Origin of the sequence: Streptomyces sp. NPDC002181 (assembly GCF_042890485.1) — a bacterium.
Lineage (GTDB): Bacteria > Actinomycetota > Actinomycetes > Streptomycetales > Streptomycetaceae > Streptomyces.
Window position 1 is genome coordinate 1 of record NZ_JBIASC010000023.1, and the last position, 54,586, is coordinate 54,586.

The following is a 54,586-nucleotide window of genomic DNA, read 5'->3' on the forward strand; positions in this document are numbered from 1 at the left end:
AGCAGCAGAGTGCCGAGCGGCAGATCTCACCACATCAGCAACTGTCCCCTTTCATCCGTACGAGGCTGGGGACGTTCACGTGTACGCCGACACGTGGATCCGGGCGGTTACTGAGCGTCCTTCTCCATCGTCGGGCGCAGCCGCTCCAGCAGGGCGTAGAGCGTCGCGCTCTCGGTCTCGTCGAGGGTGTCCAGCGCGCCGTGCGTCGCCTGCATCTCCTCGCGCACGCGGCGGATGATCTCGCGGCCGGCGTCCGTGGCCACGACGTTCTTGACGCGGCGGTCGGAGGGGTCGGCCTCGCGCCGCACCAGCTCGCGGGCCTCCAGGCGGTCCACGATCCCGGTGACGTTCGATGCGTCACACACCAGGAGGGTGGCCAGGCCGCGCATCGGCAGCGGGCCGTTGAGCTGGGCGAGGACCCGGGCCTGGGTGGAGGTGAGGCCGTAGTGGGCCGCCGCGGCCGCGAAATCGCGCCATTGGGCGGTTCCGATGGCGGCGAGCAGCTCAAGGAGTTCGAGCTTGGTGGGGGCGGGTCGGGTGCTGGCGCTCATGCCGTCGAGCGTACTCGGGTGGTTGACATTGTCAACCTTTTACTTGACCACTTTAACTATCGACGTCTACCGTCGACGGAGTTACTTGATGACATCAAACATCTGCGATCTGAAGCACTAAGAAGGTCCTGTCAGCATGAGCACCGCCGCCCCCGCCCCCGCCGAGGCCAAGAACAGGAACGAGACGATCATCGTCTTCGCCCTGAGCCTTGCCGCCATGGTCGTGTCGATGATGCAGACCCTGCCGGTCCCGATCCTGGGCCTCATCCGCACCGACCTCGGTACCTCGACCGCCAACGTGAGCTGGGTGACCACCGCCACGCTGCTGTCCGCCGCCGTCTTCACCCCCCTGCTCGGCCGCTTCGGCGACCAGCACGGCAAGAAGCCCACGCTGGTGGCGGTCCTCGGCGTCATGGTCGTCGGCTCCGTCATCGCCGCCATCGCGACCTCCCTCCCGCTGCTGATCCTGGGCCGCGTGCTGCAGGGCGCCGCCACCGCGATCTTCCCGCTCGCCCTCTCGGTGCTGCGCGAGGAAGTCCGCCCGCAGAAGCTCCCCGGCGCGATGGCCCTGGTCAGCGGCACCCTCGCCTTCGGCAGCGGCCTGGCGCTCGTCGCCACGGGCCTGCTCACCTCCGGCTCCGACGCCGACTACCGCAACGCCTTCTGGATGGCGACCGGCTTCGCGACCCTCGCCCTGCTCGCCGTCGCGTTCCTGGTCCCCGCGACCCGGCACAAGACCGGCGGCCGTACCGACTTCCTCGGCGCGCTGACCCTCGGCATCACCCTCCTGCTGCTCCTGCTGCCCATCTCGCAGGGCCACGAGTGGGGCTGGACCTCCGGCCGTACGCTGGGCAGCTTCGCCGGCGCCGCCGTCATGACCGCCGTCTGGGTCTTCACGGAGCTCAAGGTCAGCGAGCCGCTCGTGGACATGCGGATGTTCGTCCACCGCCCGGTGCTCATGGCCAACCTGGCCGGCATCCTCGTCGGCTTCGGCATGTTCGCGAACTTCCTGGGCGTCTCGTACCTCGTCCAGATGCCGGAGAAGCTCACCGGCTACGGCTTCGACGCCTCCATCCTGCGCGCCTCCGTCCAGTTCCTGCTGCCCGGCGCGATCGTCTCCCTGCTCGCCTCGCCCATCGGCGGCCAGCTGGTCCGCCACCGCGGACCGCGCGTGGCCCTCGGCCTCGCCGCCGGCCTCGGCGCCGTCGGCTTCGGCTGGCTCGCGCTCGACCACGGCCACAGCTTCTCGGTGATCGGCGCGGGCCTGATCGTCGGCGCGGCCGTCAGCTTCGGCTACGCGGCCATGCCCGCCGTCATCATGGCGAGCGTCCCGCACCACCAGAGCGGCATCGCCAACGGCATCAACTCGATCTCCCGCTCCACCGGCAGCGCGATCGGCAGCGCCATCGTCACCACGATCCTGGCGTCGAAGACCATCGAGCACCTGCCCGCCGGCGTCCCGGCCCTGCCCGCCGAGTCCGGGTTCACCCTCACCTTCTGGATCGGGGCCGTCGCCTTCGCCCTGGTCGCGGTGATCAGCTGGATCGGCCTGCGCGGAGCGCACGGACCGCGCACCACCGAGTCGGCCACGCCCGCCGAGGCCCCCGCCAAGGTGGCGGAGCCGGAGCCGGCGCAGACCGTCTGACCTGGCCCTTCGAGGGGACGGCACCGTTCGCGGATGCCGTCCCCTCGTTTGCGTGCTGTCCTGTCCCCGTGGACAGGGACCGCCACCGGGCGGCGGGGGCGGGCCTGGCCCCGGACGCGAGGAGTGACCTGCCATGGCGATCCTGATGCACGCCATCGTCCCGGGCATCACCGCGGACCAGTACGACGCCCTCCACGCGGAGCTCCTGTCGATCCCCGGGATGTTCGACGGCTGCCTCTCGCACGTCTGCGTCGTGAGCCCCGAGGGCCTGGACATCTACGACATGTGGGAGAGCGAGCTGCACGCGAACGTCTTCGCGGAGAAGCTGATGCCCGTCGTGGAAGCCCAGGGCTGGCAGAGCACGGGCGGCCGCCCCGAGGTGTTCCCCGTCCACAACTACGGCTTCCCCGGGATCAAGGACTGATCCCGGCTCAGGCTTCGCCGCGCGCGGCCGCCTGGCGCTGGCGCTTGCTCAGCGGGGCGAGCGAGAGATCCTGTGCGCGGGAGGTCAGGCGCTTGAAACCGTAGCCGCGCTCGGTGAGCCACCCCTCGGCGGCGAGCTCGGCGCGGGCCGTCGCGTCGAGGACGTCCTCCTCGGCCTCCCCCGAGTCGAGGAAGCGGAACGTGAAGAACGGGCCGACGGCGATGTCGTACGAGAGGTGGCCCTCGGGGGTGTAGGCCGAGTGCATGATGTCGTGCTCCGGCGCCGCGGCCAGCAGCTCCGCACGCTGCTCGGCGCTGAGACCGTCGAAAGAGCCGCGGATGGTGATCCGGAAGGTGCGAGTACTCATTCCGGCAGGGTAGGCAGCCGGGAGGGCCCGGCGCACCGGGATTTTCCGCAGGTGGCCCGCCGGGCGGCAGCGCCGGCGCGCCGGCCGTCTCAGACGTCGATGTGCCCCATCAGGCCCTGCTGGTAGTCCGTCTGGGCCTGCCGGATCTCGGCGGCGGTGTTCATGACGAAGGGGCCGGTGCGGGCCACGGGCTCCCCGAGCGGCTCGCCGGCCAGGACCAGCACCTCGGCCGCCGCCCCCGGTGCCTCGACCGTGAACCGCTCCGCGTCCCGGCCGAGGATGGCCAGGTGGCCGTCGGGGAGCCGGGCATCGGGGGTGGCGGCCGTCCCGGACAGCACGTACAGCAGGGCGCTGTGACCGGTCGGGACGGTGAACCCGGCGCGTCCGCCGGCCGTGAGGCGGGCGTGTACGACGAGCACCGGGGTGTGGGTCTCGAAGGGTCCCCGCACCCCGTGGGTGCTGCCGGCGATCACGGTGAGCTCGGCCCCGCCGTCCTCGGTGACCACCCGCGGGATGCCGCCGGGGGCGCGGCCGTACTGGACGCGGGGCGGCGTCGACTTGAGCCGGGCCGGCAGGTTCACCCAGATCTGGAGCAGGTGCTGCGGGCCGCCGCCGGCCAGCGGTCCGGGGGCGGGGCGCGCGAGGTGGACCAGCCCCGACCCGGCCGTGAGCCACTGCACCTCGCCGGGGCGCACGACCCGCTCGTGCCCCGCCGAGTCGACGTCCTCCATGGCGCCTTCGATGACGTACTGGATGGTCTCGAACCCGCGGTGCGGGTGCGGCGGCGTGCCCTTGGCCTCGCCCGGGCCGAGTACGTGCGGGCCGACCTGGTCGACCATCAGGAACGGGTCGACCATGGGCAGCCCCGGCTGCGGGAAGGGCCGGCGGACCGGGAAGCCCTCGCCCTCGAAGGTGTGGAAGGGGCGGACGACGCGGAGGGTGGAGCGTACGGCGGCGGTGGTGGTGAGGTGCATGCGCCGAATGAACGGCACGGCCGATTCCACTGTCAACGCGGACCCGTTCGGCTGTCAGGTCGCACCGCCGGCTCCAGCCACCGCGGCCCGGGCCCGAGGCCGGACCCGGGCCCGGCCTCGGGCCCAGGCCGGGCTTCGGCTTCCGTCCGGGCTGCGGCGTCAGCGCCTGCGGGCCCGGGCGCGGCGCAGCAGTACGCCACCTGCGGCCCCGGCCAGGGCGATCACGGCCACACCCGCCGTGGTCCACCAGACGGTACGGTCCGTGCCCTCGTCGCTCTCACCGGCAGGGGCCGGGGCAGCCGACCCGGAGGGCGCGGGAGGAGCCGAAGCGCCGGACGGGGCGGGCGATGCGGAGCCGGACGGGGCGGCCGCGCTCGGCGTGGCCGCGGAGGGCGCCGGGTCGACCACCGGGACGGCGATCTCCTTCTCGCCGTGCCCGAGCGACGGGAAACCCACGTCGACGCTCACCTTCCACGTGCCGGGCGGCAGCACCTCGGCGGTGCTCCAGCCGGTACGCGACCCGGGGTCGCGCACCAGCCGCCAGGGACCCATCGTGCGGGAGCCGTCGGGGCTGACCGAGTTCACCGTCGCGGCGACCGCCTCGTCGATGGCGTCCCCGTCGTTCTCCCAGGTGATCTCGGTGGTGACATGGCCTTCCCGCTGCCCGCTGATCACGACCTTGACGGTGTCGCCGTGGGCTTGGGCTTCGATGGGAAGGGCCACGGCCAGGGCCTGGGCGAGGAACAGGAACAGGAAGCCGAGTCCGCTGCGGACCGGGAAAGCGGGACGTGTACGCATCGTTGGGTGCTCCTGGTGCGGTGGGATGCGAGGTGCTGCGCTGCGGGGATGAGCCGCTGTGCGGGAGATGAGGGGGCCGGTGGACGGCCGCGTGGGGGCGGCCGTCCACCGGCGGCGGGCGGGATCGGATCCGGAAGGTCAGCCGGCCTTCTGGACCGTCCACACCTGGGACGCGCGGCCGTCCGTGCGCTGGAGGTCGAGCAGCCAGGCGCCGTAGTACGGGCGGCCGCTGACGGTCAGGGCGTAGCCGCCGCTCGCGTCGGTGACGGTCACGCCGCCGCCGCGGGAGGCCAGCTTCCACTGCTGCGCGGAGTTGCCGCCGCAGGGCTGCTGCGCGATCCACATGCCGGCGGCCGGAGCGCCGCCCGCCTGCAGGCACTTGCCGGAGACGGCGGACTTGATGCGGACGAGCCCGCTGCCCGCGTCCTCGAAGAGCCACTGCTGCTGGGCGTAGCCGTTGGCGCGGCTGCCGACGAGGACCGTGCCGTCGGCACTGCGCCCGCCCCACAGCTCGGCGTTCATGCCGGTGCTGCCGTTGCCGAGCGTGTAGCGGGTACCGGGGGTGGTGGTGCCGCCGCCCGCACCCGTCGTACGGAAGGCCGTGGTCGGGCCGGCTCCGCTGTCACGGCCGGAGGCGTCGCGGACCGAGACGGCGACCTTGTACTCCGTACCGGGCTTGAGGTTGTAGATGCGCAGGGCCTGCGACTGGACCCAGGTCAGGTGCTTGCCGTTCAGCAGGACCTGGTACCACGCGGCCCCGTCGACCTTCGGCCAGCTCACCACGACGGAGTTCGACTGGATCTGGGCCGCCGTCGCCTTCGGGCCGCCCGTGGGCTTCTTGGTCGGCGTCGGGGTCGGCTTCTTCGTGGGGCTCGGCGTGGGCTTCGGGTTCGGGTCGGGGTTGGTGCCACCGCCGCCGCCGTTGGCCTTCATCAGGAACTGGTTGTTCGCGATGTTCCAGTGCGTGGCGAGGTAGCTGCCCGCCTTGGGGTTGGTGTGGAAGTAGTCGTCGTGGTTGCAGTCCAGGATGTTCTCGGCGGCCTGGTTGGTGCACACGTTGCGCATCTGCGGGTAGTACGGGGTGTCCGAGTAGCACATGACGTCCCACTCGTCCGTGCAGTGGGCGCCGCGGCTGGTGTTGGGTGCGCTGTTGTTGACCGCGCCGAGGTTGTGGCCGAGCTCGTGCGCCGCGGTGTGGCCGCCCCAGCAGCCGGAGTCCGTACGGCCGTACGAGGGGCCGAAGTTGCTCTGGTTGTCCTGGCCGGGGCGCTCGTCGCCCGCGAAGGTGCCGATGCCGCAGTAGACCTGGGTGTCCGCGAAGATCATGTACTTGCGGTCGCGGCGGTCGAGGCCCTTGCCGGCGAGCGCGTTGTTGGTCGCGCTGAACTCGGAGAGCGCGGAGGCCGGGAGCTCGATGTTGAGCACCGTCGGCGTGCAGTCCGCGGCCGTGACGAAGCGGATGTGGCGGATGCCGCCGGTCTCCTGGGCACTCGTCGAGTAGATGAGGTCGGCGTCGGCCGCCCACTTGCGGAACGAGGCGAGGTACTCGGAGTAGCGGTCGCGGTCGGAGCCGTGGACGTACACGACCTGGACGCGGTTGCCGGTGCTGCCGTCGCCGTCGCACTGGACGGTCTGGCCGGCGGGACCGGCCGCGACGGCCTGGCTGCTTCCGCCGGCCGCCGCGGGCGAGGGCGCCGCGGCGGGGGCGGACTTGGCGGAGCCGGCGTCGGCGGCGGGCGCGTCCTGAGGACGCCCGCTGCCCTCGGCCGCGGCGGCGTCGCCGGAATCGGGCTTCGCCGGGTCGGCGGCCGGGGCCTTCGTCTTGACGACGGGGGCCACGTCGGCCTTGATGTTCACGTCCTTGGGCGGGGCGTCGGGGCCGTGCGTGCAGAGCCCGGCCTCCGTGCGGTAGACGCCGACGCAACGGTCGCCCTTCGGAGCGGCCTTGAGGCCGTCGAAGACCATGCCCTTGGCGGTCTCGCCGGCGGGCTCGCCCACGAGGGGTGCCGGCTCCGCGTCACGGGCCGGTGCGGAGGCCGGTGTGAGGGAGTCCGCGGCCGCCTCGGCCAGTACGGGCGTCCCTGCCTGGGCGTCGTCGCCGAGCCCCGAGTAGGCGATGCCGCCCGCCATCACCGCCGCCGTGGCCATGGCGGCGGTGAAGAGTATCAACCGGCGGGGCTTGCGCCGGTGTTCGCGCGGCTTCCTGCGATGTCTAGTCATGCGCACCTCAAATCCTTGGTCGGGAGGAGTGGGTGCGCGGAAGCCTGCCAGACGGGCGCGGTGGAGAATTCGGACAAACGGGAATGGGGTCCGAGATATCAGACCGTTACCTGCTGGCTTGATTTGATGAACCGTCAATTTGCTTCAAAATAAGGCCAGTTACGCGCGTAGGGCGCTATTGGTCCAGGCCATTTTAAGGATCTCGTTATCTAATCGAGATATGTACCAAACCCTTATTGACGGCAATTCAGTCCGGAATTTATGTTATCGCTACGTGCCGAATTCCTGCCGTTACGAGCTGTGAGGAATCCTCCCTTCCGCCCGAGCAGGATGCCCGTCAGGGTCAGCAGGAGTCCGCAGATCTGTCGAAGGGTGAGCGCTTCTCCGGCGATCGCCGTACCCAGCAGCACGCCCGTGACCGGGTTCAGCAGTCCGAGCAGGCCGACCGTCGCGGCCGGCAGCCGCCGGAGCCCCGTGAACCACGCCGCGAAGGACACCGCCGTCGCGACGACCGCGACGTAGGCGAATCCGAGCAGTTCGGGAAGGTCGAGCGCCGGCGGCGGTCCCTCCGCGGCCACCGCGAACGGCAGCAGCAGGAGCCCGCCGCCCAGCAACTGCCACGCCGTCGACGCGAGGACGTCCACCTCCGCGCTCCACCGTTTGGCCAGGACGTAGCCGAACGAGGACATCGCCATCGCGGTCACGGAGGCCGCCACTCCGACCGCGTCCACCGGTACGGCTCCCGTGAGCAGCGTCAGCGACACCCCTGCCAGGCCGAGGGCCGCCCCGGCCAGCTGCCGCGACCCCGGCCGCTCGGCGATCAGTGCCCAGGCGAACAGCATCATCACCAGCGGGGCGGTCGCCATGACGGTCGAGGCCGCGCTGGTCGGCAGGCGCTGCGCGGCGACGTAGATCAGGGCGAAGAACGCGCTCATGTTGAGGAAGCCGAGCACGAGGGACTTCCACCACCAGGATCCGCTGGGCCGCTTCCGGCAGACGGCCAGGAGCAGCAGGCCGGCGGGCAGCGCCCGCAGTGCCGCGCCGTAGAGGGGGTGGCCGGCGGGCAGGAACTCGCGGGTGACGTAGTAGTTCGTGCCCCAGGCGATCGGCGCCGTCGCGGTGACCAGCGACCATCGGAGATTGGCTTCCATGGAAGCTATAATACCTTCCATGGAAGGTATGCTGGTCGGGTGAAGCGCGAACCGTACGAAACGCAGGCGGGGGCACGCGCGGCGGCACCCGCCGACCATGTCGCCCGCATCCAGGCCGAGTGGGCGCGCGAGCGCCCGGACGTCGACGTGTCCCCGCAGGGAGTGATCGGGCGGCTGCACCGGCTCGGGCTGCTCCTGACGGACCGGCTCTGCCTCGTCTACCGCCGCTACGGCCTGAGCGAGGGGGAGTTCGACGTACTGGCTGCCCTGCGCCGCGCGGGAGCCCCGTACGAGAGGGCCCCCGGCGAGCTGGCGGTGCACACCATGGTCACGACGGGCGCGATGACCAAGCGCATCGACCGGCTCGAACGGGACGGCCTCGTCGCGCGCCGCCGCTCGGCCGCCGACGGCCGGGGGCGCGTGGTCGCGCTCACCCCGGCCGGGCGCGAGCTGATCGACCGGGCGTTCACCGAGCACATGGAGAACGAGCGGGGCCTGCTCGAAGGCCTCACCCCGCAGCAGGCCGCCGAGCTGGAGGTGCTCCTCACCGCCTGGCTGGCCCGGGTCGAACCCCCGCCCGCGCCCTGACGCACCAGGGGTCCGCCGGTGGCGGCCGCTTCCGACGGCGGCCGCTTCCACCGGCGGCTGCTTCTAACGGCGGCTGCTTCTAACGGCGGACGCCGAGCTTGACCCACTTGGCGGCGCTCGGCACCCCCTTCGCGTCGAGCAGGAACAGCATGTAGTACCCGGGCGGGGCGTCCGCCGCGCCCGGCGGGGTCCGGAGCCCGATCGCGGAGCCGCGCACGCCGGTGATCGGGAGTTCCAGGTGGCGCTGGCTGGTGCTGACGGCGTGGGTGACGGTGGTCGGCGCGAGGAGCACGGCGCGGGTGACCGCGGCCGCCGTGGAGCTGCCCACCTCGAACCCGGCGCCGTAGCCCAACTCGTTCCCGGGAACCCGGTCCAGGGCGGGCCGGCTGCCGCCCCGGTGCAGGTACGCGGGCTCGTAGAGCTCGATGCTGCCGTCCATCGCGTCCTTGATGTCCGGGTCGTTGGCGATCTGCTGGAGCTCGTCGCCGGTCACCATCATCCGGCCGTCCGGCAGCACCAGGGCGTTGGAGTGGTAGCCGCGCGGCAGGCGCTGTGCCGGTCCGAGCTTCCAGCGGCCCCGGGCGTCGCGCAGTTCGATCTGCCGGTACGAGAGGTCGGCCTCGGGATTGAACGGTCCGTGCCCGTAATCCCGGGTGTCCAGAGCGCCGTTGACGGTCAGCAGCGTGCCGTCCGGCAGGATCAGCGTGTCGTCCTGGGTACGGCCGAAGGCGCGCGGTTCCTCGGTGGTCCACTTGCCGCCGGACAGGCGGTAGGTGTTCGGGTCGTGCGGATCGCCGCCGAGTACGAGCACGGAGTCCGGGCCGCGGAACCCGGCGGGCAGCGGCACGGCCGAACCGTAACCCCTGAAATCGGCGGGCCGCCGGGGCAGATCGGCCCGCGTCTCCTTGACCGGGTCGAACAGCCACTGCTGATCCGCGTCGCGGCCCAGCCCGTAGATCATGCCGTCGCGCAGCGAGAAGAGGTGCGGGTAGTCGTTGCGGAAGGGGGCGTCCGCGCGCAGCCGCTCCGCCGCGAGGCCGACCGGGATGTCGTACGTCCGCCAGGGCACGGGATGGCGCAGTGCGGGGAAGCGCTCCACGATCGGGGTGGGCGTGCCCGTGCCGCGCTCGGACTGGCCCGACATGATGATCTGGCGTCCGTCCGCCCCCGTCACGACGGAGGGGTACCAGCGGCCGACGGCCATGTCCTTGTTGCGGAACCAGGTTTCGGTCCACGGGTCGAACACGAAGGAAAGTTTGGCTCCGCTGCCGCCCTTGCCGCCCGTGTTGCCGCCGAAGACCCCGACCATGCCGTTGGGCAGGAAAGCGTGCCCGGCGCAGAAGAAGGGGGCCGGGCGGGGGGCGTACGTACCGTCGGGCATCAGGACGGTCGGGGGCTCCACCTTCTTGAACGCCCGGGCGCCGGTGCCCTTGGCGGGGTCCCACAGGAATGCGCGGCCGGCGTTCGTCGGGCCGATCCGGTCGGTGGGCCCGGTCTCCTTGGTGGGGTTGGTCTCGACGCGTTCGAAGGAGAAGAGGAGCACCTTGCCGGTGGGCAGCAGCGCGGTGTGCACACCGAAGTCGGGGGAGGGGAAGTACTCCGTGAACCGGCCGAACCGGGAGGCGTCGAAAGGGGCGTTGGTCTTCTGCTGCGAGGCCTTGAGGGCGGCGAGGCTGTCCGTGCGCTTCGACTGCGGGTATTCCTTGGGCCCTTTGACCGCGCTCCGTCGCTGGGCGTGCTCCCGGGCGTGCTCTTCGCCGATGACGGCGGCCTCGGCGGGGTCGGCCTCGGCCGCGAACGCGCTGTCGTCGGTGTGGTGGTGCCCGGGCGGGGATTCGTGTGCGGGGGCGGCCGCCGCGAAGACGGGTGAGGCGGCCCCGGTGAGGCACACGAGGGCGGCAGCGGCGGTCAGGCATGCGGACAGCAGCGCGGCGGACCGGCGTACGAGCGGACGGGGCGGCCCGGGCGGACCGGACAGGCGAAGCGGGCTGGACAGGCGGGGCGGGCCGGGCAGGCCGGGCATGGGCTCTCCTCCGTCAGCGGGATGCCCATCATATGAAATATGGGACTTTTGGTGCGGTATGACGCGGGCGGGGCGGGCGGTGACGGGTGACATGGGCCATTCGGCCGCCGGAGTGGGTGCGCTGAATCGTTTCTCCGGTGAACCGGCCCGCCCGACCGGGTGAGACGGCGTACCCGCAGCGGACGTACGCCCGCCCGAGGCGGCTATCCATGGCCACGTGATCAAGCCACTTCGCACCACCCGCAAGGCTCGCGCCGCACTGGCCGCAGCGGCCGTGACCGGATGTCTCGTCACGCTCTCCCCGTCGGCCGGGGCCACCGCCACCACCGCCGCGGCGCCCCCGGGCCGGGTGACCGTCGACGTCGCCTCCGTCAACGGCTCGGGCTGCCGCCCCGGCAGCGCCGCCGTGGCCGTCGCCCCGGACAACTCGGCCTTCACCGTCACCTACAGCGAGTACCTGGCCTCGGCCGGCGGCGGGGTCAGCGCCACCGAAGGCCGCAAGAACTGCCTGCTCTCCCTCCTCGTGCACGTCCCGCAGGGCTACACGTACGCGGTGTCCCACGTGGACTACCGGGGCTTCGCGGACCTGCAGCCCGGCGCGGTCGGCACCCAGAAGGCCAGCTACTACTTCCAGGGCATGAGCCAGACCGCCAACCGGACCCACCAGTTCCATGGCGCGCTCGCCGACAACTGGCAGGTGACCGACACCACCGGCATCGAGGCCCTCGTCTTCGCCCCCTGCGGCGAACAGCGCAACTTCAACATCAACACCGAGCTGCGCGCGGAGGTCGGGACCTCCGACAAGAACAAGACGAGCTACATGACCGTCGACTCCACGGACGGCAGCATCAACTCCGTGTACCACTTCTCCTGGAAGCAGTGCCCCGTCCGCCGCTGAGCCGGCGGCCGGTCCCCGAACGCCCCGGGCGGCGGTGGCGACGACCCGCCCCGCCGCTCGCGGGCGCGCCCCGGCGTCGTGCGGGGCCTTCCGTCCACGCGGCGTTCGCCCTGCCGGGCCTCGGCCCCAGCGGGCTTTGGTCTCACCGGGCTTCGGGCTCAGGAAGCTTTGGCCGCCCCGCCCGGTAGCGGCCCGGCGTCGTCCCGAACTCCCTGTTGAAGGCGTGCGAAAAGGCGTACGGCGTGCCGTAGCCGACCCGGCGCGCGATCGAGGCCAGCGGGTCCGGGGTGTCCCGGAGCAGGGCGGCCGCGTACGTCAGCCGCCACCACGTCAGGTACGCCATCGGCGGGCGGCCGACCAGCGCGGTGAACCGGCGCGCCAGCGTGGGCCGGGAGACGCCCGCCTCGGCGGCGAGACGCTCGTTCGTCCAGGGCGCGGACGGATCCGAGTGCAAGGCCCGCAGGGCGGCGGAGGCGACGGGATCGCCCAGCACGGCCGGCCAGGCCCCGCCCGCCCCCTCGGCCATCCAGGAGCGGATCATGTAGACGAGCAGGAGATCGAGCAGGCTCGGCACCGCCATGCACGCCCCCGGCCGCTGCGCTCCCAGCTCGCCGCCCAAGAGCGAGATCGCCGCCCGTAGTTCGGGGTGGGAGCCGACCCGGTTCGGCAGGTGCACCACCTTCGGCAGCTCCCGCAGCAGCGGGTGGACGCGACTGCGGTCGAGCCGGTACTTCCCGCACAGCATCTCCACCGCGCCGCCGGAGGAATCCCCGGCGCGGACCGGCGCCGTTCCCCCGGGCGCCGGCTCGAACGGCACGGCCCGCGCCACGGTCGCCGCGTCTGCGGGGGAGTCGGCGATCACGTGCCCCGTACCGTGCGGCAGCAACACCGCGTCGCCGGGGCCGAGGGAAACCGGCGCGCCGCCGCCGTCGGGCAGCAGCCAACAGCCGCCTTCCAGCACCACGTGGAAGCCGGCTCCCTCGTACGGCGCGAAGCGCGTGCACCAACTCCCGCCCACCCGGATCCGGTGGGAGGAGGGCTGTCCGATCCGTACGGTCGCGATGGCGTCGCTCACCACATCCATGGGGCCAGAGTACCCACAGACACCCCGGATGAGACGGCTGCGTATCCGTATGAGCCGGACGGGCATTGAGAGCCTCAACTGCCCTTCGTAGACTCGGCGTCATGAACACCGAGAGCAGTGATAACGGCCGCAGCAGGCAGAGCATCGTGCTGGGCGATGTCGAGATCACCCGGGTCGTCGAATGGCAGGGGCCGCTCGGACCCACGCGCACCCTCGTGCCCGAGGTCGGGGCCGAGGTGTGGAAGGAGAACGAGGACCGGCTGTCACCGGACCACTGGGAGGTCGGAGGCGACCGGGCGGTCCTCGCCCTCCAGACCTGGGTCCTGCGCAGCGCCGGGAAGGTGATCCTCGTGGACACGGGCGTGGGCAACGGGCGGGAGCGGCCCGGCTCTCCGCTCTTCCACCACCGGGAGGGCAATTTCCTCGGGGAGCTGGAGCGGGCGGCCGGAGTCAGGCCGCAGGACGTGGACATCGTCGTCAACACCCATGTCCACGGTGACCACGTCGGCTGGAACACCGTGGCGGTGGAGGGGGGTTGGGCGCCCGCCTTCCCGAACGCCCAGTACCTCGTCCCGGCCGCCGACGACCACCACTTCGGGCCGGACAACGCGTACGGCGGCGGCGTACGGGAGGACGACCGGCTGATCTACGAGGACAGCATCGCGCCCGTCCACCGCGCCGGGCAGGTGGTGCTCTGGGAGGGCACCCACCGCATCGACGAGCACCTCACCCTGGAGTCGGCGCCGGGGCACACCCCCGGATCCTCCGTGGTGCGGCTCTCCTCCGGCGCCGACCGGGCCGTCTTCGTCGGCGACCTGCTGCACAGCCCCGTGCAGATCCTGCACCCCGCCTGCAACAGCTGTTTCTGCATGGACCCGGCGCAGGCCGCCGCCAGCCGCCACCGCGTCCTCGAACGTGCCGCCGACCGGAACGAGTTGCTCGTACCCGCCCACTTCGGCGGGACGGGAGCGGTCGAAGTACGCCGCCAGGGGCAGGGCTTCAGCCTCGGGGCGTGGGCCACTCACCGCGAAGTCGGATAGCGGGGCGCGGGCGAGGGCGGCACGCAGGCGCCCTGTGGCCCGGCCGCCGCCACCCGCAGGATCCGCAGGGCGAGTTGGATCTCCAGCGCCCCGCCCGGGGTGTTCCAGTCCTCGCCCAGGATCTGCCGGACCCGGTCGAGGCGCTGCACCACCGTGTTGACGTGCACGTGGAGGGCGTCCTTGGTGCGGGCCAGGCTGGATCCGTGCGCGAAGTACGCCTCCAGGGTGCGGACCAGTTCCGTCCCGCGCTGCGCGTCGTAGGCGACGACCGGCCCCAGCACCCGGTCCACGTACGCGCCCACGTCCGCCCCGTCACCGAGGAGCACCCCGAGGAACCCGAGGTCGGGCAGACCGGCCCCGCCTCCGGTGTGGCCGAGGGCGTGCAGGGCCTCCAGGCAGCGCAGCGCCTCGGCGTACACGCCCGGCAGGCCCTCCGGACCGGCGGCCGGCCCGGCGGAGCCCGCGGTCACCGGGGCGCCCAGGGCCTGGCCGAGCTCGGCCGCGAGCGAGCGGGCGAGCGGGCCCGGGTCGCCCGTGGGGGCGAGGAGTACGACGCGGCCCTCGTGCACCCCGGCCAGCCCGTCGCGGGCGCGCGCGTGGCGGGCCGCCTCCGCCGCCAGCCGGGAGCGCAGCGCGGGGTCGCAGTCCAGCACCACCAGGGAGTGCGGGCGGGCCAGGTCGACCCCGAGCTTGCGGGCCCGGATCGCCCGGCTTCCGGTGTCGCGGACGCGTCCGGGGGCCGCGGGAGCCAGCAGGTCGCCGAGCAGTTCGCCGCGGACCCGGTCCTCGGCATGGGCGATGGACCGCCGCAGCAGGAGCAGCAGCGCCGTGACCAGGCCGGCCCGCTCGAACAGCCGCCGCTCCGTGTCGGGAAGGTCCTCGCCGCGCCCGCCGAGGGTGATGCTGCCCAGGAGCTCCGGCCCGGCGAGGACCGCGCAGACCCATGCGCCGTCCACGGCGACGGCCCGGCCGCCGGAGCGCGAGGCCGCGAGGGCGTGGGCCGGCGGACCCGCCGAAGGGCCGGCCGGATCCGCACCGACCCGCGCGAGCTCGGCGCCGTCCGCGTCGTGCACGGCCAGGCTGCCGCCCAGCAGGGCGGCGACCTCACGGGCGACGTCGGCCACGTCACCGCCGCGCAGGACGAGGCGGGTGAGCCGGTCGTGGGTCTCGGCGGCGAGCCGTGTCGCCTCGCTCCGGGCGCGGGCGGTCTCGGTGGCGACCTCCAGTTCCATGAGGGCGGTACGGGTCTCTTCGAGCAGCCGCGCGCTGTCGATGGCGACGGCGGCGTGGTCGGCGAGGGAGGACAGCAGCGCGACCGCGTCGGGCGCGAAGGCGCGCACCGCCCGGTCGGCGGCGTACAGCACCCCGATCACGCGGGTCCCGACGCGCATCGGGACGCCGAGGATGCCGCGCAGGCCCTCCTCGCGCACCCCGTTGTCGATGGTGTCCGTATGCCGGAAGCGGTCGTCGGCGCGGTAGTCGGCGCTGGCGTACGGGCGGGCGGTCTGGGCGACCAGCCCGCCGAGCCCTTCGCCCATGCCGAGCCGCAGCTGCTGGAAGGCGGCCGACACCGAGCCGTCGGTGACGCGCATGAACGTGTCGCCGGCGGCGGGGTCGTTGAGGGTCAGGTAGGCGACGTCGGTGCCGAGCAGCATGCGGGCCCGGTGGACGATGGCCCGCAGCACCGCGTCGAGTTCGCGCAGGGCGGCGAGGTCGCCGGCCGTGTCGAAGAGGGCGGTGAGCTCGGCCTCGCGCCGCCGGTGCTGGTCGAGCGTACGGCGGATGTCCAGCGCGACTCGCGTGGCCTCCTCCACGAGGGCCTGCTCGGCGGGGCGCGCCCCGGCGGAGCGGGCGTCGGCGGCGGGCCGGCCGAACTGCTCGACCGGAGCGCCGCGGCGCAGCAGTTCGAGCAGTTCGAGCAGGGGGGCTTCCCGCGGGGAGGTCATGGCGGCATTCTCCCGTGGCCGCAGGGCCGGGATCAGGCGGGGTGGTCGACGGCCGGAAGCGGAGCCGCCCGCCGGCCGGAGGGCGGCTCGGCTCCGGCCCGGGTGAGGTCCCTGCCGCGGGTCTCCCGGGCGAACGCGACGGTGAGGGTGGTCACCACGGCGGCCGCACAGAGGTAGAGGGAGACGGGGACGGAGGAGCCGTAGTCCTTGAGGAGCTCGACGGCGATGAGCGGAGCGAGCGCTCCGGCGACGATGGAGGCCAGCTGCGAGCCCATCGAGGCGCCGGAGTAGCGGACGTCGGTGTCGAACATCTCGGAGATGAAGGCGGCTTGGGGCCCGTACATGGCGCCGTGCAGGAGCAGTCCGGTGGTGACGGCGACGGTGATGACGGTGAAGGACTTCGAGTCGACCAGGGCGAAGAACGCGAACGCCCACAGGGCCATGCCGGCCGCCCCGATCAGCGTCACCGGCCGCCGCCCCAGCCGGTCCGAGAGCGCGCCCCAGGCCGGGATGGTGACGAAGTGGACGGCCGAGCCGATGAGGACGGCGTTCAGCGCCGTGCTCTTGGCCAGCCCCAGGTGCACGGTGACGTACACGAGGAGGAAGGAGGTCAGCACGTAGTAGGAGATGTTCTCGCCGAAGCGGGTGCCGATCGCGGTGAGCACCTGACGCCAGCTGCGGCGGAACACCCGGACGACGGGCGCGTCCTCCTCGCGCCCCTGTCGGGCGGCCTGCGCGGCGAGGAACACGGGGGACTCGGACACGGACAGCCGGATCCACAGTCCGACGATCACCAGGACACCGGAGAGGAGGAAGGGCACGCGCCAGCCCCAGGCCAGGAAGGTCGCGTCGGACTGCACCCCGGCGAGCAGGGCGAGTACCCCGGTGGCCAGCAGGTTGCCGCCCGGAGCACCGGACTGCGGCCAGGACGCCCAGAACCCCCGGTGCTCGGCCCCGCCGTGCTCGGAGACGATCAGCACGGCCCCGCCCCACTCCCCGCCGAGCGCGAAGCCCTGCACCAGCCGCAGGACGGTGAGCAGGACGGGAGCCCCGACGCCGATGCTCGCGTACGTGGGCAGCAGCCCCATGGCGAAGGTGGCCCCGCCCATCATGAGCAGGCTGAGCACCAGGAGCTTCTTGCGCCCGACCTTGTCCCCGAAGTGCCCGAACACCACCCCGCCGAGCGGCCGCGCAAGGAACCCGATGGCGTAGGTGATGAACGCGATCAGCGTCCCGGTGAGCGGGTCACCGGTCGGGAAGAACAGCTTGTTGAACACCAGTGCGGCGGCGGTGCCGTAGAGGAAGAAGTCGTACCACTCGATGGTGGTCCCGATCAGACTCGCGGCGACGATCCGTCTGATGCCGGACGGAGTCGGGGCAGTCGTTGCGGTGGAGACCATGTGAACCACTTCCAGAAGGTCCGAGGGGACGTCGGGTGTGGCCACAACGTAGAAGTCCGCAGGTCAGCGGTATATGTGGCTGGTCATCACAATCAACGCCACGTGAGTGTGCCGCACCACCACATGGCCCGGACCGGTCCCTTGTGAGTGCCCGGCCGGGTGATCTTTCGGCGGTGTGGGTATCAAGCCAAGGGTGATCGGCGAGCGAGGGGGGCTGACTTCGCATGGGGGCGGCGGACGAGCAGGACCATCAGGACGGGGAAGGCTGGCTGACGAACGCCGAAGTCCGGGAGATCTGGCCGCAGATCAGGCCGATCAGCATCACGGCCGTGGCGCGGGCCAACGGCGTGCGCACCTCGGCCGCGCCCTCCGGGGACCTGACCCGCGAGCCGACCTACCACGCGGCCGACGTACGCCACGTGGCCGCGCGGATCGCCCGGGGCGAGGCCGATGTCGCTCCCTGGCAGCGCGCCGACTCCGACGCGGCACGCGACGACGCCACGCCGGCCCCACCGGTTCGCCGGCCCGTCGGTTGGGGGCCCGAGAACGTGCCGGGGCTGATCCTGCTGGCAATCGTCGTGGGACTGATCCTCTGGGGCCTGACCTCTCCCGACAACCACGGCACGGTGACGGACTTCGTGCGCTGAGTGCGCTGAGCGTGCTGCGCGTGCTGAGCGGCAACCGCCGAGTTCCACGACCGCCGCACTGACGGCAGGCGTGCGGGCACGGCGACGCCACGCTCAGCCGGGCAGCGGCACGACCAGCGTCGAACGCCGCACCACCAGCTCCGGCTCGAACACGACGTGTCGGTGCCGGTGGGCCGCGCCGCCCTGGCCGGTCTCCTCGGCGAGCATCTCGGCCGCCGTCCGCCCCATCGCCTCCGCGGGCCGGCGCACCGAGGTCAGCGGGACCGCGGCCGCCGCGGCGAACTCGATGTCGTCGTAGCCGACGATCGCGAGGTCCTCGGGCACCCGCAGGCCCGCGGCGAACGCGGCCTGCAGCATCCCGAGGGCCAGCAGATCGTTCGCGCAGAACACCGCGGTCGGTCTCGGCAGCATCCCCAGCAGGCGGGCGCCGGCGTCGCGGCCCGCCGCCACGTCCAGCCCGTCCACCTCCAGGTCCAGCAGGACGGCGTCGCGGCCGGCCAGCGCCTGCAGCGCGCCGCTGCGACGGTCGGCGACCTGCTGCAGCCGGTGGCGGCCGCCCGCGAACGCGATCCGCCGGTGGCCGCTCGCCAGCAGGTGCCCCGCCGCCAGGGCGCCGCCCCCGACGTCGTCCACCGACACCGAGCAGGCCTCCAGCCCCGGGGCGAGCCGGTCCACCAGCACGAAGGGCACGCCGCCGCGACGGAGCGTCGCCGCTCCCGACCCCTGCGCGTCGGCCGGGGTCAGCAGCACCCCGCGCACCCGCTGCTCCGCGAACAGGGCGAGGTAGTCCGCCTCGTCGGCGAGCCGCTGAGCGCTGTTGCAGACCATGACGCCCAGGCCCGCCGCGCGCGCCGCCTGTTCGGCCCCGCGCGCCACGGAGACGAAGAACGGGTTGCCCAGGTCGAGGACCAGCAGACCGATGATCCGGCTGCTGCCGGAGCGCAGCTGGCGCGCCGACTCGCTGCGGACGTAGCCGAGCCGGTCGATCGCGGCCCGGACCCTGGCCCTGGTCTCCCCGCCGACCGTCTCCGGCCGGTTGATCACGTTGGAGACCGTGCCGACCGACACACCGGCCGCCCGTGCCACGTCCTTGATGCTCGCCGCGCCGCCCATGTCCCACCATTGAAATGTTTCACCGGCTCCGACGGCCGGCCCGGAGGTCAGGTTACGACATCACACCAAAGGCCCCCCGCCGGTGCCTTGACGCTTCCCGCGGTCCTGCCTACCGTCGGGATGAAACGATTCAGATCGTGGGAGGTGCTCCGGTGGCCGACCGATCCGCAGTGAAGGACGCCCTTCGGGCCCAGCGCATCGAGACGCCCTCGTGGGGCTACGGAAACTCGGGAACCCGCTTCAAGGTCTTCGCCCAACCCGGAGTGCCGCGCGACCCGTTCGAGAAGCTCGCCGACGCGGCCCAGGTGCACGCCGCCACCGGCGTCGCCCCGAAGGTCTCGCTGCACATTCCCTGGGACCGGGTCGAGGACTACGGCGCGCTGTCCGCCCACGCCCGCGAGCTCGGGCTGGAGATCGGCGCGATCAACGCGAACGTCTTCCAGGACGAGGACTACAAGCTCGGCTCCGTCACCCATCCGGACCCGCGGGTGCGCCGCAAGGCTCTCGACCACCTGCTGGAATGCGTCGACATCATGGACGCCACCGGCTCGCGCGACCTCAAGCTGTGGTTCTCCGACGGCACCAACTACCCCGGCCAGGACGATATTTCGGCCCGCCAGCAACGCCTCTGCGACGCCCTGTCAGAGGTGTACGGGAGGCTCGGCGACAACCAGCGGATCCTGCTGGAGTACAAGCTGTTCGAGCCCGCGTTCTACACCACGGACGTCCCGGACTGGGGCACCGCGTACGCGCACTGCCTGCGGCTCGGGCCCAGAGCCGCGGTCGTCGTCGACACCGGCCACCACGCCCCCGGCACCAACATCGAGTTCATCGTCGCGTTCCTGCTGCGCGAGGGGAAGCTCGGCGGCTTCGATTTCAACTCCCGTTTCTACGCGGACGACGACCTGATGGTCGGCGCCGCCGATCCGTTCCAGCTGTTCCGGATCCTGCACGAGGTCACCGGGAACGGCGGCTTCGCCCCCGAGGCCGGCGTCGCGTTCATGCTCGACCAGTGTCACAACATCGAGGCGAAGATCCCTGCGATCATCCGCTCGGTCATGAACGTCCAGGAGGCCACGGCCAAGGCCCTCTTGGTCGACCGACCGGCCCTGACGGCCGCTCAGAACGCGGGCGACGTACTCGGCGCGAACGAGGTGCTGATGGACGCCTACGCCACTGATGTCCGTCCGCTGCTGGCCGAGGTCCGCGCCGAGGACGGGCGGGACCCGAACCCGGTCGCGGCCTACCGGGCCGGCGGCTGGGCCGAGAAGATCGTCGCCGAGCGGGTCGGCGGCGCCCAGGCCGGATGGGGGGCTTGACTCGTGGCCCAGCACCCCGTCGTCGCCGCCCTCCTCGCCCGCTCCCACCGGCTCGGATCGGATCCGCGCAACACCAACTACGCCGGCGGCAACACCTCTGCCAAGGGCGCGGCCACGGACCCCGTCACCGGGCGGCCCGTCGACCTGATGTGGGTGAAGGGCTCCGGCGGCGACCTCGGCACCCTCGCCGAGGCGGGCCTGGCCGTGCTGCGACTGGACCGCCTGCGCGCCCTCGCCGACACCTACCCGGGCGTGGAACGGGAGGACGAGATGGTCGCCGCGTTCGAGTACTGCCTGCACGGCAAGGGCGGCGCGGCTCCGTCCATCGACACCGCCATGCACGCTCTGGTCGACGCCGCGCACGTCGACCACCTGCACCCCGACTCCGGTATCGCGCTCGCCACCGCCGCCGACGGCGAAAAACTCACCGCGGCCTGCTTCGGCGACGCCGTCCCGTGGCTGCCCTGGCGCCGCCCGGGGTTCCAACTCGGCCTGGACATCGCTGAGATCAAGCGCAACCACCCGCAGGCCGTCGGCTGCGTCCTGGGCGGTCACGGCATCACCGCCTGGGGCGCCACCAGCGAGGAGTGCGAGGCCAACGCCCTGCACATCATCCGCACCGCCGAGGCCTTCCTGGCCCGCCACGGCAAGGCCGAGCCGTTCGGCCCGCAGCTCGACGGCCACCAAGCCCTGCCAGAGGCCGAACGCCGGCGGCGGGCCGCCTCGCTCGCCCCCTTCATCCGCGGTCTGGCCTCCACCGATCTCCCGCAGGTCGGCCATTTCACCGACGCCGCGCCCATACTGGACTTCCTCGCCCGTGCCGAGCATCCCCGCCTGGCCGCCCTCGGCACCTCCTGCCCCGACCACTTCCTGCGCACCAAGGTCGCCCCGCTCCTCCTCGACCTGCCCCCCACCGCGCCCCTGGACGAGACGATCGCCCGCCTGCGGGAGCTGCACACCGGCTATCGGGCCGGCTACCGGGCCTACTACGAGCGGTACGCCACCGCGGAGTCGCCCCCCATGCGAGGCGCCGACCCGGCGATCGTCCTGGTGCCGGGCGTCGGCATGTTCTCCTTCGGCAGGGACAAGCAGACCGCCCGCGTGGCCGGCGAGTTCTACCTCAATGCGATCAACGTGATGCGCGGCGCCGAGGCGGTCTCCCGCTACGCGCCGATCGAGGAGCGCGAGAAGTTCGCCATCGAGTACTGGGCACTGGAAGAGGCGAAGCTGCGGCGGATGCCCGCGCCCAAACCGCTGGGCACCCGCGTCGCCCTGGTCACCGGCGCCGGCTCGGGCATCGGCAAGGCCATCGCGCACCGCCTGGCCGCCGAGGGCGCCTGCGTCGTCGTAGCCGACGTCAACACCGCCACCGCCCGGGCCGTCGCCGATGAACTCGGCGGCCCGGACCGGGCCGTGGCCGTCACCGTCGACGTCACCTCCGAGGAGCAGATCGCCGAGGCGTTCCGCACCGCGGTCCTCGCCTTCGGCGGTGTCGACCTGGTGGTCAACAACGCGGGCATCTCCATCTCCAAGCCGCTGCTGGAGACCACCGCCGACGACTGGGACCGGCAGCACGCCATCATGGCCCGCGGCTCCTTCCTCGTCTCCCGGGAGGCCGCCCGCACCATGATCCGGCAGGGAATGGGCGGCGACCTCGTCTACATCGCCTCGAAGAACGCGGTCTTCGCCGGTCCCGCCAACATCGCGTACTCCGCCGCCAAGGCCGACCAGGCCCACCAAGTCCGACTGCTCGCCGCCGAGTTGGGCGAACACGGAATCCGCGTCAACGGAGTCAACCCGGACGGCGTGGTCCGCGGCTCGGGCATCTTCGCCGGCGGCTGGGGCGCCCAGCGCGCCGCCACCTACGGCATCGCGGAGGAGCAGCTCGGCGCGTTCTACGCCCAGCGCACCCTCCTCAAGCGCGAGGTGCTGCCCGAGCACGTCGCCGCCGCCGTCTTCGCCCTCACCGGCGGCGACCTCACCCACACCACCGGCCTCCACATCCCCGTCGACGCCGGCGTCGCCGCGGCCTTCCTGCGCTGAGGCGGCCGTGACGCCCCGCACCGCACACACCCCGGCCGCCTTCGCCGCGGCGGACCTCGGCGCCACCAGCGGACGGGTGCTCGTCGGCCAGGTAGACCATGACCGCCTCGACCTCACCGAGACCCACCGCTTCGACAACACTCCCGTCCAACTCCCGGACGGGCTGCACTGGAACGCCCTCGGCCTGTACCAAGGCGTCCTGGACGGCTTCCGCGAGGCCGCAGCGCGCTGGGACCTCGCCTCCGTCGGCATCGACAGCTGGGCCGTCGACTACGGGCTCCTCGACGCCGACGGTGCGCTCCTCGGCAACCCCTTCCACTACCGCGACCCGCGCGGCGCCGCCGCCGTCCAGGCCGTCCGGTGCCGCCTCCCGGCCCGTGAGCTGTACCGGATCACCGGCCTTCAGCACCTGCCGTTCAACACGATCTTCCAGCTCGCCGCCGAGAAGCACCTCGACCGCGCCCGCACCCTGCTCCTGCTGCCCGACCTGATCACCCACTGGCTCACCGGCACCGTCGGCGCAGAGGTCACCAACGCCTCCACCACGGGCCTGTACGACGCCCGCACCGGCGCCTGGTCCGCCCCGGTCCTCGCCGCGCTCGACCTGGACCCGGCCCTCCTGCCCGCACTGCGCCGCCCCGGCGACCACGCCGGCACCGTCCTTTCGCACGTCGCCGCCGCCTCCGGCCTGCGCCCCGACACCCCCGTCGTCGCGGTCGCCTCCCACGACACCGCCTCCGCGGTCGCCGCCGTCCCCGCCGGCACCGAGGACTTCGCCTACATCTCCTGCGGCACCTGGTCGCTCGTCGGCCTCGAACTCGACGCGCCCGTCCTCACCGAGGCCTCCCGCGCCGCCAACTTCACCAACGAACTCGGTATCGACGGCACCGTCCGCTACCTGCGCAACATCATGGGCCTGTGGCTGCTCAGCGAGAGCCGGCGCACCTGGCGCGCCCGGGGCGAGGACCGCCACCTGCCCGAACTGCTCGAACGCGCCGCCGCCGCGCGCCCGTTCGCGGCGCTCGTCGACACCGGCGCCCCCGAGTTCCTCGCCCCCGGCGACCTGCCGGCCCGCCTCGCCGAGCACTGCGCCCGTACCGGCCAGCACCTGCCCGAGGATCAGGGCGCCGTCGTCCGCTGCATCCTGGAGAGCCTGGCCCTGGCGTACCGTCACACCCTGTCCCAGGCGGCCCATCTGACCGGTCGCGCGATCAGCGCCGTGCACCTCGTCGGCGGCGGCAGCCGCAACGCCCTGCTGTGCCGGCTCACCGCCGACGCCACCGGCCTGCCGGTCATCGCCGGGCCCGCCGAGGCCACCGCCATCGGCAACATCCTCGTCCAGGCCCGCACCCACGGCCTGGTCGAGGACCGCGGCGCCATGCGTCGCCTGGTCGCCCGCACCCAGCGACTGCGGCGCTACGAGCCCGCGGGGGACATCCGTGCGTGGGACGCCGCCGCCGCCCGGGTGGGACTCGCCTGACCTGAGCCGCACGGCATGGACGCGGTGTCACCTCCCGTCGTCCGGAGTGTGACGATCGGTCAAATATTGCTCAAGCCCGCATGGTTGTGGATCGCAATTCTGGAAATACTCCATTTACCGAAGGGCAACGTGCTGGCCGTCAGGTGGCCGGGTGCGCATATCCCCGATGCGATCGCGCGACCAGCGGCCGCCCTTCGTGTCATCCCCGATCCGGCTGTCATCGCTGTCACCGCTGTGAGCTGCCCGCACGCCGTCACCAGGACTCCGAACAGCGAGGCCCCGCGTCGACCGAAAGTCGCGCCGCAAAACAATTGCGGGCGGCCCGAACCGGTACGGAGAAAAAGCCTGTTCGGCTTTCGGAGTCATTTCTCAGAGTTCGGAGGGTTTCCATGCGCACGCGTCGCCGCAGATCCCTGCGTCTCCTGGTGTGCCTGGCACTGTCACTGTATGCAGTGCCGCTGTCCGTCCTCGCCGCGCCTCGGGCCGGCGCGGCCGGCGGGCCGACCGTGTGGATCCTGGACGCCACCGACCGGCCCTTCACCTCGACCACCCCGCCGGGCTCGGCGCCGACCGGGATCGAGCTGTACGCGGCCCGCAACGCCTACGAGGCGGCGCAGATCCTGGTGCGGTCCGGTACGGCGCAAACCGGGGTGTCCGTCACCCCCGGGGCACTGACCGGCCCCGGCGGCGCGGTCATTCCCGCCGCGAACATCACCACGCGCTACGAGTACAACCACCCGAACATCCAGAAGGTCGGCAACGTCCAGAACCCGCCCGACGGCGGGAGCGCCTACTACGACGCGCTGATGAACAACAGTCCCCGGTCGGTGGCGGCGGACACCACGTACGCCGCCTACTACCAGGTCTACGTGCCGGCCGGTCAGGCGCCGGGCGCCTACATCGGCAGCGCCACGGTGAACAGCAGCCTGGGCGCCGTCACGGTTCCGGTGTCGGTGACCGTGTACGGCGCCACGATCCCGCCGACCTCGCAGTCCACGTTCAAGATGAACAACTGGTTCTCCTCGGCGGGCTGGGACTACGCGGGCACCGAGGCGTCGATCCCGAACGAGTACGGCGTGCGGATGTACGACGCCAACTGGTGGACCGTCGAGGCCAACATCGCGGCGAACATGGCGCGGCACCGGAACAACGTGGTCTACGCCGACGCGGTGGCCCTGCTGATCCCGGACACCACCGTCGACGCCGCGGGCCAGTTCACCTTCGGCTGGTCCACCTTCGACCGGTTCGTCAACCTCTTCGTCAGCGCCGGGGCCATGCAGTACCTCTACACCCCGACCCTGCTGGAGCCGCCCGCCTCCGGTCCCCACCTCGACACCCTGGTGCCGGCCAACGGCGTCAGCGGCGCGGTCAAGCACGCGCTCTGCCGGCCCGACTCCGCTCCGGCCAACGGCTGCCCGGACACCAACAACTGGTTGAAGCAGCTCTTCCCGGCGCTGAAGGCGCACCTGGATGCCAAGGGCTGGACGGACAACTTCTACATGAGCGCCCTGGACGAGCCCACCAGCACGCAACAGGCCACGGCTGCCAACTGGCTCTACACCCTCTACGAGCGGTACTTCCCGAACCCGCGCACCAACGAGGCGCAGCTGACCACCTTCACCGGGGACGCGGCCCACCTGTCGACGCAAACCCCGCTCTCCTCGAACTACGACGCGAACGTCGCGCTCTATCAGAGCTACCGGATCAGCGGGAAGGACCTGTGGCTGTACAGCTGCATCGTCCCGCAGGGCCCGTACATGAACCGCTTCACCAGCAACCACCTCAGCGGGACCAGGCTCCTCCCCTGGCTGACCTGGAAGATCGGCGGCGACGGCTACCTGCACTGGGGCTGGAACTACTGGCACGACGGCTTCGGCGAGCCGTATCCGGCCGCCGACACCTTCAACACCGCGCAGACCGGCGACCACTGGCTGGTCTATCCGAACAAGGCCGCCTACGGCATCTACGACAGCCTCCGCAGCGAAGCTCAGACCGCGGGTCTGCAGGACTTCGAGCTGCTGCAGCAGCTGGCCGCGGTCAAGCCGCAGGCGGCACGCACCCTGGCCGAGACGCTGATCACCAACCCGACGGCGTACGACCTCTCCGGGTGGAACGTCGAGGGCCGGCACAAGCAGCTCCTCGACGAACTGGCAGCGGCCTCCGGTGACCTGGCGCTGCCGTTCACCGACGACTTCAGCGGCGGCGACCACTTCTGGACCCACACCCGGGGGACCTGGTCGGCCGGCGGCGCCCGGTACACGCAGTCCGACGCGTCGGCGAACTGGGGGTACGTCTCCTACCTGCGCGGGCGGGGCTACACCGACGTCTCGGTGGGCGTGGACCTGCAGATAACCGGAGTGAACTCGTTCGGTGGAGACACCAACTGGGCCGGTCTGATGGTGCGTTCGGCCAACGGCACGGACCTGGACTCCGGCTACCTGATCGCCCAGCGGGACAACGGCCAGGTGTTCGTCTACCGCAGTGGCACAACGATCGGCTCCGCGTCCGTGCCCGGCTACGTGTCGGGGCAGCGCACCCGCCTGCGCGTGGTCGCGCGCGGGAACACCCTGAAGGTGTACTCCGGGACCGGGCAGGCGCCGGTGCTGACCGTCACCGACGCGGCGTTCACCGCCGGCGACGCGGGTCTGGTCACCGGCGGCGCCAGCGCGAACTTCTGGAACGCCCGGATCATGCCGAGCTCTCTCGCCCCCGCCGAGAGCGCCGCCGTCACCGCCTCCAGCTCGTACGAGGCCGACGGCTGGGGTATCCGCTCGGCGGTCGACGGGCAGCGGACGTCGGCGCCGAACGCTGCGGGGTGGAGCAGTTCCGGCAGTACCGCCACCAACCACACCGAGTGGGTGCGGCTGGACCTGGGCTCGACCCGGCCGGTGAGCCGGGTGGACCTCCACCCGCGCAGCGACGGGGCCAACGCCGCTCAGGGCTTCCCGGTCGACTTCACCATCCAGACCTCCACCGACGGCACGAACTGGACCACGGTCAGTGCCCAAGCCGGGTACGCCAGGCCCGGCGCCACGGCGCAGACCTTCCCGTTCGAGACGGTCGACGCGCGCTGGGTGAAGGTGACGGGGACCAGCCTGAGCACAGATCAGTTCGGCGCCTTCCGCATGCAGTTCGCGGAGATCGAGGCCGTCGGCGGAGATCTGGCACCGGGCCGCACGGCGACCACCTCCAGCTCGGTCGAGTACCCCGCGGAGGGCTGGCTGACCGCCAACCTCACCAACGGGACCCATCACAGCGACCTGTGGAACTCCTCGGGCTGGAGCAGCGCCGGGGCCGGCTCCCCGAACACCACGCAGTGGGCGCGGGTGGACCTCGGCGGCCCGTCGCGGATCAGCCAGGTCACGTTGTACCCCCGCGACGACATCCCGAACACCGGGCGCGGCTTCCCGTCCGCCTTCACCGTCCAGCTCTCGGCCGACGGAACGAACTGGACCACCGTGGTGTCGAGGAGCTCGTACCCGCGCCCCGGAGCCGGCGGCCTTTCCTTCGGCTTCGCCGCCACCACCGCCCGGTACGTGAAGGTCACCGGCACCACGCTCACCGCCGACCAGTTCGGCGTGTACTACATGCAGCTGGCGGGGATCGGTGCCTCATGACGAAGCACCGGATCTGCTTCCTGCTCCAGGTGAGGGCCGAACTCGCCGACGAGTACCGCGAGCGCCACGCCCAGGTGTGGCCGGAGATGCTCGATGCCCTCCGGGCCACCGGCTGGACCAACTACTCGCTGTTCCTGCGCCCGGACGGCCTGCTCGTCGGCTACCTGGAGACCGAGGACTTCGATCGCGCCCGCGAGGCGATGTCCGCCACCGAGGTCAACGCCCGCTGGCAGGCCGAGATGTCCAGGTACTTCCAGTACCTGGACGGCACGCCGGCCGACCGGGCGATGGCACCGCTGACGGAGGTGTTCCACCTGGACTGAGCGCCCTGGGAGGGTCACCGTGCCGACAGCCGCGGCGTGCGCGGCGGCACCGTGCGCCGGCTGCCGGTCTTCTCGAAGGCCGCGGCGAGGGTCAGCAGGGCGTTGTCGTCGTAGGCGCGGCCGGCGAAGGTGAGCCCGACCGGCATGCCGGTGTCCGTCATGGTGCCCATGGGTACGGTCACGGTCGGGATGCCGAGGTGGCGGGGGACGAGGTTGCCGTTGGCGACCCAGACGCCGTTGCGCCAGCCGAGGTCGGCGGAGGCCTCGGAGACGTCCATGTCCGCGGGGGCGACGTCGGCGACCGCGGGGAAGACCACCGCGTCCAGACCCAGTCCGTCCATCCACAGTTCCAGGTCGACGCGGCGCGTCTCCTCCAGCCCGCGCAGCCCCCGTTCGAGGTGCGGCATGTCGGTGAGGGAGGCGTACGGGCGCTCGCGCACGAAGCGCGGGTAGTCGCCGATCGTGTCGTCGAAGCCGGCGTAGCGGTCGGGCAGTTCGCCTTCCCGCTTGGGCCAGATGCGGTCGCCGTCGACCTCGGCCAGGGTGGAGAGCGCCGGGTCGCCGTTGGCGCGCAGGAAGTCGTCCCAGGCCCAGGCGGACAGGTCTTCGATCTCGAAGGTGAGGTAGTCGCGGCTGACGATTCCGCGGGTGAGCAGCGAGGGAGCTCCGGGGCGGTCGGACTCGTAGTGGGAGACCACGGGGAAGTCGACCTCGACGACCTCGGCGCCGGCGGCCTCCAGGTCGTGGCGTGCGGCTTCCCACAGGGCGATGACCGAGGGGCGCGTGTCGATGCGCTGACCGGTCTGGCCGCCGATGCCTCCGTCGGGGTTGGTTCCGGCGTCGGGGTCGGCGTTGATGTACATCCGGGGTACGCCGACGCGCTTGCCGGCGAGCGCGCCGGATGCGGCCGTGGCGTCGGCGGGTGCGAGTGCCGGGTAGGAGGCGGGCCGTACCTGCGACGCCGAGGGCAGGACCACCCACGGCTGTGCGCGCCACAGGTCCCCGCGGGTGTGCGGGTCGTCGGCCACGATGACGTCGAGGAGTTCGAGCAGGTCGGCCATGGTGCGGGTGTGCGGGACGACCACGTCCATGGTCGGCACCAGCGGCCAGTTGCCTCGTACCGAGATCACGCCGCGGCTGGGGGTGTAGGCGCACAGCGCGTTGTTCGACGCGGGGGCGCGGCCCGAGGACCAGGTCTCCTCGCCGAGACCGAACGCGCCGAAGGAGGCCGCCGTGGCCGTGCCGGAGCCGTTGGAGGAGCCGGAGCCGTAGGCGCTGGTGAGCCAGTCGGCGCTGTACGGGCTCTCCGCGCGGCCGTACACGCCGCGCTGCATGCCGCCGTTCGCCATGGGCGGCATGTTGGTCAGGCCGATGAGGACGGCCCCGCCCGCGCGCAGGCGTTCGATGGCGAAGGCGTCGCGCTGGGCGACGAGGTGCTCGAAGGCGGGGGAGCCGGACGCGGCCGTGAGCCCCTCGGCGAGGTAGCTGTCCTTGGCGGTGTAGGGGATGCCGTCCAGCGGGCCGAGGGTCTCGCCGCGGGTGCGGCGGGCGTCGGAGGCCTCCGCTTCCGCGCGGGCGTCCGGGTTCATCACGACCATCGCGTTGAGGGCGGTGGCGGTGCCGGGGCGGTCGTAGGCGTCGATACGGGCGAGGTAGGCGTGGAGCAGGCCGACCGCGGTGGTCTCGCCCCTCTCCAGCGCGGCGCGCAGGTCGGCGATACAGGTCTCCACGACATCGAATCCGCGCGTCATGAGTGTGTCTCCCGGGTGGTGGGTCGTACAGGCTGGCCGCCGGCCGTCGGGGTGGCCGCGCACGCGGCCGTCACACCCCCATCGTCCTGACTTGATTTTCAGTCTAGATTAAAGGTCTAGATTTGCGGAACCTAGACTTGGCACCTGGATTTCCGGAACCGAAAGTGAGCGCATGGCTACGTCAGAGAGCGGGCCCTCGCCGTCCGACCGCCTCCTCCCGCCCGACGGCGTGACCGGGCCGGCGGGCACCGAAGCCGGCGCCGCCTCCCGGGCCGCGGCCGGGGCGCCGGTCGACAGGAAGCGCCAGCCCAGCGGGGACGAGGCACGGGGGCGGGCCATGCGCGCCGCCATCAGCCTCATCGCCGAGAAGGGGACGGCGGCCCTGCGGATGTCGGACATCGCCGAGCGGGCCGGCATGAGCACCGGGCACATCCTCTACCACTTCGGCAAGAAGGACCGGCTCCTGCTCGAAGTCCTCGTATGGAGCCAAGCGGACCTCTGGACCCGGTTCCGGCAGGCCGCCGACCAGGCCGCATCCCCAGCCGAGAAGCTGGACCTGTTCGTCCGCTTCTACCTGCCCCGCCACCAGGGCGACGAACGCTACGCACTGTGGACGCAGGTACTGGCCCAGCGCCACGACGAAGCGGGCCGGCACACCCTGACCGAGCTGCTGGACGGCTGGGACGAGCGTCTGGAAGCCATCCTGCGCGAGGGCCGGGACCTGGGACACTTCGCCGATGTGGACATCCCCGAATTCACCATCCGGGCCGTGGCCATGCTGAGCGGGATCTCCGAAGACGTCATGCTGGGGCGGTCCCGCTGGCAGCGCACCTCGGCGCACGCATTCGCCCTATCCGCCCTCGAACGCGAACTGCGTCCCACCGGGCAGGCGTGACGACGCCGTCGCGCTGGGGGCCCGAACGAACCGGCCGTCCGAGCGCTGCCCCGAACCCGGGACGTGTGGTGCGGGCCACAGAAGGGCGGTGGAACCGGCCGGAGCGCACATCCGACTGACTTCGCACCAGGCAGTCGCGATGGACCCCGGGAGGAGACGGTTGTGCCAGCGGAGGAAGCAGCGACCGGTGCACCGGAAGGGACGAAGTTCCGCGCAGGCCGGCAGCTCACCGGGTTCCTGACCGCCGCCATGGCCTTCTCGATGCTGCAGTTGTTCCTGCTCGGCGCACTCGGACCGCGCCTCGTGGACGAGTTGGACATGTCTCCCGTGTTTTTGGGGCTGACGACCACGATCGGATTCGGTACGGCCGCCCTGCTCTCGCCGGCCGGCGGCCGGATCGTGGACCGGGTGGGGCCACGGCGCTCGCTGGTGGCCCTGCTCCTCGTCTCCGCCGCGGCGCTCGCACTGATCGGTGCGGCGCCCGGCGCCGGGCTGCTGCTGGGCGCGGTCGCACTGGGCGGGGTGCCGCAGGCGCTGGCCAACCCGGCCACCAACAAGGCGATCCTCGCCGCGGTACCGCCCGCCCGCCGGGGCGCGGTCACGGGCATGAAGCAGTCCGGCGTCCAACTGGGGGCGTTCGCCGCCGGACTGCCGCTCGCGGCCCTCGCCTCGGGGCTGGGCTGGCGAGGCGCCGTCTGGACGGCGGCGGGTGCCGCCCTGCTGACCGGGCTGTGGGCCGTGCGCGCTCTGCCCGCCGATCCGCCGGTCGCCTCGGGCGGCCCGCACACCTCACTCGTGCCCCGCGGGACGGTCGCGTGGCTCGCGGTGTTCTCGCTGTTCCTGGGCTGCGGCATAGCCTCCGTGAACACCTACCTCGCGCTGTTCGGCGTACGGCAACTGGGGCTGGGGCCGACCGCGGCCGCCGGCCTGGTCGCCGTGCTGGGCCTGACGGGCATCGCGGGCCGCGTCGGTTGGTCGAAGGCGGCCCGCCCGGGGCGGGCCGAGTGGCTTCCGGGCTGGCTCGCCTGCGGAGCGCTCGGCGCGGCCGTGCTCCTCGCGGCGGCGGTGGCGGTCGGGCCGCTGGTGTGGCTCGGCGCTGTCGCGGTGGGGGTGTTCGCCGTCTCCGGCAACGCCGTCACCATGGTGCTCGTGATGCAGCGGGCCGCACCGGGGCGGGCGGGCCAGGACTCGGCACTGACCGCGGCGGGCTTCTTCACCGGCTTCGCGGTCGGCCCGCCCCTGTTCGGGCTGCTGGTGGCGGACCACCGGTACGGTACGGGCTGGCTGCTGGTGGCGGTGGAGTTCGCCGTGGCGGGCGCGGTCGCGTTCGTCTGGGCCGTGCGCGACCGCCGCGATCGGACGGTACGGTCCGCACGATCGGCACCGGCCGGGCCGGTCGTGCGTCGGCGGCGCTGACGGAACGCGTCTGGCGATCGATGACGACCGCGCTCGCGCTCGCCGCCCCGGACGGTGTCGTCGGCATCACCCGCGTGCAGCGGGCTGCGCGCCGTGGTCGCGCAGGACACGGCGGGCCACGGACGTGATGTGCAGTTCGTCCGGGCCGTCGAGGATCCTGGCGGCGCGACCGCTGCGGAACAGAGCGGGCAGCGGGGTGTCAGGGCCGAGTCCGGCGGCGCCGTGGACCTGGATCGCCGAGTCGGTGACCTGCTGGAGCATCCGCGCCGCGGCGACCTTGGCCAGCCCGACCTCGACGTGAGCGTCCCGCCCGGCCGCGATCAGGGCGACCGCTTCGTGGACCAGAGGGCGGGTGGTGCGCAGGGCGAGCAGGGCGTCGAAGACGTGCTGCTGGACCAGCTGGTGGTCGGCGAGGGGTCCGCGCGATCCGCTCCGGGTGGCGGCCCGCTCGCACATGAGGTCGAAGGCGCGCCGGGCCTGGCCGAGCCAGCGCAGACAGCGCAACGTCCGCCCCAGCTGCAGGCGTTCCCCGGCGATGGCCAGTGCCCGGCCCGCCTCGCCGACGATGTGGTCGGCCGGCACCGGAACCTGCTCGAGGGCTATCTCGTACTGGCCTGCCGCACCGAACACCGGGAGTTCACGGACGACCCGGAAGCCGGGCGAGCTCGTCGGTACCAGCAGCAGCGACAGCCCCTCGCGCTCCCCGGGGGAGCCGGAGGTGCGGGCCAGCACCGTGACCAGGTCGGCGTTCGCGGCGCCCGAGGTGAACCACTTGCGGCCGGTCACCGACCAGCCGCCGTCCGCCCGGCGTTCGGCCCGCGTGGCGGTCCGGAACGGGTCCGTACCGGGCACGCCGGGCTCGGTCATCGCGTAGCAGGCGCGGATCTCGCCGGCGACCAGACGGGTGAGGTACTCCTCGTGGATCCGGCCCCCGCCGTGGCGCGCGAGCATCGTGACGTCCAGGAGGGGAGCGGAGCCGAGAGCGGCGGGTCCGTGGTCGCTGGCGCCCTCGGCCTCGGCCAGCGCGGCGTATGCCCCGAGGGCCAGGCCCCCACCGCCGAGCTCCTCCGGAAGGGGCAGTGCCCACAGCCCGTCCTTGAGCGCACGGCCGCGCAGCTCGCCCATCGCGTCTCCCGCGGCGGCCCCTCCCGCGTCGAGCACCGGCTCGTACGGGATCACCTCGTCGCGGACGAATCGGGCGACCCGCTCACGCAACGGGTCGGTGTGCGCTGCGTGTTGGGCGTACCCGTCGTCGGCCGCGCCTGGATCTTTCACTGCTTTCCTCCAGATTTCCGGGAACCCGTGGGAACGGCTGTCCGACTGTCTGTCCGTGGAACTGGTCGGGCGCGCACGCTCCCGGGTTCCCGGATTCGAAGAAACGCCCCGGCACGGCCACCGCCGCGCCAGGAGAGGAGAGGCATGGCGTCACCGGCAACCACGCGGACGGTCCGGCCGCTCGACACACTGCGCTTCGACACCTCGGGGCCGCCGCAGATCACGAGCCTCGTGGCGGACCGCCTCCGGCTGCTCGGCGCACAGGGCGAGGCTGCCGGTCAGGACGGCCAGGCCTGCGGGCAGGTCGTGATCACCGGCGCAGGTCCCCAGCCGGTCCGCGCGACCACCGGCTGGGGCGGCCCGGAGTCCGGCCTCGTCGACGAGGCCACCGTGCAGGCCGCCACCGGGGTCATGGCAGTCCACGGCCGACGGGACGGCGGCCCGCGCGGCCTGGCGGTCGACTACACGGCCACCGCCACCGCCGTCCTCACCGTCCAGGGCCTTCTCGCCACCCTGGTCGGGGCGGCCCGGGGCATCCACCCGCGGCAGGTCACCACGAGCGCGGAGCGTGCCGGACTGCTCGCCGTCTCCCAGTACCTGGCCGCCGCCGGAGCCGACGAAGGGGAAGCGGCCGATCTCGCGCCGGGCGGGCCGCCCTTCACCTCCGCCGAGGGCACTCTCTTCGAACTGGAAACCCTCGACCCCGGGGCCTGGGCCGCGTTCTGGAAGGCCCTCGACGCGCCCGCCGACGCGATGCGGGCCGGCTGGCGCCCCTTCCAGTTCCGCTACGCAACCGCCTGCGCGCCCTTCCCCGCCGCCCTGCACACCGTCACCCGGTCCCACTCCACGGCACGGATCCGGCAGGCCGCAGCGCTCTCCGGCGCACAGGTGTGCGTCCTGCGCACACTGGCCGAGCGGGCCGCCGAACACGATGGCGCCGCGCCCTGGTCCCTGCGTCTGATGGAGCCCGGCGCCAGGACCGGCGAAGCGGCTCCGTCCCGTGGCCGCCCGCTGGCCGGAATCACCGTGCTGGAGGCCGGCCGCCGCATCCAGGCCCCTCTCGCAGCCCACCTGCTGGGACTGCTCGGAGCCGAGGTCATACGGATCGAGCCGCCCGGCGGCGACCCCCTGCGCGGCATGCCCCCGGCCTGTTCCGGGATCTCGGCACGCTGGCTCGCCCTCAACCGGGGCAAGAAGGCCGTAGAGATCGACATCAAGAGCGACGCCGACCGGCGCCGCCTGCGGGAGATGGCCGCCGAAGCCGACGTCTTCCTGCACAACTGGGCCCCGGGCAAGGCCGGTGGACTCGGTCTCGACGCCGAGGACCTCGCCACCGTGAACCCGGGCCTCGTCTACGCGTACACCGGCGGCTGGGCCGATCGGCTGCCGGACGCCCCCATGGGCACGGACTTCATGGTCCAGGCCCGTACCGGTGTCGGCGAGGCCGTACGGCCCGAAGGCGAACTGCCCGCCCCCTCCCTGATGACGCTGCTCGACGTCATGGGCGGACTCACAGGAGCCGAGGCCGTGCTGGCCGGACTCCTGCTCCGGGAGCGCACCGGGCACGGCGTGCGCGTCGATTCCTCCCTGCTCGGCGCGGCCGACACCCTGACGGCACCCGCCCTGCGCCGCGCCGCCCGCGGCGCGAACCCGAGACGGCCCGCCGGCTTCCGCCACCCGCTGCCCACGGCCGACGGCTGGATCGCACCCTCAGACGTGTGCGCGGTGGCGGCCGCCGCCCACGACCTGGGCGAACTCGCCACCCCGGACGCCCTGTCCCTGCTGGCCCGCCACGGCCTGACCGCAACCGCCGTCACCACCGACCTGGCCGATCTCCACCACGACGCGCGCTTCGCCGGCTCGATCAGCCGCGACGCGCACGGTGCCCCCGCCGTTCCCGACCCCTGGAGCCTCAGTTGACCGTCGCCCTGCACGACCTGCTGCCCGCTGAGCTCCGCCGCTCCTGGGCGGTCGACGGCACCTGCCCCGACCTCGACCTCTACAGCCTCTTCCGGGCACGACAGATCGCGAACCTGCACGCGACCGCCGTCCTCGACGACAAGGGCAAGCTCTGTTACACCGCCCTGGACCGCAAGGTGCGATGTCTGGCCGTCGGCCTGCGCGACCTGGGCATAGGCCCGGGCGACGTGGTCGGCGTACAGCTCCCCAACAACCGCAACGCCGTCATCGCCGACCTCGCCATCGCGGCCATCGGCGCGATCGCCCTGCCCTTCCCCGTCGGCCGGGGCATCCTGGAGGCCGAGGGCCTGCTGCGCCGGGCCGAAGCCGTCGCCGTCATCGCCGCGACCGAACACCGCGGCTCCCACCACGCCGCCGACCTGCTCACCCCGGCCCCCTCGCAGCCCGCGCTGCGCCACGTGATCGCCGCCGGCCCCGGAACGGCACCCGAAGGGACCGTCGCCTTCTCGCGGCTGCTGCGCTCGGACCCGACGGCGTTCACCCCGGCCCGGCCGGATCCCGACAGCGCGGCGCGCATCCTCGTCTCCTCCGGCTCCGAAGCCGAGCCGAAGATGATCGCCTACTCCCACAACGCCCTTGCCGGCGGACGCGGAAACTTCCTCGCCTCCCTCATGCCGGACGGAACGCCCCCGCGCTGCCTGTTCCTCGTACCGCTCGGCTCCGCCTTCGGATCCAACGGCACCGCGGTGACCCTGGCCCGGCACGGCGGCACCCTGGTCCTGTTCGACCACTTCACCCCCGAGGCCGCCCTGGCGGCCGTACGGGAGCACGAGCCCACCCACGTCCTGGGCGTGCCGACCATGATCCGCATGATGCTCGACCGGCTCGACGCCGACGGCGGCGCCCTGCCCGCCCCCACCGCCCTGGTCCTGGGTGGTGCGCCGCTGGACGAGAGGACCGCCAAGGACGCCGCCCGCGCCTTCGGCTGCCCCGTCGTCAACCTCTACGGCTCCGCCGACGGTGTCAACTGCCACACCGGCCTCGCCCGCCGGGTCCCGCCCGCGGACGGTACCGGCGTGGTCGCGGGCCACCCCGACCCCCGCGTCGCGGAGATCCGCATCGCCGACCCGCACACCCACGCCCCACTGCCCGACGGCACCATCGGGGAGATCATCTCGCGCGGCCCGATGACCCCGCTGTGCTACGTGGCCTCCCCGCAGCTCGACGCCCGCTACCGCACCCCCGACGGCTGGGTCCGCACCGGAGACCTCGGCCTCCTCGACGCGGAAGGCACCCTGCACGTCGTCGGACGGCTCAAGGACATCGTGATCCGCGGCGGCGCCAACATCAGCCCCGCCGAAGTGGAGCGCGAGCTGGCCGCGCACCCTCTGGTCCGCGACGTGGTGTGCGTGGGCGTACCCGACCCGGTCATGGGGGAGCGGCTGGCCGCCTGCATCGTGCCCCGCACGGCCAGGGTTCCCGTACTCGGCGAACTCGGCGCCCACCTGACCTCGCGCGGCCTGGAGCGGCGCAAGCATCCCGAGCACCTGCTGGTGGTGGCGGAGCTCCCGCTGACCCCCGCGGGCAAGCCCGACCGGGCCGCCCTGCGCGAGCGCCTCTCGGACCCGGACGCGCTCGACCCCGTACGCCCGGCTCCGCTCGCGCAGGCCGGATGACACGCGGGCCCCGGCAGCTCGCCTGCTGCCCGGGCACACACGGCGGGCGGTGCACGCACGCTGCGCCGCGGAGAACCCTAAATGCGTCGACAGGCTTCCCGGCACCCGGCAGAGTGGCCACCCGTGACGAGCAGTGAACTGTGGACCCGCGCGACCGCCGACCGCTACGACGCCGAGGAGGCCGAAGCCTCCTCGGCTGCCGTTCTCGGGCCGACCCTCGCCTTTCTCGCGGAGCTCGCCGGAGACGGCCGGGCACTGGAGTTCGCCATCGGAACGGGACGCGTGGGCGTCCCGCTCCGGGAACGCGGCGTGCCGGTCGTCGGCATCGAACTGTCCGAGCCCATGGCGGCGGTGCTGCGGCGCAAGGTCGACGAGGACACCCTTCCGGTGGTCATCGGGGACATGGCCACCGCTGCCGTTCCGGGCGGCTTCACCCTGGTCTATCTCGTCTACAACACCATTTCGAACCTGCTGACGCAGGACGAGCAGGTCGAGTGCTTCCGCAACGCCGCACGGCATCTGGAGCCCGGCGGCCGATTCGTCATCGAGCTGGGTGTGCCGCCGCTGCGGCTCCTGCCGCCCGGCCAGGTCGCGGTGCCGTTCGACGTCTCCCGGCAGCACGTCGGCTTCGACACCTTCGATCCGGCCGAGCAGATCCTCGTCTCGCACCACTTCACCCGCGACGGAGACGACGGCCACTACCGGCGCGAAAACTCCCGGCACCGGTACGCCTGGCCGGCGGAGCTCGACCTGATGGCACGGATCGCCGGACTCAAGCTGGAACGCCGCGTCGCGGACTGGGACGGGTCTGCGTTCACCCAGGACTCCGCGAAACACGTCTCCGTCTGGCGCAAGCCGGCCTGAGGTCGGGGACGGGGCCGGGGCCGGGGTCGGCCACCGTGCCGGGTCTACGGTCCCACGGCCTGCTCCGTGCCGCCCGGATCACGAGGCCATGGCCTTCTTCAGCCCGGCCGCCGCGTTGCGGTAGACCGGCAGGAGGTCGAGGTCCTCGCCCGGATAGTTGACGATCTCGACCTGCTTGGCGCCGGAGTCGGGCAGGACCGCACCGGTGGACATGTGGGCGTTGTCCAGGACCAGCGCCGGCTTCTTCGCGGCCAGCTCGGCGAGCTGCGCCGGGGTGACGGCCTCGGGCCCGTACGCCCCCACGGAGGTGGCACCGGCGAGCTTCGCGGCCCAGGCGGTGAAGACCTGGGTGACGACGGAGGGGCTCTTGCCGCCCGGCCAGGCCGCCCGGACGTCCTGGTTCAGCTTCGCGTACTCGGCGTCGAAGCCGGTCTTCCACTGCGCGGCGGCGTTCGCCGTGCCGAAGAGGGCACCCAGCTTGTCGACCTCGGCCTTGACCTTGTCGGGGTCGTTGTCGAGGTTGACCTCCACCAGCTTCGCCGTGGAGCCGGCGGCCTCCTTGATCTTCGCCGCGTACGGCTCGAACGGTGCGTAGAGCACGAAGTCGGCCTTGGCGACGGCCGCGAGGTCCGAGGGCTTCGGGTCGTAGTCGGGGGCGTGGTGTACGGACTGCGGGACGATGACCTTGACGTCCTCGGCGCCGGCGGCCTTGGCGAAAGCACCCTCCCAGGTGGTGGTCACGACCACCACGGGCCTGTCCTTCTTCACCTCGCTGCCGCCCTTGGCCGGCGCGTCGTCGGACGCCTTGCCGCTGCCGCTGCCGCACGCCGCGGTCAGGAGGAGTGCCGCGCTCAGTGCGACGAGGGAAGGGATACGGACGCGGGTGAGCGCCATGAGCTGATTCTCCGTTCGGGTATGAAATGCACGGCGAGGACGAGCGCCCCCGCCGTGAGGACGAGGACGGGCCCGGGTGGCCAGTCCAGCCACAGGGCCAGAAGGAACCCCGTCAGGTTGACGAAGACACCGATTCCGATGGCCCACAGCGTGATCGACTTCAAGGAGCTGCCCAGGCGGCGGGCCGCGAGTGCCGGCAGCAGGGTCAGGGCGTCGACCAGGAGCGCACCGGTCAGCTTGATCGCGCCGGCCACGGCGATCGCGACCAGGACGAGGAGGGCCGCGGTCAGGGCCCGCACCGGTACGCCGGAGCATTGGGCGAGCTCGCGGTCGTAGAGCAGGAGGCCGATCTCGCGCCGTCGCCACCAGAACAGGCCCGGCACGGCGACGGCCAACAGGCCGAGGACGATCAGATCCGGCGTTCCGACCGACAGGATCGACCCCCACAGCAGGGCGAACGCGCCGGACGCGTTGACGCCCGTCACCGCCAGGAGGAGCAGCGCGGCAGCGATCGCCAGGCTCATCAGCAGCCCCATCGCCCCGGACAGCCCGTCCGGAGTACGGGCCAGCGGCGCGACGCCCGCACCGGCGAGAGCGCAGGCGACGAGCGCGCACAGCATGGGGTCGAGGCCGGTCAGCAGGCCGATCGCGATACCGAGCAGCGCGACGTGCATCATTGCGAACCGCACCGGCATGATGTCGAGCCCGACGATGACCACCCCGATGACGGGCAGCCCGACCGCCGCCAGCAGCAGGGCGACCCCGGCCCGCTGGACGGGGACGAGCTGGAGCAGCGCGCCGAGGTCGGCGGCGGCCAGGGTCACCGGAGCTCCCGCAGCCGGCCCGCTGCCATCTCCAGCACGCGGTCGCAGCGCTCCGCCAGCGTCCGGTCGTGCGTCACCACGACCAGCGTCACCGGCAGCGACGTCAGCACGTCCGCGGCCTCCTCCTGCCCGTCGAAATCGAGGGCGGCGGTCGGCTCGTCCGCCAACAGCACCTGCGCACCGGCGGCGACACAGCCGATCGCGCGGGCCAGGTACATGCGCTGCAACTGGCCCCCCGAGAGGGTGTGCAGGGGCCGCCCGGTCAGCTCCGCGACACCGAGCCGGTCCGCTGCCTCTCCGGCGTCCGCGGGAGCGGTACTGCTGGCCAGCAACTCGGAGCCCAGCAGCGGGAATCGGCCGGCCGCGGGCTTCTGCGGGATCCAGGCACAGGCCCTGCGCCGCCACGCCCACTCCGCCGGGGACCCGGTACCCCGTCCGCCGACCGTGATCGACCCCGACACCTGCCGGTGGAGCCCGAGTACGGCACGCAGGAGCGTGGTCTTGCCCGAACCGTTGGTCCCGGTCAGCGCCACGCGCTCGCCGGCCGCGATCTCCAGATCCAAATCGGCGACCGCCTCGACACGGCCGTGCCGGCAGGCCACCCGGCGCATGTGAACTTCCAGCCCGCCCATCACACCTACCTCGATCCTCGTGTAGCAGCAGGCGCGAGAGGATGCCCAACCGCCGCCCATGCCGCAGTAGTCGGACGGCGGACGCCCCGGGTTCCCGCGGGCGGGCAACCGGTGGCGACTTTTCCCTGCCGGGGTCAGTGGGCGTCGGCGAGGTCACGGACGCTTCGCGAAGCGCACCGGTGCCTGGAAGCGGGCCTTGCGGGCGGCGCGGCGGAACACCGTCAGGACCGCCGGGCCGGCCAGGCAGATGCAGATGAAGTTGGTGACCGCGCGGCCCGTGTCCCAGCCCAGGGAGGTGGCCAGGTCGAAGGCGAGGTAGCGCTGGAACTGCTCGGTGAAGGGCAGCCCGGGCAGGTAGGCGATGGAGCTGTTCGGGTCGAGGGAGAAGGGCCAGAAGGAGAGGTTGAGGAGGAAGCCGAAGAGGTAGCCGGAGACGGAGCCGTAGGCGGCGAGCACGGCTACCTCTTTGCGGCCGGTGGCCTTCGGGAGGAAGCCGGCGAGCATGCCGACGAAGGCGCAGCCGAACATCTGGTACGGCATCCAGGGCCCGACCCCGCCGGTGATGAGGGCGGAGGCGAAGAGGGAGGTGCAGCCGAGGGTGAAGCCGAAGCCCGGGCCGTAGACCCGGCCGGCCAGGACGAGGATGAAGAAGACGGTCTCGATGCCCGCCGTGCCCGCGCCGAGTGGTCGGATGGCGGCGTTGACGGCGGACAGGACGCCGAGCATGGCGAGGGCCTTGGAGTTGATGCCGCCCTCGGCGATCTCGGAGATGACGACGCAGAGCACGATGACGAGCAGTACGCCGAAGATCAGCGGCGGGGCGTAGTTGGAGCCGAACTTCCCGGGTGCCACGAGGAAGGGCCAGAAGAAGGCGACGATGCCGAGGAAGGCCGCCATGGCGATGACCGCTGCGGCCCGCGCGTTGATCCGGATGGCTGCGGCGCGTGCGGTCATGAGGCCGGGTCCGTCCCGTGGTCGGTGAGCACGGCGGCCGCCTGGGCGACCGTGAGGTAGGGGAGCGGGGCGAGGATCTTCGCGGTCTGGGGGGCGAAGACGGGGGAGGCGACGATCACCTCGGCGGTGGGGCCGTCGGCGACGATGTCGCCCTCGGCCATGACCACGACGCGGTCGGCGGCGCGGGCGACGAACTCGACGTCATGGGTGGAGATCACCACGGCCCGGCCCTCGGCGGCCAAGTCGTCGACGATGCGGATCAGCTCGCTCTTGGCCCGGTAGTCCAGGCCCCGGGTGGGTTCGTCCAGGAGCAGCACCCGGGGTGCGGCCGTCAGCTGGATCGCGAGGACGAGGGCGAGCTTCTGGCCCTCGGACAGGTCGCGGGGGTGGGTGGTGTCGGGGATGCCGGGTGCGAGCCGGTCCAGGATGCCGCGGGCCCGGATCCCGTCGGCGGCGACGCCGGATTCGGCGTCGGCCTGGTCGAGTTCCTGCTTCACGGACTCCAGGTACAGGAGGTCGGTGGGGGTCTGCGGGACCAGCCCGACCAGCCGCCGGGCAGCCGCGGCGGACAGCTTCCGCGGGTCTGCCGGTTTCGAGTCGCCTGGAGTGCCGACCGCCACCGAGCCGGCCTTGCGCGGGCCGGAGCCCTGGAGCGCCCACAGGAGGGAGGATTTGCCGGAGCCGTTGCGGCCCATGAGTGCGGTGATCTCGCCGCCGTGCAGGGTCACATCGACCTCACGGACGGCGGGTACGCCGTGGTAGGTCACGGTGATGCCGCGTGCGCTGAGGAGTTCCGGGCGCTCTGCGGTCGGCGCGGGTCGGACCGGCGGGGGAAGGGCGCCGGCCAGCCGGGTCCGCAGGGGGGCCGCGGCCCGGCGGGCGTCGCGGATCGAGAGCGGCAGCGGGGTCCAGCCCGCCGCGCGGCCCAGTTCGACGATGGGCGGGGCGATGGAGGAGGTACGGAAGATCTCGGCGGGTGTGCCGGAGACGACGCGGCCGTTGCCGGGCAGGTGGATGACGCGGTCGGCGTACTGGACCACGCGCTCCAGGCGGTGTTCGGCGAGGAGGACGGTGACGCCGAGGTCGTGGACGAGGCGGGTGACGGCGGCCAGGACCTCCTCGGCGGCCGTGGGGTCCAGGGCGGAGGTGGGCTCGTCCAGCACGAGCACGCGGGGATGCGCGGTGAGGACGGAGCCGATGGCGACCCGCTGCTGCTGGCCGCCCGAGAGCTCGTGCAGGGCGCGGTGGCGCAGGTCGGCGAGGCCGAGGAGGTCGAGGGTCTCCTCCACGCGCTTGCGCATCGTCGCCGGGGGGACCGCCAGCTGCTCCATGGCGTACGCGAGTTCCTCCTCGACGGTGTCGGTGACGAAACCGTCGAGCGGATCCTGGCCCACCACGCCCACCACGTCGGCGAGTTCGCGGGGCGGGTGCTCGGCCGTGTTCCGGCCGTCGACGAGGACGCGGCCGAAGAGGGTGCCGCCGGTGAAGTGCGGGACGAGCCCGTTGACGGCGCCGAGGAGGGTGGACTTGCCGACGCCGGTGTGCCCGACGACCAGGCACAGTTCGCCTTCCTCGACGGTGAGGTCCACATCGCGCAGGACCGGTTCGGCCGTGTCCTCGTACTGGACGCTGACCTGGTCGAAGGTGATCACTTGGGTTCCTCGGTGCGCTGGGGCGGGACGGCCGCACGGGCCGGCGCGGCCGGCGGCGGGGCCAGGAAGCCGGCGGTCCCCGCGAGGAGGATCGCGGCGGCCGGCACGAGCGGCAGGGTGGGCCAGCTGAGCGGGTAGATCGACGGGTTGAGCTCGGCCGCGTTGAAGCCGACGTTCGCGAAGAGCAGGACGGCGGAGAGGACGCCGCAGCCGGCGACGGCCCATTCGGCCAGGCGCCAGGGGTCGGGCCGGTAGGTGGTCCGGGTGATCCGGCGGCCGCCCAGGCGCAGCCCGGCGAAGCACAGCACGGCCCCGGCGCCCATGGCCGGGAGCCCGAGCAGCTTCGGCGCGGTCGCGTCGAGCAGCCCGTAGGCCCCGGCGCACAGGCCGCACATGCCGAGCAGCATGAAGGCGCCCGTCAGGCGACGGGAGCGCCGGGTGGCCGTGCCGGCGCGGCCGTAGCCGCGGGAGTCCATGGCGGCGGCCAGGCGCAGGGACCGTTCGAGGGCGTCCTCAAGGACGGGGACGATGATGCCGCGCAAGGCCCGGAGCCCCTTGGAGCGGCCCGCCCGCAGGCGCTTGGCGCGGTGGACGCGCTGCACGCTCTGGACGAGCTGCGGGGCGACGCTGATGGACACGGTCACGGCGACCCCCAGCTCGTAGAGGGCGCCCGGGAGGACGCGCAGCGCCCGTTTGGGGTTGGCGAGGGTGTTGGCGGCGCCGATGCAGCAGAGCATGCAGGCGAGACGCAGTCCGTCCGTCGCAGCGGAGAGCAGGGCTTCCAGGGATACGGGCCCCCCGAGTTGGATGCCCGCGTACCAGTCGGGCGTGGGGATGTGGGGCAGGGAGAAGAGGAAGTGGTCGCGCGGGGTGACCCCGGTGGCGAAGACCGCCCGGAAGGTGACCCGGATCGCGACGACGGTCAGCGCGAGGTAGAGGTAGTACTTGAAGCCGCGCGCCCAAGGGGCCTCGGTACGGCGCATGGTGATGACGTAGCCGAGCACCGCGAGGACGAGGAACAGCAGCAGCGGATTGTTGGTGCGGCTGACGGCGGTGGCCAGGGCCAGGGCCCAGATCCACCAGGCGACCGGGTGCAGGGTACGGGGCAGACGGCGGCCGCCCGTGTCCGGCGAGGGGCCGGACACGGACGCCTTTGCCGCCTGCGCCGAGCTGGTGGTGCGTGACACGCGGCTACTCCGTACGACGGCGGCGCTTGGCGGCGTACACGGCGGCGGCGCCGATCAGCAGCACCAGCGCTCCGGTGGCCACGGCGGGCAGGTACGACCCGACGTCGTGCTGCGCGTCGGCGGCGGGCGCCGCTTCGACCACCTGGGGGCCGGGCGAGGCCACGGCCGGAGCACCGGACGGAGGCGGCGCGGAGGGCGCGGGCGGGACGCTCTCCGAAGGGCTCGCCGGGGCCGAGGGGCTTTGCGGAGCCGTGGGGCCGGGCGTCGGCGTCGCGGCCTGCGGGGCGGCCTGCGGCGGGTCCTCCGGCCTGGGACCGGTGTTGACGTTCGGAGGCAGTGGAGCGGCCGTGCGGGTGTCCTTGGGCGCGGGGCCCCCGGTGGGCCGGGTGTTCTTGGCGCGGAGCTGGTCGGGGGTGACGGTGGGCTTGCCCTCGGTGCCCTCGATGTTCGTCCCGCCGAAGATCCACAGGTCGACGCTGCCGGGCTTCGGCTTGTAGAGCATGGCGCCGAGCTGGCTGTATTCCCAGGTGTTCTGTCCCGGATCGGCGTGCCAGTACGACCAGTAGGCGGACGCCGGCGGGGTCAGGACGCAGTCGTCCTGCTGCGGGGTGGGGTACTGCCTGCCACCCTGGTGTCCGCTGTAGCCGATGCGGCAGATGAAGGCGGGACCGTCGTGGCCGGTGCCGGTCGTGGCCCAGCCGCCCTGGTTGAGCAGCTCGTAGCCGGTGGTGGGGGTGGTGCCGCAGGAGCGGTAGACGGGACCGCCCCAGTGGCTGAAGTCCACGGCGAGGACGACCCCCGAAGAGGTGGTGCACTGGCCCATCGGCTGCGGCGCGGCGCCCGCCGGGGCCGCGGTGGCGGCGAAGGCCGCCACCGTCAGCCCCAGGGCGGCGGCGGTCCTGGCGAGGGCGCGCACGAAGCGGTTGCGGCTCATGCTCCCGCTCCCGTCCGGCGGCGGCGCTTCGCGGCGCGGGTGAGGCCCCAGCCGCCGAGGGTCAGGACCAGCGCGGCAGAGGCGAGCGCGCCGACCTGGACCCCGGTGGAGGCGAGAGGGCCGCCGCCGGACCCGGAGCCACCCGCGGAGCCCGTGCCGCCACCGTTCTCGCCCGGCGTCACGATGACGGGCGAGCCGTTGCCGCCGGAGGTACCCCCGGACGCTCCGCCAGAGGTGCTGGGGACGGGCTCGGGGGTGGTGCCGGTGAGGTCGCGGGCCAGGAGGCCGAAGGAGATGCCGGTGGCGCCGCCGACGGCCTGGGTGGAGGCACGGAGGTCGGAGCCGGTCTGGCCGCCCTTGGCGACGTTGAAGCCGCCGTCGCCGTTCTGCTGGCTCGCCAGGAACGCGCGGGCCTTGGCGATCTGAGCGCCGTACTTGGGCGCGTCCAGCGAAAGCCCCTGGACGGCGAGGGCCGCCGAGTTGACGGAGTTCCCGGAGGCGCCGGGGAAGCCGCCGTCCTCCTTCTGCTGCGTCGCGAGCCAGGCGAGTGCCTTGTCCACCGCCGCCCGGGAGCCGGCGTCGGAGAGCAGGTCCACGGTCATGGCGGCCATCGCGGTCGAGTCCACTTCGGGACCGCTGGGCTCGCCGATCAGACTGACCCAGGCACCCGAAGGATCCTGGAGGCTCTTGAGGTACGCGGCCGGCTCGGCCGCGGCGGCCTTCTCACCGGCGCGGAGCTGGGCCATGACGCCGAGCGACTGCTTGAAGACGGACGTGGCGTAGGCGTAGTTGCCCTTGGCAGCGCACTCCTGGCGGGTCGAGGTCTTCGCCTGGCAGGTGATCTTGGCGAGTGCCGCGATCAGGTCCTGGCCGCCGAAGTTCCGCGGATCGCGGCCCACGGCCTCGGCGAGTACGGCCGCCTTGCCGATGGAGCCGCCGTTCGCGTACGTGGTGCCGACGAGGGTCCAGTCGTGGATGCCGCGCTTCTGGCCGTCCTTGCCGCCCTTGTCCATGAAGTCGACGATGTTGCGCAGCGCGGCGTTGTCCTCGCCGGTGGCGGCGAGGGCGTACGCGCCGTCGATGGTCAGGCCGTAGTCGGCGAAGCCCGAACCGGGCTGGCTCTCGTAGAAGCGGCCCTGGATCAGCCGGGACCGGGCCGTCAGGTACGCGGCGCCCTTCTTCAGGTCGGGCCCTTCACCGGCCGGGGGCGTGGTCGGCGGGTTCGTCGGCGTCGGCGGGTCGGCCGGCTTGGCGGTCAGGGAGACGAGATCGCTGCCGGCGCCCGCGATCGCGGACGTGGCGGTGGGGTACAGCCTCGATTCGGTGTCGTCCTCGGCGAAGCCGAATCCGCCCGTCGGGAGCTGGTGCCCGGCGAGCCAGGAGACACCGGCGTCCGCGAACGCCTCGTCGCCGAGGGCGCGCAGTGCCTGCGCGGCCCAGCCGGTGGCGGCCGGGTTGCCGGTCGTCTCGTAGAAGACGGCGGGCCAGGCGCCGGTCGCCAGCTGGGACCTCTTCAGATAGCCGCGGGCCTTCTGGAGCACCGCCTCGTGGCCGCCCGCCCGTTCCAGGGCCAGTGTGATCAGGCCGGTGGCGCCGGCCTCGCTCTCGCACCCCGGGCTCCCGGGCCGGATGAGGACGCTGGTGAATCCGCCGTCCTCGCACTGCAGGACGGTCAGCCGGGCCACGGAGCCCGGGGGAGGGGTCATACCGGCGTTGACCAGGGCGATGACGGCCATCGCCTGGGCGTCGGCCTGACCGCTCGTACGGAAGTCGCCCTTGGTGAGGCAGCCTTCGACCGTTTCGCCGTCGCCGATGTCGCGGGGGCAGGCGTACTTCACGAGGTCGCCGAGCAGGTCGTGGCCCCCGAACGCGCGGGGGTCCTTGCCGGTGGCCTCGGCGACCAGGGCGAGCCGGGCCGCGGCGGTGGCGTCCGGGACGCCGTCCTTGCCGGCCGGGTAGGCGTAGGCATCGGTCTGAGCGGGCGTGGCGAGGAAGTCGGCGGTCTTCTTCGCCGCCGGGCTCTTGCGGTCGGCCGCGGCGAGGGCGAAGACGGCTTCCGTGGAGAGGAAGTGGTTCGGGGTCGTGGAACCCTCGTCGACGACGCGCTCCCCGTCCGTCAGTGTCCCGGTGGCCCAGCGGGTGGTCGCGGGTACGTCGACCCGTCCGGCCGGCACGTTGGGCGGGGTCGTCGGGACGGTCGGGTCGGAGGTGGTGAACCCGCGGACGTCGTCGGGGGAGAACGACGGCTTGCCCTTGGTGCCGGCGATGTCGGTGCCGCCGTAGACCCAGGCTTCCACGTCGCCGGGCTTCGGGTTCCGGGCCATGGCCCCCTGCTGGCTGTAGGACCACTTGCGCTGACCGGGAGATGCGGTCCAGTACGACCAGTAGGCGGTGGCCTGCGGGGTGAGGACGCAGTCCTCCTTGTCCGGCGTGGGGTACCGCGTACCGGTGCCCTTGCCGATGCGGCAGATGAAGGCAGGGCCGTCGTGGACGGTGCCCTCCATGGTGAACCCGGAGGTCTGCAGCAGTTCGTAGCCGGTGGTGGGCGTGGTGTCGCAGCCCTTCTCCACCTTGCCGCCGAACGGGCCGAAGTCCACGGCGACGATCGCCCCGGTGGTGGCCGTGCACTGCTCGATCGGGTCGGCCGAGGCGGATACCGTCCCGCCCACGAAGGCCGCGCTCGCGGCGAAGGTCAGCACTGCCGCCGATATGAGCGACAGCAGCCCCTTGCTCCCCAGGTGTCGCTCTGATTGCTGTGCGGTCCCCACCACGGCCCCTCGTGTCGGCCGGGCGGACCAGTGCGTGGCGAAAGGGCTTCCGCAGCCCGTGGGCGCACGGGGAAGCCGTTCGAACCACGCCGTAGTCCGCGACGGCGCTTCTCGCTGCAAAAACCTGGCTCCAGGCATTCCGACTCACCCGGACGGAACCGGGCCTACGGTTGCGGGTCAGCGCCGGATTTCGACCGGCTTCCCCTGGAGCTGAGTGCTTATCAGTCGGAGTGGACCACGCAGATAAAGACAGCGTCAAGGTGGTCTGCGTCTCATGTGACACGGCTCCTCGGCGGCGCCCGACCGGTCCCCGGCACAGTGGCTGGCGGAGCCTTGATCACTCGGGTAGCGTCCTGGGCTGCCACATGGGGGAACCTGGTGCGAATCCGGGGCTGACGCGCAGCGGTGTGGGACGGCAGGGGGCCGTCACCGAGCCCGAATGCCCATGCGGCATGGCACATCACCAGCCGTACCACGCGTTCGGACGGCCGCCACCGAGCTCCGGGCTGCCCGCCCGCACGAGCCCCGGTCAGGCCGGCGTCCCCCATTTCAGGAGCAGGCCATGTCCCGTACCCGTACCTCCCGCCGCCTCGTGCTCACCGTGCCCGCGGCACTCGGCGCCCTCGCCCTCACGACCCTGCCGGCCTTCGCCACCTCCTCGCCCGCCCAGATCGCCACGTCCAAGACCAACGGCGTGACGTACCTCAAGTCCCTCCAGGCCGCCGATGGTTCGTACGCGGGCAGTGGTCTGTCGAACGAGTGGGCGTTCAGCGCCTTCGCGGCCACCGGCACGGCCGTGGTCGACGTCTACCCGGGCGGCGACACCACGAAGAACGCGCGCACGGTGTACCGCAACCTGCTGTCGACCGCCGGCTGGCCGCAGGCCTCCCCGGTGGTGACCGACTACGAGCGCGGCACGCTCAACGCGTACGCCGCGGGCATCGACCCGGCCCGCGTCTCGGCCTCCCGCAACCTCATCGCCCACGTCTACTCCTACTGGCAGACCGCCGAGGCCGGCTACTTCGGCCCGTCCGGCAACTTCAACGGCACGGTCTTCGCCGCCCTTTCGCTGGGCGGGGCCAAGACCCAGGGCGGTGCCAACCGCGTCCCGCAGTCGCTGACCGACTCCATGGTCACCCGGATCCGCGCGAACCAGCACGTCGACGGGGGCTGGACCTACAACAAGGCCGAGGGCAACCCGACCGTCCTCAACTCCGCGGGCGATGTGGACATGACCGGCGCCGCCATGGCGGCCCTCTGCGTCTCCGGCGTCCCCAACACGGACACGGACGTCGTCCAGGCGAAGAACTTCCTCAAGGCCAAGCTCGTCTCCGGCAGCGGTGCCTTCAACTCCCTCTACGGGGTCAACACCAGCTCCAACGGCTGGGGCGTCGCAGGGCTGAACGCCTGCGGATTCAACCCCCAGACCGGCGACTTCCTCACCGGCAGCGGCAAGACGCCGATCGACTTCCTGATCGCCAACCAGTACAACCCGGCAGGCGGCTTCAAGTACAAGCCCTCGGACACCACGCCCTCGGCCTACTCCTCCATCGACGCGCTGCGCGCCGTCGCCGGCGGCGGCTTCACCGCCGCTCCGCCCGTTCCGGTCACCCCCGGCGCCCCGCAGTGGGTCGCCCAGTCCACCTTCACCGCCGGGACGGCGGCCAAGCTGGCGCTGACCGTCGACGACGGCGCCGGCAACCTCAAGGTCTGCTCGGTGTCCTTCACGCCGACCGGTACGACGACCACTCTCGGCGACGTCCTCAATGCCGCGGTGAGCGCCGCCACTCCGTCCGGCTGCGTCACCGGCGTCACGCCGTCATCCGGCACCGGCACGATCACCGACGTCAACGGCAAGGCCAACAGCGGCTCCAACACCTGGAAGGTGAGCGTGGACGGGTCCTCGTTCGCCGGCGCCGCCCGCGACAAGGTCGTCAACGTGGGCGACACCATCGCCCTGCGCTGGGGCGCCTGATCGTTTCCGCGGCGGTGCGGGTCGCGGGCCCCGGGCCCGCGACCCGCACCGCCGCACTGCCGGAGGAACGGGCAACCGAAAGCGGGGCGCTCACCCATGGCGCCGGAAGGGTCGGGGATGGCGAAGATCGTTCCGCGTCATGTGATCGTCGACGGGGTGCGGTTGGTCGCCCTCACGGAGCAGGAGTACGAGAGCCTCGCGGCCTCGCGGCGCCAGTTCGGCTCCCACGTGGTGCGGTTGCGCATGACACGGGAGGCGCTCACCTCGTTGACCCGGGCGGCCGGGGCGATGTGTGCCCTGCTGCGGGCGGGCGAGTTGCCCGCCGAGGCTTCCCAGAGTGCACCCGATGCCCCCCGGCAGGCACCGAAGGGCCTGCTCGGCGCTCTGGAAGCAGCGGTGGAGCAGGCCCAACGAGTCATCGGAAAGCAGCCGGACGCATCACCCGGCTCCGCGAACGGCCCCGGACGCAAGCGCTAGCGGAAGGGCGGAGCGGGCCCGGTGGCACGGTCTCCGGAACGGACTAGAACGACGTCCAGGTGAAGGACACCTGGTCGCCCGCGTTCAGCTTGAACTGGCAGCCGCCGACCGGGGTGGGGGTGCCGTTGACGGCGATGCTCCAGTAGGCGGAGCCGCCGCCGCTGACGTCCTTGATGGTGTCGACGGAGAAGTCGTCGAAGGACGCGTACCAAGTGCCGTCCCAGGAGAAGTAGTTCAAGCGGGCCGCATCGTCGAGCGCGGCGGTCGGCGTGGGGACCTTGGACGGGTTGGCGCCGCCGTTGGTGCCGTCGCACTTGTGGGTGCCACCGGTCGTGGTGGTGACGTCGTGGCCCTTGCTCTTGATCTTGCCCTTGAACAGCAGCCCGTTGGGGCCCTGGACGGTGAGGCTGACCTTGACGGCCGCGTTCGTGTTCGGCTTGGGGGCGGCCTCGGCCACCGCCGGAGCGGTGGCGAGCGCGAGACCGAGAGCGACCGTGGTGATCACGGAGCGGCGGGCGAGGAGCCGGCGCATGGTGCCTTCTTCCTGAAGGGACGACGGGTCTGAGCCGACGGTCCCTCCGCCGCACGTGCCCGGCCCCTGCTCGTTTCCGTGCGGAAAGGGGCAGGGGAGGCAGACCCGGGGCGGGGGCTTCGCGCTGCAGACCATGACAGTGAGAAGCAGTACGCATTGCACCCCGGGTACTCCGACTCACGGTGCCCAGCGGCCCGTTCACGGTTGCAGGTCAGCGCCGGATTCCCACCGGCTTCCCCCAGTCGTGCACGCATTCGATTGTGAGCCCCGCCGTGTGGGCCGGAGCAGAACGCATCGTACGGTCTGGTGGGGGTGTGCCGGAAGCGGATCCCGCGAGAGGATCGCGTGAACACACCGGTTCCGCTCCGGCGGCCGTGTTCGGCCGGGGCGGCGCTACGCCCGGCCCGGCCGCCGTGCCTCCGACTCGGTCACGGGGTCTCCGGCCCGCACCCCGTGCAGCACGTGGGCGAGCACTTCGGCACCCCGGGCCACGCGCGGACCCGGCCGGTTGAAGTAGGCGGGGCCGTCCAGCACCCACACCTCGCCGGCCCGTACGGCGGGCAGTTCCTCCCAGCCCGGCAGCGCGGTGAGCAGGCCGAGTTCGGTCAGGGTCCGTTCGGGCGGGAAGCCGCACGGCAGCACCAGGACGACGTCCGGGCGCGCCGCGCGTACCGCGTCCCAGGCCATCGGCTCGGTGTGCTCCCCGGGCGCGGCCAGCAGCGGATTCCCGCCCGCACACGTGATCTGCTCCGGTACCCAGTGTCCGGCCGGCCACAGCGGATCGAGCCACTCGATGGCCACCACCCGCGGCCTCGGCCGGCCCGCCACGGCGCGCCGGACCCCGGCGAGCCGGCCGAGCAGCTCCGTGCGCCGCCGTTCGGCCGTTTCCCGGACTCCCAGCAGGTCGCCCACGGTGACGAGGCAGTCCAGGACGTCGTCCAGGGTCCGTGGTTCCAGGCTCAGCACGCGCGGACCGGCGTCCATGAGGCGCACCGCCCGGGAGACGCCCTCGTAGGACACCGCGCAGACCCGGCAGAGGTCTTGGGTGAGCAGGACGTCGGGTGCGAGCGCGGCGAGAGCCTCCGTGTCCAGGGTGTAGAGCGAGGAGCCGCTGTGCGCCGCGCCGCCGACCGCGGCGGAGATCTCCCGGCTGCCGAGTGCGTCCGCGTCGAATTCGGCGCGGGTGACGACGGGCACCGACGCGACCGCCGTCGGCGGCCAGTCGCATTCGTGGGTACGTCCGACCAGGTCGGCGACGAGTCCGAGGTCCGCCACGATGTCCGTGGCCGCGGGGAGCAGCGAGACGATGCGCATGCCCCGACTCTAGGGGGTGTCGCCGAAGTCCCTTCTGGCCGGCGGGGTCTGGCACGCGCGCTCGCGGCGTTGTCGTCGGTCGACGACGCGAGCGTCGCCCCTCCCCCTGCCTTCGGCGGGAGGACCCCGTCCTCCGCCTTGCGGTCACACGCACCAGACCCCGCCGACCCCGCCCTCACGGGCGGACGAAGCCACTTCGACGACACCCCCTGGGCGCGCCCGGCTGGTGGGTCTGGACTTACTAGGACGTCCAACTATATGTTCGTGGGCACAAGGTCCGCGGTGCAGGGAAGCCGGTGAGAAACCGGCACGGTCCCGCCACTGTGACCGGGGAGTGTGCTGCCATCCACACGCCACTGACGAGGTCTGTCGGGAAGGCGGGCGGCGCGCGGGGATCCGGGAGTCAGGATACCGGCCGCGGATGTTCCGTGTTGTCCACGAGGATGGAGCAGACACGCATGGCACCGGTTTGTACCCACGACCCTGGTGATCCGGCGGAGCGCGCGCACACCGATCCGCGCTCGTAGTCCTCACGGCATTCCGCAGCGGCACACCCTCACCCAGGGTGCGGTCCGGCGGTGCGCCGTGCCATCCCCGGATCCAACCTGACGAGAGCAGGCATCCATGGTCCGTGAACTCACCCATTTCATCGGCGGAAAGCACACCACCGGTACGTCCGGACTCTTCGCCGACGTCCACGACCCCAACACCGGCGCCGTCCAGGCCCGGGTTCCGCTCGCCGGGCGCGCCGACACCGAGGCCGCCATCGCCAACGCCGAGGAGGCGCAGGCCGAGTGGGGGCAGTGGAACCCCCAGCGGCGCGCCCGCGTCCTGATGCGCTTCCTCCAGCTCGTCGAGGGCGAACGCGAGGCTCTGGCCCGGCTGTTGTCGTCCGAGCACGGCAAGACCGTCGCCGACGCCCACGGCGACCTGCAACGCGGCCTGGAGGTGGTCGAGTTCGCCGCCGGAATCCCGCACCTGCTCAAGGGCGAGTTCACCGACAACGCGGGGACCGGCATCGACGTGCACTCGCTGCGCTCCCCCCTCGGCGTCGTCGCCGGCATCACCCCGTTCAACTTCCCCGCCATGATTCCCCTCTGGCAGGCCGCGCCCGCCCTGGCCTGCGGCAACGCGTTCGTCCTCAAGCCCTCCGAGCGGGATCCGTCCGTACCGCTGCGCCTCGCGGAGCTCTTCCTGGAGGCCGGCCTGCCGCCGGGCGTCCTCAACGTGGTCAACGGCGGGAAGGAGGCCGTCGACACCCTCCTCGAGGACCCCCGCGTCCAGGCCCTCGGCTTCGTCGGCTCCACGCCGATCGCCGCGCACATCTACGCCACCGCGGCCGCCCACGGCAAGCGGGCGCAGTGCTTCGGCGGGGCCAAGAACCACATGATCGTGATGCCGGACGCGGACCTCGACCAGGCCGTCGACGCCCTGATCGGCGCCGGCTACGGCTCGGCGGGCGAACGCTGCATGGCCATCTCCGTCGCCGTACCCGTCGGCGAGGAGACGGCCGACCGGCTGGTCGCCGCCCTCAAGGACCGCATCGCGACCCTGAGGATCGGGCGCTCCGACGACCCGGACGCGGACTTCGGCCCCCTGGTCAGCCGCGACGCCCTCGACCGGGTCCGCCGCTACGTGGACATCGGCGCGAGCGAGGGAGCCGAACTCGTCGTCGACGGACGCGGTTTCACCCTGGAGGGTCACGAGAACGGGTTCTTCGCCGGCGCCACCCTCTTCGACCGGGTCTCCCCGCAGATGCGGATCTACCGCGAGGAGATCTTCGGCCCCGTCCTTTCGGTGGTCCGTGCCGCCGACTTCGAGGAGGCCCTGCGCCTGCCGAGCGAACACCCGTACGGCAACGGCGTGGCGATCTTCACCCGGGACGGGGACACCGCCCGTGAGTTCACCCGCCGGGTCAACACCGGCATGGTCGGGGTCAACGTGCCCATCCCGGTGCCCGTCGCCTACCACACCTTCGGCGGCTGGAAGCGTTCCGGCTTCGGCGACCTGAACCAGCACGGACCCGACTCGATCCGCTTCCACACCCGGACCAAGACCGTCACCTCGCGCTGGCCCTCCGGGGTCAAGGAGGGCGCGAGCTTCACCATCCCGACGATGGGGTGAGCGCGGTGACCACCACCCTCACCGAGGACCAGCTCGCCCTCGCCGAGGTCACCCTCGACTTCGCGCAGGAGCAGCTCGCCCCCCATGCCGTGGCCTGGGACCAGGACAAGCACTTCCCCGTCGACGTCATCCGACGGGCCGCCTCCCTCGGTCTCGCCGGCGTGTACGTACGCGAGGAACACGGCGGTTCCGGTCTCTCCCGCAGCGACGGCGTGCTCGTCTTCGAGACCCTCGCGACCGGCTGCCCGTCCATCGCCGGCTACCTCTCCATTCACAACATGGTCGCCTGGATGATCGACCGCTACGGCGACGAAGGCCAGCGCGCCCGCTGGCTGCCCGCCCTCTGCGCCGCGGCGACCCTGGGCAGCTACTGCCTGACGGAACCGGGCGCGGGCTCGGATGCCGCCGCGCTGCGCACCCGCGCCGAACGCCGGGGCGACCACTACGTGCTCACCGGGGTCAAACAGTTCATCTCCGGTGCCGGCGCCTCGGACGTCTACGTGGTCATGGCCCGGACCGGCGAGCCGGGCGCGGGCGGGATCTCCGCCTTCGTCGTCGAGCGCGGGGACCCGGGAGTCTCCTTCGGCCCCAATGAACGGAAGATGGGCTGGAACGCCCAGCCGACCCGCCAGGTGATCCTCGACGGTGTCCGCATTCCCGCCGACCGGCGGCTCGGTGTGGAAGGGGACGGCTTCCGCATCGCCATGAACGGCCTCAACGGCGGCCGTCTCGGCATCGGCGCCTGTTCCCTCGGCGGGGCGCAGAGCGCCCTCGACTTCCTGCGCCCCCTCGCCCGCTTCGACGCCCGCGATCACTTCGGCGGCCGGGCTCCCACCATCCGGGCCGGACTGGACGCCTTCCTGGCGCGGCA

43 protein-coding genes and 4 riboswitches are annotated in these 54,586 nt (G+C 72.5%); of the genes, 20 read left to right on the forward strand and 23 right to left on the reverse strand.

What is annotated here, in order from left to right; translation table 11 throughout:
- Positions 1–107 precede the first annotated feature (107 nt).
- Positions 108–551 carry a MarR family winged helix-turn-helix transcriptional regulator gene (locus ACFYXV_RS33505; RefSeq protein ID WP_383357328.1) on the reverse strand — a complete coding sequence of 148 codons (444 nt, stop codon included), beginning with the start codon at positions 549–551 and terminating at the stop codon, positions 108–110.
- A gap of 136 nt (positions 552–687) precedes the next feature.
- Between ACFYXV_RS33505 and ACFYXV_RS33510 the strand changes: the two genes are divergently transcribed.
- Together ACFYXV_RS33510 and ACFYXV_RS33515 are read left to right on the forward strand one after the other, a co-directional pair.
- Entirely contained in the window at positions 688–2,196 is a 1,509-nt protein-coding gene (locus tag ACFYXV_RS33510; RefSeq protein ID WP_385475588.1) for an MFS transporter, read from the forward strand.
- A 133-nt stretch (positions 2,197–2,329) separates the two neighbouring features.
- Positions 2,330–2,620, forward strand: a complete 291-nt coding sequence (locus tag ACFYXV_RS33515) for a hypothetical protein (RefSeq protein ID WP_385475590.1) — start codon at positions 2,330–2,332, stop codon at positions 2,618–2,620.
- Between the two features lie 7 nt (positions 2,621–2,627).
- On the opposite strand, the gene ACFYXV_RS33520 is transcribed toward ACFYXV_RS33515, so the two are convergent.
- From ACFYXV_RS33520 to ACFYXV_RS33540, 5 genes are all read right to left on the reverse strand, one after another.
- The gene (locus tag ACFYXV_RS33520; protein WP_385475592.1) at positions 2,628–2,987 is read right to left on the reverse strand and encodes a DUF6204 family protein; all 360 of its coding nucleotides are present in this window, start codon (positions 2,985–2,987) and stop codon (positions 2,628–2,630) included.
- 89 nt (positions 2,988–3,076) lie between these two features.
- Positions 3,077–3,961, reverse strand: a complete 885-nt coding sequence (locus ACFYXV_RS33525; protein WP_389384976.1) for a pirin family protein — start codon at positions 3,959–3,961, stop codon at positions 3,077–3,079.
- A 159-nt stretch (positions 3,962–4,120) separates the two neighbouring features.
- Positions 4,121–4,759 carry a hypothetical protein gene (locus ACFYXV_RS33530; protein WP_389384977.1) on the reverse strand — a complete coding sequence of 213 codons (639 nt, stop codon included), beginning with the start codon at positions 4,757–4,759 and terminating at the stop codon, positions 4,121–4,123.
- Positions 4,760–4,897: 138 nt separating this feature from the next.
- A complete protein-coding gene (locus ACFYXV_RS33535) occupies positions 4,898–6,979 on the reverse strand; it encodes an RICIN domain-containing protein (protein ID WP_389384978.1) in 2,082 nt (693 codons plus the stop codon).
- Between the two features lie 233 nt (positions 6,980–7,212).
- Positions 7,213–8,130, reverse strand: coding sequence for an EamA family transporter (locus ACFYXV_RS33540; RefSeq protein WP_389384979.1), 918 nt, complete (start codon positions 8,128–8,130; stop codon positions 7,213–7,215).
- A 39-nt stretch (positions 8,131–8,169) separates the two neighbouring features.
- Here ACFYXV_RS33540 and ACFYXV_RS33545 point away from each other — a divergent pair, with 39 nt between their 5' ends.
- Positions 8,170–8,718 (forward strand): MarR family winged helix-turn-helix transcriptional regulator, encoded by a 549-nt coding sequence (locus ACFYXV_RS33545; protein ID WP_383357521.1) that lies wholly within the window; start codon positions 8,170–8,172, stop codon positions 8,716–8,718.
- 79 nt (positions 8,719–8,797) lie between these two features.
- On the opposite strand, the gene ACFYXV_RS33550 is transcribed toward ACFYXV_RS33545, so the two are convergent.
- Positions 8,798–10,741 (reverse strand): galactose oxidase-like domain-containing protein, encoded by a 1,944-nt coding sequence (locus ACFYXV_RS33550; RefSeq protein ID WP_389384980.1) that lies wholly within the window; start codon positions 10,739–10,741, stop codon positions 8,798–8,800.
- A 217-nt stretch (positions 10,742–10,958) separates the two neighbouring features.
- On the opposite strand from ACFYXV_RS33550, the gene ACFYXV_RS33555 reads away from it, so the two are divergent.
- Positions 10,959–11,639: a DUF4360 domain-containing protein gene (locus ACFYXV_RS33555; protein ID WP_385473796.1), complete on the forward strand. Its 681-nt coding sequence runs from the start codon at positions 10,959–10,961 to the stop codon at positions 11,637–11,639.
- Between the two features lie 142 nt (positions 11,640–11,781).
- On the opposite strand, the gene ACFYXV_RS33560 is transcribed toward ACFYXV_RS33555, so the two are convergent.
- Positions 11,782–12,723, reverse strand: a complete 942-nt coding sequence (locus tag ACFYXV_RS33560; RefSeq protein ID WP_389384981.1) for an AraC family transcriptional regulator — start codon at positions 12,721–12,723, stop codon at positions 11,782–11,784.
- A 101-nt stretch (positions 12,724–12,824) separates the two neighbouring features.
- Between ACFYXV_RS33560 and ACFYXV_RS33565 the strand changes: the two genes are divergently transcribed.
- The gene (locus tag ACFYXV_RS33565) at positions 12,825–13,763 is read left to right on the forward strand and encodes an MBL fold metallo-hydrolase (protein WP_389384982.1); all 939 of its coding nucleotides are present in this window, start codon (positions 12,825–12,827) and stop codon (positions 13,761–13,763) included.
- On the opposite strand, the gene ACFYXV_RS33570 is transcribed toward ACFYXV_RS33565, so the two are convergent.
- Together ACFYXV_RS33570 and ACFYXV_RS33575 are read right to left on the reverse strand one after the other, a co-directional pair.
- Complete coding sequence (locus ACFYXV_RS33570; RefSeq protein ID WP_389384983.1) at positions 13,745–15,709, reverse strand: helix-turn-helix domain-containing protein; 1,965 nt, start codon at positions 15,707–15,709, stop codon at positions 13,745–13,747. The two genes, ACFYXV_RS33565 and ACFYXV_RS33570, sit on opposite strands and share 19 nt — an antisense overlap.
- A gap of 32 nt (positions 15,710–15,741) precedes the next feature.
- The gene (locus ACFYXV_RS33575) at positions 15,742–17,109 is read right to left on the reverse strand and encodes an MFS transporter (protein WP_389384984.1); all 1,368 of its coding nucleotides are present in this window, start codon (positions 17,107–17,109) and stop codon (positions 15,742–15,744) included.
- A gap of 224 nt (positions 17,110–17,333) precedes the next feature.
- Here ACFYXV_RS33575 and ACFYXV_RS33580 point away from each other — a divergent pair, with 224 nt between their 5' ends.
- Positions 17,334–17,756 (forward strand): hypothetical protein, encoded by a 423-nt coding sequence (locus ACFYXV_RS33580; RefSeq protein ID WP_389384985.1) that lies wholly within the window; start codon positions 17,334–17,336, stop codon positions 17,754–17,756.
- A 93-nt stretch (positions 17,757–17,849) separates the two neighbouring features.
- Here the strand turns inward: ACFYXV_RS33580 and ACFYXV_RS33585 are convergent, their stop codons facing one another.
- Positions 17,850–18,869, reverse strand: coding sequence for a LacI family DNA-binding transcriptional regulator (locus ACFYXV_RS33585; protein WP_389384986.1), 1,020 nt, complete (start codon positions 18,867–18,869; stop codon positions 17,850–17,852).
- Between the two features lie 152 nt (positions 18,870–19,021).
- Between ACFYXV_RS33585 and rhaI the strand changes: the two genes are divergently transcribed.
- From rhaI to ACFYXV_RS33610, 5 genes are all read left to right on the forward strand, one after another.
- Complete coding sequence (gene rhaI, locus ACFYXV_RS33590; protein WP_389384987.1) at positions 19,022–20,188, forward strand: L-rhamnose isomerase; 1,167 nt, start codon at positions 19,022–19,024, stop codon at positions 20,186–20,188.
- A gap of 3 nt (positions 20,189–20,191) precedes the next feature.
- Positions 20,192–22,231 carry a bifunctional aldolase/short-chain dehydrogenase gene (locus tag ACFYXV_RS33595; protein WP_389384988.1) on the forward strand — a complete coding sequence of 680 codons (2,040 nt, stop codon included), beginning with the start codon at positions 20,192–20,194 and terminating at the stop codon, positions 22,229–22,231.
- A 7-nt stretch (positions 22,232–22,238) separates the two neighbouring features.
- The gene (locus tag ACFYXV_RS33600) at positions 22,239–23,711 is read left to right on the forward strand and encodes a rhamnulokinase family protein (protein ID WP_389384989.1); all 1,473 of its coding nucleotides are present in this window, start codon (positions 22,239–22,241) and stop codon (positions 23,709–23,711) included.
- A 452-nt stretch (positions 23,712–24,163) separates the two neighbouring features.
- The gene (locus ACFYXV_RS33605; protein ID WP_389384990.1) at positions 24,164–27,328 is read left to right on the forward strand and encodes a discoidin domain-containing protein; all 3,165 of its coding nucleotides are present in this window, start codon (positions 24,164–24,166) and stop codon (positions 27,326–27,328) included.
- Positions 27,325–27,651, forward strand: a complete 327-nt coding sequence (locus ACFYXV_RS33610; RefSeq protein ID WP_389384991.1) for an L-rhamnose mutarotase — start codon at positions 27,325–27,327, stop codon at positions 27,649–27,651. Before ACFYXV_RS33605 ends, ACFYXV_RS33610 begins: the two co-directional genes overlap by 4 nt.
- A gap of 14 nt (positions 27,652–27,665) precedes the next feature.
- Here ACFYXV_RS33610 and ACFYXV_RS33615 read toward each other — a convergent pair whose 3' ends face one another.
- Positions 27,666–29,402, reverse strand: a complete 1,737-nt coding sequence (locus tag ACFYXV_RS33615; protein WP_389384992.1) for an amidase — start codon at positions 29,400–29,402, stop codon at positions 27,666–27,668.
- Positions 29,403–29,574: 172 nt separating this feature from the next.
- On the opposite strand from ACFYXV_RS33615, the gene ACFYXV_RS33620 reads away from it, so the two are divergent.
- Both ACFYXV_RS33620 and ACFYXV_RS33625 read left to right on the forward strand, forming a co-directional pair.
- A complete protein-coding gene (locus ACFYXV_RS33620; protein WP_385473822.1) occupies positions 29,575–30,297 on the forward strand; it encodes a TetR/AcrR family transcriptional regulator in 723 nt (240 codons plus the stop codon).
- 162 nt (positions 30,298–30,459) lie between these two features.
- On the forward strand, positions 30,460–31,713 hold the full coding sequence (locus tag ACFYXV_RS33625) for an MFS transporter (RefSeq protein WP_389384993.1): 1,254 nt from the start codon (positions 30,460–30,462) through the stop codon (positions 31,711–31,713).
- A gap of 66 nt (positions 31,714–31,779) precedes the next feature.
- On the opposite strand, the gene ACFYXV_RS33630 is transcribed toward ACFYXV_RS33625, so the two are convergent.
- On the reverse strand, positions 31,780–32,988 hold the full coding sequence (locus ACFYXV_RS33630; RefSeq protein ID WP_389384994.1) for an acyl-CoA dehydrogenase family protein: 1,209 nt from the start codon (positions 32,986–32,988) through the stop codon (positions 31,780–31,782).
- Positions 32,989–33,132: 144 nt separating this feature from the next.
- On the opposite strand from ACFYXV_RS33630, the gene ACFYXV_RS33635 reads away from it, so the two are divergent.
- From ACFYXV_RS33635 to ACFYXV_RS33645, 3 genes are all read left to right on the forward strand, one after another.
- Positions 33,133–34,908, forward strand: a complete 1,776-nt coding sequence (locus ACFYXV_RS33635; protein WP_389384995.1) for a CoA transferase — start codon at positions 33,133–33,135, stop codon at positions 34,906–34,908.
- Positions 34,905–36,584: a class I adenylate-forming enzyme family protein gene (locus ACFYXV_RS33640; protein ID WP_389384996.1), complete on the forward strand. Its 1,680-nt coding sequence runs from the start codon at positions 34,905–34,907 to the stop codon at positions 36,582–36,584. The genes ACFYXV_RS33635 and ACFYXV_RS33640 overlap by 4 nt, the downstream gene beginning before the upstream one ends.
- A 123-nt stretch (positions 36,585–36,707) precedes the next feature.
- Positions 36,708–37,448 (forward strand): class I SAM-dependent DNA methyltransferase, encoded by a 741-nt coding sequence (locus ACFYXV_RS33645; protein ID WP_389384997.1) that lies wholly within the window; start codon positions 36,708–36,710, stop codon positions 37,446–37,448.
- A gap of 78 nt (positions 37,449–37,526) precedes the next feature.
- Here the strand turns inward: ACFYXV_RS33645 and ACFYXV_RS33650 are convergent, their stop codons facing one another.
- The 8 genes from ACFYXV_RS33650 to ACFYXV_RS33685 all read right to left on the reverse strand — a co-directional run bounded on the left by ACFYXV_RS33650 (position 37,527) and on the right by ACFYXV_RS33685 (position 47,293).
- The gene (locus tag ACFYXV_RS33650) at positions 37,527–38,342 is read right to left on the reverse strand and encodes a metal ABC transporter solute-binding protein, Zn/Mn family (RefSeq protein WP_389384998.1); all 816 of its coding nucleotides are present in this window, start codon (positions 38,340–38,342) and stop codon (positions 37,527–37,529) included.
- Positions 38,300–39,166 (reverse strand): metal ABC transporter permease, encoded by an 867-nt coding sequence (locus tag ACFYXV_RS33655; protein WP_389384999.1) that lies wholly within the window; start codon positions 39,164–39,166, stop codon positions 38,300–38,302. Before ACFYXV_RS33655 ends, ACFYXV_RS33650 begins: the two co-directional genes overlap by 43 nt.
- On the reverse strand, positions 39,163–39,798 hold the full coding sequence (locus ACFYXV_RS33660; RefSeq protein WP_389385000.1) for a metal ABC transporter ATP-binding protein: 636 nt from the start codon (positions 39,796–39,798) through the stop codon (positions 39,163–39,165). The genes ACFYXV_RS33655 and ACFYXV_RS33660 overlap by 4 nt, the downstream gene beginning before the upstream one ends.
- Before the next feature lie 153 nt (positions 39,799–39,951).
- Positions 39,952–40,752, reverse strand: coding sequence for an ECF transporter S component (locus ACFYXV_RS33665; RefSeq protein ID WP_389385001.1), 801 nt, complete (start codon positions 40,750–40,752; stop codon positions 39,952–39,954).
- Positions 40,749–42,404 carry an ABC transporter ATP-binding protein gene (locus ACFYXV_RS33670; protein WP_389385002.1) on the reverse strand — a complete coding sequence of 552 codons (1,656 nt, stop codon included), beginning with the start codon at positions 42,402–42,404 and terminating at the stop codon, positions 40,749–40,751. Before ACFYXV_RS33670 ends, ACFYXV_RS33665 begins: the two co-directional genes overlap by 4 nt.
- The gene (locus tag ACFYXV_RS33675) at positions 42,401–43,591 is read right to left on the reverse strand and encodes an energy-coupling factor transporter transmembrane component T (protein WP_385473843.1); all 1,191 of its coding nucleotides are present in this window, start codon (positions 43,589–43,591) and stop codon (positions 42,401–42,403) included. Before ACFYXV_RS33675 ends, ACFYXV_RS33670 begins: the two co-directional genes overlap by 4 nt.
- 4 nt (positions 43,592–43,595) lie before the next feature.
- Complete coding sequence (locus ACFYXV_RS33680) at positions 43,596–44,525, reverse strand: hypothetical protein (protein ID WP_389385003.1); 930 nt, start codon at positions 44,523–44,525, stop codon at positions 43,596–43,598.
- Complete coding sequence (locus tag ACFYXV_RS33685; protein ID WP_389385004.1) at positions 44,522–47,293, reverse strand: prenyltransferase/squalene oxidase repeat-containing protein; 2,772 nt, start codon at positions 47,291–47,293, stop codon at positions 44,522–44,524. The genes ACFYXV_RS33680 and ACFYXV_RS33685 overlap by 4 nt, the downstream gene beginning before the upstream one ends.
- A 133-nt stretch (positions 47,294–47,426) precedes the next feature.
- Positions 47,427–47,497, reverse strand: a riboswitch (cobalamin riboswitch).
- Between the two features lie 122 nt (positions 47,498–47,619).
- Positions 47,620–47,759, forward strand: a riboswitch (cobalamin riboswitch).
- Between the two features lie 96 nt (positions 47,760–47,855).
- Between ACFYXV_RS33685 and ACFYXV_RS33690 the strand changes: the two genes are divergently transcribed.
- The gene (locus ACFYXV_RS33690) at positions 47,856–49,268 is read left to right on the forward strand and encodes a hypothetical protein (protein WP_389385005.1); all 1,413 of its coding nucleotides are present in this window, start codon (positions 47,856–47,858) and stop codon (positions 49,266–49,268) included.
- A 117-nt stretch (positions 49,269–49,385) separates the two neighbouring features.
- Complete coding sequence (locus ACFYXV_RS33695; RefSeq protein ID WP_389385006.1) at positions 49,386–49,745, forward strand: hypothetical protein; 360 nt, start codon at positions 49,386–49,388, stop codon at positions 49,743–49,745.
- 43 nt (positions 49,746–49,788) lie between these two features.
- On the opposite strand, the gene ACFYXV_RS33700 is transcribed toward ACFYXV_RS33695, so the two are convergent.
- Both ACFYXV_RS33700 and ACFYXV_RS33705 read right to left on the reverse strand, forming a co-directional pair.
- Positions 49,789–50,277 (reverse strand): DUF4430 domain-containing protein, encoded by a 489-nt coding sequence (locus ACFYXV_RS33700; protein ID WP_389385007.1) that lies wholly within the window; start codon positions 50,275–50,277, stop codon positions 49,789–49,791.
- A 165-nt stretch (positions 50,278–50,442) separates the two neighbouring features.
- A riboswitch (cobalamin riboswitch) is annotated at positions 50,443–50,516 on the reverse strand.
- Between the two features lie 154 nt (positions 50,517–50,670).
- Positions 50,671–51,591 carry a cobalamin-binding protein gene (locus ACFYXV_RS33705; RefSeq protein WP_389385008.1) on the reverse strand — a complete coding sequence of 307 codons (921 nt, stop codon included), beginning with the start codon at positions 51,589–51,591 and terminating at the stop codon, positions 50,671–50,673.
- 248 nt (positions 51,592–51,839) lie between these two features.
- A riboswitch (cobalamin riboswitch) is annotated at positions 51,840–52,026 on the forward strand.
- 189 nt (positions 52,027–52,215) lie between these two features.
- Between ACFYXV_RS33705 and ACFYXV_RS33710 the strand changes: the two genes are divergently transcribed.
- Positions 52,216–53,715: a CoA-acylating methylmalonate-semialdehyde dehydrogenase gene (locus tag ACFYXV_RS33710; protein WP_385469915.1), complete on the forward strand. Its 1,500-nt coding sequence runs from the start codon at positions 52,216–52,218 to the stop codon at positions 53,713–53,715.
- A partial coding sequence (locus ACFYXV_RS33715; protein ID WP_389385009.1) for an acyl-CoA dehydrogenase family protein occupies positions 53,712–54,586 on the forward strand: 875 nt, incomplete at its 3' end. The genes ACFYXV_RS33710 and ACFYXV_RS33715, both read left to right, overlap by 4 nt.

Coding starts and splice junctions, on each gene's coding strand:
- ACFYXV_RS33505 (WP_383357328.1), bottom strand. CDS start 551: ATGAGCGCCAGCACCCGACCCGCCCCCACCAAGCTCGAACTCCTTGAG.
- ACFYXV_RS33510 (WP_385475588.1), top strand. CDS start 688: ATGAGCACCGCCGCCCCCGCCCCCGCCGAGGCCAAGAACAGGAACGAG.
- ACFYXV_RS33515 (WP_385475590.1), top strand. CDS start 2,330: ATGGCGATCCTGATGCACGCCATCGTCCCGGGCATCACCGCGGACCAG.
- ACFYXV_RS33520 (WP_385475592.1), bottom strand. CDS start 2,987: ATGAGTACTCGCACCTTCCGGATCACCATCCGCGGCTCTTTCGACGGT.
- ACFYXV_RS33525 (WP_389384976.1), bottom strand. CDS start 3,961: ATGCACCTCACCACCACCGCCGCCGTACGCTCCACCCTCCGCGTCGTC.
- ACFYXV_RS33530 (WP_389384977.1), bottom strand. CDS start 4,759: ATGCGTACACGTCCCGCTTTCCCGGTCCGCAGCGGACTCGGCTTCCTG.
- ACFYXV_RS33535 (WP_389384978.1), bottom strand. CDS start 6,979: ATGACTAGACATCGCAGGAAGCCGCGCGAACACCGGCGCAAGCCCCGC.
- ACFYXV_RS33540 (WP_389384979.1), bottom strand. CDS start 8,130: ATGGAAGCCAATCTCCGATGGTCGCTGGTCACCGCGACGGCGCCGATC.
- ACFYXV_RS33550 (WP_389384980.1), bottom strand. CDS start 10,741: ATGCCCGGCCTGCCCGGCCCGCCCCGCCTGTCCAGCCCGCTTCGCCTG.
- ACFYXV_RS33560 (WP_389384981.1), bottom strand. CDS start 12,723: ATGGATGTGGTGAGCGACGCCATCGCGACCGTACGGATCGGACAGCCC.
- ACFYXV_RS33565 (WP_389384982.1), top strand. CDS start 12,825: ATGAACACCGAGAGCAGTGATAACGGCCGCAGCAGGCAGAGCATCGTG.
- ACFYXV_RS33570 (WP_389384983.1), bottom strand. CDS start 15,709: ATGACCTCCCCGCGGGAAGCCCCCCTGCTCGAACTGCTCGAACTGCTG.
- ACFYXV_RS33575 (WP_389384984.1), bottom strand. CDS start 17,109: ATGGTCTCCACCGCAACGACTGCCCCGACTCCGTCCGGCATCAGACGG.
- ACFYXV_RS33580 (WP_389384985.1), top strand. CDS start 17,334: ATGGGGGCGGCGGACGAGCAGGACCATCAGGACGGGGAAGGCTGGCTG.
- ACFYXV_RS33585 (WP_389384986.1), bottom strand. CDS start 18,869: ATGGGCGGCGCGGCGAGCATCAAGGACGTGGCACGGGCGGCCGGTGTG.
- ACFYXV_RS33610 (WP_389384991.1), top strand. CDS start 27,325: ATGACGAAGCACCGGATCTGCTTCCTGCTCCAGGTGAGGGCCGAACTC.
- ACFYXV_RS33615 (WP_389384992.1), bottom strand. CDS start 29,402: ATGACGCGCGGATTCGATGTCGTGGAGACCTGTATCGCCGACCTGCGC.
- ACFYXV_RS33620 (WP_385473822.1), top strand. CDS start 29,575: ATGGCTACGTCAGAGAGCGGGCCCTCGCCGTCCGACCGCCTCCTCCCG.
- ACFYXV_RS33635 (WP_389384995.1), top strand. CDS start 33,133: ATGGCGTCACCGGCAACCACGCGGACGGTCCGGCCGCTCGACACACTG.
- ACFYXV_RS33650 (WP_389384998.1), bottom strand. CDS start 38,342: ATGGCGCTCACCCGCGTCCGTATCCCTTCCCTCGTCGCACTGAGCGCG.
- ACFYXV_RS33660 (WP_389385000.1), bottom strand. CDS start 39,798: ATGGGCGGGCTGGAAGTTCACATGCGCCGGGTGGCCTGCCGGCACGGC.
- ACFYXV_RS33665 (WP_389385001.1), bottom strand. CDS start 40,752: ATGACCGCACGCGCCGCAGCCATCCGGATCAACGCGCGGGCCGCAGCG.
- ACFYXV_RS33680 (WP_389385003.1), bottom strand. CDS start 44,525: ATGAGCCGCAACCGCTTCGTGCGCGCCCTCGCCAGGACCGCCGCCGCC.
- ACFYXV_RS33690 (WP_389385005.1), top strand. CDS start 47,856: ATGTCCCGTACCCGTACCTCCCGCCGCCTCGTGCTCACCGTGCCCGCG.
- ACFYXV_RS33695 (WP_389385006.1), top strand. CDS start 49,386: ATGGCGAAGATCGTTCCGCGTCATGTGATCGTCGACGGGGTGCGGTTG.
- ACFYXV_RS33700 (WP_389385007.1), bottom strand. CDS start 50,277: ATGCGCCGGCTCCTCGCCCGCCGCTCCGTGATCACCACGGTCGCTCTC.
- ACFYXV_RS33705 (WP_389385008.1), bottom strand. CDS start 51,591: ATGCGCATCGTCTCGCTGCTCCCCGCGGCCACGGACATCGTGGCGGAC.
- ACFYXV_RS33710 (WP_385469915.1), top strand. CDS start 52,216: ATGGTCCGTGAACTCACCCATTTCATCGGCGGAAAGCACACCACCGGT.